The organism is Spiroplasma phoeniceum P40, from assembly GCF_003339775.1.
GTDB lineage: Bacteria > Bacillota_I > Bacilli_A > Mycoplasmatales > Mycoplasmataceae > Spiroplasma > Spiroplasma phoeniceum.
Genome location: NZ_CP031088.1, coordinates 1,499,458 through 1,557,128 on the forward strand (window position 1 = coordinate 1,499,458; position 57,671 = coordinate 1,557,128).

General features: G+C 25.7%; 72 protein-coding genes, 7 tRNA genes and 5 pseudogenes (2 of these 84 only partly in view). 35 read left to right on the top strand and 49 right to left on the bottom strand.

The annotated features are described in order from the left end of the window. The 5 genes in view from SDAV_RS09170 to SDAV_RS12235 are tightly spaced (at most 17 nt apart) and all read right to left on the bottom strand, a layout consistent with a single transcriptional unit that may run on beyond the window. A protein-coding gene (locus SDAV_RS09170) for a hypothetical protein (protein WP_114565360.1) crosses the window boundary here: on the bottom strand, positions 1–386 show its 5' portion. 58 nt of this gene lie to the left of the window's left edge; the window shows 386 of its 444 coding nt (coding positions 1–386); it begins with the start codon at positions 384–386; its stop codon lies off the left edge, out of view. A gap of 17 nt (positions 387–403) precedes the next feature. Next, positions 404–862 (bottom strand): hypothetical protein, encoded by a 459-nt coding sequence (locus tag SDAV_RS09175; protein ID WP_114565361.1) that lies wholly within the window; start codon positions 860–862, stop codon positions 404–406. A gap of 11 nt (positions 863–873) precedes the next feature. Further along, positions 874–1,272, bottom strand: a complete 399-nt coding sequence (locus SDAV_RS09180; protein WP_114565362.1) for a hypothetical protein — start codon at positions 1,270–1,272, stop codon at positions 874–876. Continuing rightward, positions 1,253–1,744, bottom strand: a complete 492-nt coding sequence (locus tag SDAV_RS09185; RefSeq protein WP_114565363.1) for a hypothetical protein — start codon at positions 1,742–1,744, stop codon at positions 1,253–1,255. The genes SDAV_RS09180 and SDAV_RS09185 overlap by 20 nt, the downstream gene beginning before the upstream one ends. After that, positions 1,699–1,839, bottom strand: a complete 141-nt coding sequence (locus tag SDAV_RS12235) for a hypothetical protein (RefSeq protein WP_186823372.1) — start codon at positions 1,837–1,839, stop codon at positions 1,699–1,701. The genes SDAV_RS09185 and SDAV_RS12235 overlap by 46 nt, the downstream gene beginning before the upstream one ends. Positions 1,840–2,252: 413 nt before the next feature. On the opposite strand from SDAV_RS12235, the gene SDAV_RS09190 reads away from it, so the two are divergent. The 5 genes from SDAV_RS09190 (at position 2,253) to SDAV_RS09215 (ending at position 4,842) form a co-directional block, all read left to right on the top strand. Then, a complete protein-coding gene (locus tag SDAV_RS09190) occupies positions 2,253–2,402 on the top strand; it encodes a hypothetical protein (protein WP_083436084.1) in 150 nt (49 codons plus the stop codon). Next, complete coding sequence (locus SDAV_RS09195) at positions 2,402–2,653, top strand: hypothetical protein (RefSeq protein ID WP_114565364.1); 252 nt, start codon at positions 2,402–2,404, stop codon at positions 2,651–2,653. The genes SDAV_RS09190 and SDAV_RS09195 overlap by 1 nt, the downstream gene beginning before the upstream one ends. Positions 2,654–3,038: 385 nt before the next feature. Then, positions 3,039–3,488 carry a DUF3627 domain-containing protein gene (locus SDAV_RS09200; RefSeq protein ID WP_015967971.1) on the top strand — a complete coding sequence of 150 codons (450 nt, stop codon included), beginning with the start codon at positions 3,039–3,041 and terminating at the stop codon, positions 3,486–3,488. Positions 3,489–3,640: 152 nt separating this feature from the next. Further along, positions 3,641–3,844, top strand: a complete 204-nt coding sequence (locus tag SDAV_RS09210; protein WP_114564286.1) for a DUF2649 domain-containing protein — start codon at positions 3,641–3,643, stop codon at positions 3,842–3,844. Then, complete coding sequence (locus SDAV_RS09215) at positions 3,844–4,842, top strand: hypothetical protein (RefSeq protein ID WP_114565365.1); 999 nt, start codon at positions 3,844–3,846, stop codon at positions 4,840–4,842. The genes SDAV_RS09210 and SDAV_RS09215 overlap by 1 nt, the downstream gene beginning before the upstream one ends. 153 nt (positions 4,843–4,995) lie before the next feature. Here the strand turns inward: SDAV_RS09215 and SDAV_RS13575 are convergent, their stop codons facing one another. After that, positions 4,996–5,220: a hypothetical protein gene (locus SDAV_RS13575; protein ID WP_245938376.1), complete on the bottom strand. Its 225-nt coding sequence runs from the start codon at positions 5,218–5,220 to the stop codon at positions 4,996–4,998. A 149-nt stretch (positions 5,221–5,369) separates the two neighbouring features. Between SDAV_RS13575 and SDAV_RS13580 the strand changes: the two genes are divergently transcribed. Then, on the top strand, positions 5,370–5,924 hold the full coding sequence (locus SDAV_RS13580) for a solute carrier family 23 protein (protein WP_245938377.1): 555 nt from the start codon (positions 5,370–5,372) through the stop codon (positions 5,922–5,924). A 125-nt stretch (positions 5,925–6,049) separates the two neighbouring features. On the opposite strand, the gene pnuC is transcribed toward SDAV_RS13580, so the two are convergent. Beyond that, complete coding sequence (pnuC, locus tag SDAV_RS09225; protein ID WP_245938378.1) at positions 6,050–6,970, bottom strand: nicotinamide riboside transporter PnuC; 921 nt, start codon at positions 6,968–6,970, stop codon at positions 6,050–6,052. A 183-nt stretch (positions 6,971–7,153) separates the two neighbouring features. On the opposite strand from pnuC, the gene SDAV_RS09230 reads away from it, so the two are divergent. The 6 genes from SDAV_RS09230 (at position 7,154) to SDAV_RS09255 (ending at position 7,694) form a co-directional block, all read left to right on the top strand. Further along, positions 7,154–7,229 (top strand) — tRNA-Asn (locus SDAV_RS09230). Between the two features lie 34 nt (positions 7,230–7,263). Further along, positions 7,264–7,339, top strand: a tRNA-Glu gene (locus SDAV_RS09235). A gap of 4 nt (positions 7,340–7,343) precedes the next feature. Then, positions 7,344–7,419, top strand: a tRNA-Val gene (locus SDAV_RS09240). A 13-nt stretch (positions 7,420–7,432) separates the two neighbouring features. Continuing rightward, a tRNA-Thr gene (locus SDAV_RS09245) sits at positions 7,433–7,508 on the top strand. 8 nt (positions 7,509–7,516) lie between these two features. Continuing rightward, a tRNA-Lys gene (locus SDAV_RS09250) sits at positions 7,517–7,592 on the top strand. Between the two features lie 17 nt (positions 7,593–7,609). After that, positions 7,610–7,694 (top strand) — tRNA-Leu (locus tag SDAV_RS09255). A gap of 220 nt (positions 7,695–7,914) precedes the next feature. Here the strand turns inward: SDAV_RS09255 and SDAV_RS09260 are convergent. Then, positions 7,915–8,624: pseudogene (locus SDAV_RS09260) on the bottom strand (IS30 family transposase); the annotation flags it as partial. Between the two features lie 367 nt (positions 8,625–8,991). Here SDAV_RS09260 and SDAV_RS09265 point away from each other — a divergent pair. From SDAV_RS09265 to SDAV_RS09300, 13 genes are all read left to right on the top strand, one after another. Beyond that, complete coding sequence (locus tag SDAV_RS09265) at positions 8,992–9,228, top strand: hypothetical protein (protein WP_114564610.1); 237 nt, start codon at positions 8,992–8,994, stop codon at positions 9,226–9,228. Between the two features lie 426 nt (positions 9,229–9,654). Then, positions 9,655–9,783, top strand: a complete 129-nt coding sequence (locus SDAV_RS14150) for a hypothetical protein (RefSeq protein ID WP_281268794.1) — start codon at positions 9,655–9,657, stop codon at positions 9,781–9,783. Between the two features lie 13 nt (positions 9,784–9,796). Then, a complete protein-coding gene (locus SDAV_RS12240) occupies positions 9,797–9,964 on the top strand; it encodes a hypothetical protein (RefSeq protein ID WP_186823344.1) in 168 nt (55 codons plus the stop codon). A gap of 1 nt (position 9,965) precedes the next feature. Continuing rightward, positions 9,966–10,103: a hypothetical protein gene (locus SDAV_RS12245; RefSeq protein WP_155522097.1), complete on the top strand. Its 138-nt coding sequence runs from the start codon at positions 9,966–9,968 to the stop codon at positions 10,101–10,103. Between the two features lie 2 nt (positions 10,104–10,105). Then, on the top strand, positions 10,106–10,279 hold the full coding sequence (locus SDAV_RS12250; protein WP_155522074.1) for a hypothetical protein: 174 nt from the start codon (positions 10,106–10,108) through the stop codon (positions 10,277–10,279). Position 10,280: 1 nt separating this feature from the next. Continuing rightward, on the top strand, positions 10,281–10,589 hold the full coding sequence (locus tag SDAV_RS09270; protein ID WP_114565366.1) for a pentapeptide repeat-containing protein: 309 nt from the start codon (positions 10,281–10,283) through the stop codon (positions 10,587–10,589). Continuing rightward, a complete protein-coding gene (locus tag SDAV_RS09275; RefSeq protein ID WP_114565367.1) occupies positions 10,589–10,768 on the top strand; it encodes a cell division protein ZapB in 180 nt (59 codons plus the stop codon). The genes SDAV_RS09270 and SDAV_RS09275 overlap by 1 nt, the downstream gene beginning before the upstream one ends. Continuing rightward, complete coding sequence (locus SDAV_RS09280) at positions 10,768–11,160, top strand: hypothetical protein (protein WP_114565368.1); 393 nt, start codon at positions 10,768–10,770, stop codon at positions 11,158–11,160. The genes SDAV_RS09275 and SDAV_RS09280 overlap by 1 nt, the downstream gene beginning before the upstream one ends. Beyond that, positions 11,160–11,930: a hypothetical protein gene (locus SDAV_RS09285; RefSeq protein WP_114565369.1), complete on the top strand. Its 771-nt coding sequence runs from the start codon at positions 11,160–11,162 to the stop codon at positions 11,928–11,930. The genes SDAV_RS09280 and SDAV_RS09285 overlap by 1 nt, the downstream gene beginning before the upstream one ends. Position 11,931: 1 nt before the next feature. Then, positions 11,932–12,699, top strand: a complete 768-nt coding sequence (locus SDAV_RS09290) for a hypothetical protein (protein ID WP_114565370.1) — start codon at positions 11,932–11,934, stop codon at positions 12,697–12,699. Beyond that, the gene (locus SDAV_RS09295; protein WP_186823373.1) at positions 12,684–13,160 is read left to right on the top strand and encodes a hypothetical protein; all 477 of its coding nucleotides are present in this window, start codon (positions 12,684–12,686) and stop codon (positions 13,158–13,160) included. The genes SDAV_RS09290 and SDAV_RS09295 overlap by 16 nt, the downstream gene beginning before the upstream one ends. Before the next feature lie 4 nt (positions 13,161–13,164). Beyond that, the gene (locus SDAV_RS12255; protein ID WP_186823374.1) at positions 13,165–13,335 is read left to right on the top strand and encodes a hypothetical protein; all 171 of its coding nucleotides are present in this window, start codon (positions 13,165–13,167) and stop codon (positions 13,333–13,335) included. Further along, on the top strand, positions 13,328–13,606 hold the full coding sequence (locus SDAV_RS09300; protein WP_114565372.1) for a hypothetical protein: 279 nt from the start codon (positions 13,328–13,330) through the stop codon (positions 13,604–13,606). Before SDAV_RS12255 ends, SDAV_RS09300 begins: the two co-directional genes overlap by 8 nt. A 35-nt stretch (positions 13,607–13,641) precedes the next feature. Here SDAV_RS09300 and SDAV_RS09305 read toward each other — a convergent pair whose 3' ends face one another. The 7 genes from SDAV_RS09305 to SDAV_RS09335 form a co-directional block, all read right to left on the bottom strand. Then, positions 13,642–13,938, bottom strand: coding sequence for a hypothetical protein (locus SDAV_RS09305; RefSeq protein WP_114564600.1), 297 nt, complete (start codon positions 13,936–13,938; stop codon positions 13,642–13,644). Between the two features lie 115 nt (positions 13,939–14,053). Continuing rightward, positions 14,054–14,653 carry a hypothetical protein gene (locus SDAV_RS09310; protein ID WP_114565373.1) on the bottom strand — a complete coding sequence of 200 codons (600 nt, stop codon included), beginning with the start codon at positions 14,651–14,653 and terminating at the stop codon, positions 14,054–14,056. A gap of 2 nt (positions 14,654–14,655) precedes the next feature. Continuing rightward, positions 14,656–15,984, bottom strand: coding sequence for a hypothetical protein (locus SDAV_RS09315; protein ID WP_114565374.1), 1,329 nt, complete (start codon positions 15,982–15,984; stop codon positions 14,656–14,658). After that, positions 15,974–16,912 (bottom strand): hypothetical protein, encoded by a 939-nt coding sequence (locus tag SDAV_RS09320; protein WP_114564597.1) that lies wholly within the window; start codon positions 16,910–16,912, stop codon positions 15,974–15,976. Before SDAV_RS09320 ends, SDAV_RS09315 begins: the two co-directional genes overlap by 11 nt. Positions 16,913–16,914: 2 nt before the next feature. Continuing rightward, entirely contained in the window at positions 16,915–17,142 is a 228-nt protein-coding gene (locus SDAV_RS09325; protein ID WP_114564596.1) for a hypothetical protein, read from the bottom strand. A gap of 428 nt (positions 17,143–17,570) precedes the next feature. After that, positions 17,571–18,779, bottom strand: coding sequence for a hypothetical protein (locus tag SDAV_RS09330; RefSeq protein ID WP_114565375.1), 1,209 nt, complete (start codon positions 18,777–18,779; stop codon positions 17,571–17,573). Between the two features lie 90 nt (positions 18,780–18,869). Then, complete coding sequence (locus SDAV_RS09335; protein WP_105299328.1) at positions 18,870–19,331, bottom strand: hypothetical protein; 462 nt, start codon at positions 19,329–19,331, stop codon at positions 18,870–18,872. A 241-nt stretch (positions 19,332–19,572) separates the two neighbouring features. On the opposite strand from SDAV_RS09335, the gene SDAV_RS09340 reads away from it, so the two are divergent. Further along, a tRNA-Ser gene (locus SDAV_RS09340) sits at positions 19,573–19,663 on the top strand. A gap of 93 nt (positions 19,664–19,756) precedes the next feature. Next, entirely contained in the window at positions 19,757–20,275 is a 519-nt protein-coding gene (locus SDAV_RS09345; protein WP_114565376.1) for a lipoprotein, read from the top strand. A gap of 33 nt (positions 20,276–20,308) precedes the next feature. On the opposite strand, the gene SDAV_RS09350 is transcribed toward SDAV_RS09345, so the two are convergent. The 5 genes from SDAV_RS09350 to SDAV_RS09370 are packed head-to-tail and all read right to left on the bottom strand — an operon-like array spanning position 20,309 to position 27,041. Next, the gene (locus tag SDAV_RS09350; RefSeq protein WP_114565377.1) at positions 20,309–23,518 is read right to left on the bottom strand and encodes a hypothetical protein; all 3,210 of its coding nucleotides are present in this window, start codon (positions 23,516–23,518) and stop codon (positions 20,309–20,311) included. 3 nt (positions 23,519–23,521) lie between these two features. Further along, positions 23,522–24,916, bottom strand: a complete 1,395-nt coding sequence (locus SDAV_RS09355; protein WP_114565378.1) for a hypothetical protein — start codon at positions 24,914–24,916, stop codon at positions 23,522–23,524. Beyond that, positions 24,909–25,187 carry a hypothetical protein gene (locus SDAV_RS09360; protein ID WP_114565379.1) on the bottom strand — a complete coding sequence of 93 codons (279 nt, stop codon included), beginning with the start codon at positions 25,185–25,187 and terminating at the stop codon, positions 24,909–24,911. The genes SDAV_RS09355 and SDAV_RS09360 overlap by 8 nt, the downstream gene beginning before the upstream one ends. Then, entirely contained in the window at positions 25,187–26,647 is a 1,461-nt protein-coding gene (locus SDAV_RS09365) for a PBSX family phage terminase large subunit (protein WP_114565380.1), read from the bottom strand. The genes SDAV_RS09360 and SDAV_RS09365 overlap by 1 nt, the downstream gene beginning before the upstream one ends. Further along, entirely contained in the window at positions 26,640–27,041 is a 402-nt protein-coding gene (locus SDAV_RS09370; RefSeq protein WP_114565381.1) for a hypothetical protein, read from the bottom strand. The genes SDAV_RS09365 and SDAV_RS09370 overlap by 8 nt, the downstream gene beginning before the upstream one ends. Before the next feature lie 301 nt (positions 27,042–27,342). Between SDAV_RS09370 and SDAV_RS09375 the strand changes: the two genes are divergently transcribed. Further along, positions 27,343–28,323: an IS30 family transposase gene (locus SDAV_RS09375; protein WP_114565382.1), complete on the top strand. Its 981-nt coding sequence runs from the start codon at positions 27,343–27,345 to the stop codon at positions 28,321–28,323. A gap of 173 nt (positions 28,324–28,496) precedes the next feature. On the opposite strand, the pseudogene SDAV_RS09380 reads toward SDAV_RS09375, so the two are convergent. From SDAV_RS09380 to SDAV_RS09420, 9 genes and pseudogenes are all read right to left on the bottom strand, one after another. Next, a pseudogene (locus tag SDAV_RS09380) lies at positions 28,497–28,688 on the bottom strand (hypothetical protein); the annotation flags it as partial. Further along, positions 28,687–28,902 (bottom strand): annotated as a pseudogene (locus SDAV_RS09385) (DUF3627 domain-containing protein); the annotation flags it as partial. The pseudogenes SDAV_RS09385 and SDAV_RS09380, both read right to left, overlap by 2 nt. 337 nt (positions 28,903–29,239) lie before the next feature. After that, positions 29,240–29,422, bottom strand: a complete 183-nt coding sequence (locus tag SDAV_RS09390) for a hypothetical protein (RefSeq protein WP_245938380.1) — start codon at positions 29,420–29,422, stop codon at positions 29,240–29,242. Positions 29,423–29,563: 141 nt separating this feature from the next. Then, positions 29,564–29,815: a hypothetical protein gene (locus tag SDAV_RS09395; RefSeq protein ID WP_114565383.1), complete on the bottom strand. Its 252-nt coding sequence runs from the start codon at positions 29,813–29,815 to the stop codon at positions 29,564–29,566. Then, positions 29,815–29,962: pseudogene (locus SDAV_RS09400) on the bottom strand (hypothetical protein). Before SDAV_RS09400 ends, SDAV_RS09395 begins: the two are co-directional and overlap by 1 nt. Before the next feature lie 276 nt (positions 29,963–30,238). Then, positions 30,239–30,649: a hypothetical protein gene (locus tag SDAV_RS09405; protein WP_245938382.1), complete on the bottom strand. Its 411-nt coding sequence runs from the start codon at positions 30,647–30,649 to the stop codon at positions 30,239–30,241. A gap of 47 nt (positions 30,650–30,696) precedes the next feature. Beyond that, the gene (rnc, locus tag SDAV_RS09410; RefSeq protein WP_114565384.1) at positions 30,697–31,446 is read right to left on the bottom strand and encodes a ribonuclease III; all 750 of its coding nucleotides are present in this window, start codon (positions 31,444–31,446) and stop codon (positions 30,697–30,699) included. A 7-nt stretch (positions 31,447–31,453) separates the two neighbouring features. Then, on the bottom strand, positions 31,454–32,458 hold the full coding sequence (plsX, locus tag SDAV_RS09415; protein WP_114565385.1) for a phosphate acyltransferase PlsX: 1,005 nt from the start codon (positions 32,456–32,458) through the stop codon (positions 31,454–31,456). Between the two features lie 79 nt (positions 32,459–32,537). Continuing rightward, complete coding sequence (locus SDAV_RS09420) at positions 32,538–34,646, bottom strand: polyribonucleotide nucleotidyltransferase (RefSeq protein WP_114565386.1); 2,109 nt, start codon at positions 34,644–34,646, stop codon at positions 32,538–32,540. Positions 34,647–34,752: 106 nt separating this feature from the next. On the opposite strand from SDAV_RS09420, the gene SDAV_RS09425 reads away from it, so the two are divergent. Then, the gene (locus SDAV_RS09425) at positions 34,753–35,079 is read left to right on the top strand and encodes a rhodanese-like domain-containing protein (RefSeq protein WP_114565387.1); all 327 of its coding nucleotides are present in this window, start codon (positions 34,753–34,755) and stop codon (positions 35,077–35,079) included. Between the two features lie 49 nt (positions 35,080–35,128). Here SDAV_RS09425 and dnaJ read toward each other — a convergent pair whose 3' ends face one another. From dnaJ to SDAV_RS09450, 5 genes are all read right to left on the bottom strand, one after another. Then, a complete protein-coding gene (gene dnaJ, locus SDAV_RS09430) occupies positions 35,129–36,256 on the bottom strand; it encodes a molecular chaperone DnaJ (protein ID WP_114565388.1) in 1,128 nt (375 codons plus the stop codon). Between the two features lie 66 nt (positions 36,257–36,322). Then, on the bottom strand, positions 36,323–38,104 hold the full coding sequence (dnaK, locus tag SDAV_RS09435) for a molecular chaperone DnaK (protein WP_114565389.1): 1,782 nt from the start codon (positions 38,102–38,104) through the stop codon (positions 36,323–36,325). A 28-nt stretch (positions 38,105–38,132) separates the two neighbouring features. Beyond that, the gene (locus tag SDAV_RS09440) at positions 38,133–38,756 is read right to left on the bottom strand and encodes a nucleotide exchange factor GrpE (RefSeq protein ID WP_114565390.1); all 624 of its coding nucleotides are present in this window, start codon (positions 38,754–38,756) and stop codon (positions 38,133–38,135) included. After that, positions 38,749–39,810, bottom strand: a complete 1,062-nt coding sequence (gene hrcA, locus SDAV_RS09445) for a heat-inducible transcriptional repressor HrcA (protein ID WP_245938383.1) — start codon at positions 39,808–39,810, stop codon at positions 38,749–38,751. The genes SDAV_RS09440 and hrcA overlap by 8 nt, the downstream gene beginning before the upstream one ends. A gap of 87 nt (positions 39,811–39,897) precedes the next feature. Continuing rightward, the gene (locus SDAV_RS09450; protein WP_114565392.1) at positions 39,898–42,039 is read right to left on the bottom strand and encodes an ATP-dependent Clp protease ATP-binding subunit; all 2,142 of its coding nucleotides are present in this window, start codon (positions 42,037–42,039) and stop codon (positions 39,898–39,900) included. A gap of 190 nt (positions 42,040–42,229) precedes the next feature. Here SDAV_RS09450 and SDAV_RS09455 point away from each other — a divergent pair, with 190 nt between their 5' ends. The 4 genes from SDAV_RS09455 to SDAV_RS13590 all read left to right on the top strand — a co-directional run bounded on the left by SDAV_RS09455 (position 42,230) and on the right by SDAV_RS13590 (position 44,206). Then, positions 42,230–43,093, top strand: a complete 864-nt coding sequence (locus tag SDAV_RS09455; RefSeq protein WP_114565393.1) for a Cof-type HAD-IIB family hydrolase — start codon at positions 42,230–42,232, stop codon at positions 43,091–43,093. Between the two features lie 248 nt (positions 43,094–43,341). Then, positions 43,342–43,803 (top strand): hypothetical protein, encoded by a 462-nt coding sequence (locus tag SDAV_RS13585; RefSeq protein WP_245938384.1) that lies wholly within the window; start codon positions 43,342–43,344, stop codon positions 43,801–43,803. Between the two features lie 133 nt (positions 43,804–43,936). Further along, positions 43,937–44,062, top strand: coding sequence for a hypothetical protein (locus SDAV_RS14155; protein WP_281268795.1), 126 nt, complete (start codon positions 43,937–43,939; stop codon positions 44,060–44,062). 3 nt (positions 44,063–44,065) lie between these two features. Beyond that, positions 44,066–44,206, top strand: a complete 141-nt coding sequence (locus SDAV_RS13590) for a hypothetical protein (protein ID WP_245938385.1) — start codon at positions 44,066–44,068, stop codon at positions 44,204–44,206. Between the two features lie 306 nt (positions 44,207–44,512). Here the strand turns inward: SDAV_RS13590 and SDAV_RS13595 are convergent, their stop codons facing one another. The 9 genes from SDAV_RS13595 to SDAV_RS09495 all read right to left on the bottom strand — a co-directional run bounded on the left by SDAV_RS13595 (position 44,513) and on the right by SDAV_RS09495 (position 51,788). Continuing rightward, positions 44,513–44,830 carry a hypothetical protein gene (locus SDAV_RS13595; RefSeq protein ID WP_245938386.1) on the bottom strand — a complete coding sequence of 106 codons (318 nt, stop codon included), beginning with the start codon at positions 44,828–44,830 and terminating at the stop codon, positions 44,513–44,515. Between the two features lie 65 nt (positions 44,831–44,895). Then, positions 44,896–45,195, bottom strand: coding sequence for a hypothetical protein (locus SDAV_RS13600; RefSeq protein ID WP_245938387.1), 300 nt, complete (start codon positions 45,193–45,195; stop codon positions 44,896–44,898). A 1-nt stretch (position 45,196) separates the two neighbouring features. Beyond that, complete coding sequence (locus tag SDAV_RS13605; RefSeq protein ID WP_245938388.1) at positions 45,197–45,487, bottom strand: hypothetical protein; 291 nt, start codon at positions 45,485–45,487, stop codon at positions 45,197–45,199. An 866-nt stretch (positions 45,488–46,353) separates the two neighbouring features. Further along, on the bottom strand, positions 46,354–47,043 hold the full coding sequence (locus tag SDAV_RS12260; protein WP_281268797.1) for an aldo/keto reductase: 690 nt from the start codon (positions 47,041–47,043) through the stop codon (positions 46,354–46,356). A gap of 25 nt (positions 47,044–47,068) precedes the next feature. Next, on the bottom strand, positions 47,069–47,452 hold the full coding sequence (locus tag SDAV_RS14160; protein WP_281268798.1) for a fructose-bisphosphatase class II: 384 nt from the start codon (positions 47,450–47,452) through the stop codon (positions 47,069–47,071). 43 nt (positions 47,453–47,495) lie between these two features. Continuing rightward, on the bottom strand, positions 47,496–48,659 hold the full coding sequence (locus tag SDAV_RS09485; RefSeq protein WP_114565395.1) for a hypothetical protein: 1,164 nt from the start codon (positions 48,657–48,659) through the stop codon (positions 47,496–47,498). Between the two features lie 248 nt (positions 48,660–48,907). Beyond that, positions 48,908–49,156: a hypothetical protein gene (locus tag SDAV_RS13610; protein ID WP_245938389.1), complete on the bottom strand. Its 249-nt coding sequence runs from the start codon at positions 49,154–49,156 to the stop codon at positions 48,908–48,910. 269 nt (positions 49,157–49,425) lie between these two features. After that, on the bottom strand, positions 49,426–49,665 hold the full coding sequence (locus SDAV_RS13615) for a hypothetical protein (protein ID WP_245938390.1): 240 nt from the start codon (positions 49,663–49,665) through the stop codon (positions 49,426–49,428). A 467-nt stretch (positions 49,666–50,132) separates the two neighbouring features. Beyond that, a complete protein-coding gene (locus SDAV_RS09495) occupies positions 50,133–51,788 on the bottom strand; it encodes a hypothetical protein (RefSeq protein ID WP_114565396.1) in 1,656 nt (551 codons plus the stop codon). Between the two features lie 238 nt (positions 51,789–52,026). Here SDAV_RS09495 and SDAV_RS09500 point away from each other — a divergent pair, with 238 nt between their 5' ends. After that, positions 52,027–52,212: a cob(I)yrinic acid a,c-diamide adenosyltransferase gene (locus tag SDAV_RS09500; RefSeq protein ID WP_245938391.1), complete on the top strand. Its 186-nt coding sequence runs from the start codon at positions 52,027–52,029 to the stop codon at positions 52,210–52,212. A gap of 240 nt (positions 52,213–52,452) precedes the next feature. On the opposite strand, the gene SDAV_RS12710 is transcribed toward SDAV_RS09500, so the two are convergent. Both SDAV_RS12710 and SDAV_RS09505 read right to left on the bottom strand, forming a co-directional pair. Continuing rightward, a complete protein-coding gene (locus tag SDAV_RS12710; protein ID WP_222611547.1) occupies positions 52,453–52,680 on the bottom strand; it encodes an integrase core domain-containing protein in 228 nt (75 codons plus the stop codon). Positions 52,681–52,734: 54 nt separating this feature from the next. Beyond that, positions 52,735–53,541, bottom strand: coding sequence for a DDE-type integrase/transposase/recombinase (locus SDAV_RS09505; protein WP_222611548.1), 807 nt, complete (start codon positions 53,539–53,541; stop codon positions 52,735–52,737). 116 nt (positions 53,542–53,657) lie between these two features. On the opposite strand from SDAV_RS09505, the gene SDAV_RS09510 reads away from it, so the two are divergent. After that, the gene (locus SDAV_RS09510; RefSeq protein ID WP_114565397.1) at positions 53,658–54,059 is read left to right on the top strand and encodes a lipoprotein; all 402 of its coding nucleotides are present in this window, start codon (positions 53,658–53,660) and stop codon (positions 54,057–54,059) included. An 11-nt stretch (positions 54,060–54,070) separates the two neighbouring features. Here SDAV_RS09510 and SDAV_RS09515 read toward each other — a convergent pair. The 4 genes and pseudogenes from SDAV_RS09515 to SDAV_RS09530 form a co-directional block, all read right to left on the bottom strand. Continuing rightward, a pseudogene (locus SDAV_RS09515) lies at positions 54,071–56,203 on the bottom strand (spiroplasma phage ORF1-like family protein). A gap of 11 nt (positions 56,204–56,214) precedes the next feature. Continuing rightward, a complete protein-coding gene (locus SDAV_RS09520) occupies positions 56,215–56,451 on the bottom strand; it encodes a hypothetical protein (protein ID WP_015967964.1) in 237 nt (78 codons plus the stop codon). Next, positions 56,451–56,849: a hypothetical protein gene (locus SDAV_RS09525; protein WP_114565398.1), complete on the bottom strand. Its 399-nt coding sequence runs from the start codon at positions 56,847–56,849 to the stop codon at positions 56,451–56,453. The genes SDAV_RS09520 and SDAV_RS09525 overlap by 1 nt, the downstream gene beginning before the upstream one ends. After that, positions 56,842–57,671: the 3' portion of a hypothetical protein gene (locus tag SDAV_RS09530; RefSeq protein WP_114565399.1), read on the bottom strand. Its footprint extends 184 nt past the window's final position; only the last 830 of its 1,014 coding nucleotides appear in the window; the start codon falls outside the window, past its right edge; it ends in the stop codon at positions 56,842–56,844. Before SDAV_RS09530 ends, SDAV_RS09525 begins: the two co-directional genes overlap by 8 nt.

Genomic DNA, 57,671 nt, shown 5'->3' on the forward strand with positions numbered 1-57,671 from the left:
GCAACTTCAGTATCCATTGCTTGTTCAATATCAACATCCCAAAGATTAGGGTTAAAATCACTTTCTATGGGGTCTAATTTACGAGCAAAAAGCAAAATTGTATCTAATACAACAGTTCCATCGTCAAATTCTACTGCTGAATATTTTAATAAATTATCATCTGTATTAAATACTTGTCCATTTTTTCCTAGACCTTGTTTATATTTAATATTTTTCTTTATTTTATATGTTAAACCAAATTTATTTGCTTCTTTTCACGCAAATAAAGCTTCTCAACTAAATTTTTGTTGATAAGTTTGTAAATATCATTGTTCAAATGTTTCTTTATCATTAACTGTTGCTTGGTTTACAATATCAACAAAAATTCTTTGTGGATTTTGTGCCATAATTTTATTCCTTCTTTCTATTTATTAAATACATTGTCTGTATCTAAAATATTGTTTTGTTTTTCTTTTGTTTTTGGTACTCCACCAGTATTAACTGTTTGTACCTTAATTAATTCATCATAAACACTTTGTAATTGTGTTTTGATAACTTCAATATCATCGTTAATATCATAAGACTTTAATAAAACATTTTTAAATTCTTCATTATCAGTTAAAGAATTAATAAAGTCAATTACTTCAATTTGTTTTAATTGAATAGTTTGTTGTTCAATTTGAGAAGTTAATTCATTATTTTTTGTTTGTAATTCGTTGATTTGTTGATTACTATTTTCTAAATTACTTGCATTAAATTCTTCAACTTCAGCAGTATTTTCTAAAATAATTTCAGCAGTTTTAATATCTAAACTACCATCTTCATTTTTAATTGGTTCATTTTCTTCATTGATAAGAACATATTTTACATTTTTTAATGCCATTGTTTTTCCTCCTATTTTTTAATATTTGTATTTGTTCTTTTTATTATCGCTTTTTGTATAATTTCAAAACTATCTACTCGAAAAGATAAAAAATAGCGTTTAGTTTTTATATTTAACTGATTAAATACTGAGCCTTTAATTTTTATATCATCATCTTTTTTTAATTTCAAAAATTCAGTTAAAACAGATGGGTTATATATTGATAATGTTGAATAATTTAATCCGTCTCACTGACATTTAGCCGAACAAACATCAACTTCAACGCCACCAGCAACAAGTGCTTTAATTTTAGTTTTAATAGGATTTTCATGTAATTTAACAGTTAATTCTAACTTATTAACTTTTTTATTTTTTATTTTAGGTTTATTAGTTATTGATTTTTTAGATAAATTACTTTTTGTTTGTGCCATTTTTATCAACTCCTTTTAATAAAAAATATTGTAAATGTTTCCAAACATCTAATTCATGCTCTGTCATTTTAATATTTCCATTATAAATATAATTTTTCTTAACAGCTGGCGATTGTAAAACATAATTTAAATTAAATAAATATTTTCATAAAACTTTTAAACCACCAATAAATTTAGGAGTAGATAAATGATTTTTTATTTTTAAACCCTTATGAAGTTGGTAATCTTCAATTATTACAATAACTTTGTTTAAATAAGAACAAATTTTATTTTTAAAATTATTTAATATTAAATACATATTATTTATTGCTTCTTCTTCAGAATTAGAACTAAAAGTAATATTATTAATTATTTTCTTTTGCAAAACATTATAAATAATAATACCAGTTTGTCCAATTCCAGCAGGGTCAATTGAAATAATATATTTTAATTTATTCCTTTGATTTTTTGGTCAATTTGTAATATTTTTCATCCATCTGATGCTAAATCTAAAATATCGTTAATTTTATAATGTTTCATATATGAAACAATAACATCTCATTTATTTTTAAATAAATTTAAATACATTTTGGCTCATTATAAACATTGCAAATCATAATGTTTTTTATGATGTGAAATACGGCAATTAATAGGTTGATGTAGTATACCACATGTAGAAACCACATACATTTTGTATTTTTGGTTTTTACAGTTTTGGAAAGTAAATTTTTTTAATATTTTTAATTGAGGAGTTGAAATTATGCAAACAAAGCAATATTTTATTTTGCGGTCCCTAGTGAAAAAGTATGGTAAAGATAATGTTATTAATACTATTAATAAGATTGCAAAAGATATTGAAATTAAAAAGTAAAAGAATAAATTATTCCGCGTAATTTATTAGCGGATAATTTATTCAGTAGTGTTTTTAATGGAGCGAAGCGACAACGAGCGGATCGAGTTTGCAAATTTCAATTTTTTAGTTTTTAGAAAGGAGATGTATTATGCCAACTTGATTAACGACAATATTTAGTGTTGTTATTATATTAGGGATTTTTGCTTGAATTGGTTTATCAATTTATCAAAAAATTAAACAAATTCGAGGAAAGAAAAAAGAAAAAAAAGAAATTGAAAGAAAGGAGAGTAATAAATAATGTTAGGTATGTATTTAACAACAGCGTTTAATTTTTTAACAGCACCTACACCTAAAACTATGACTGAGGGTATGACTGGGATTTGAACGGGTTTGACTAGTGCATTATGAAAAGTTAAAGAAGGTATAACAAATATTTTACCTGAGATAATGGTTTTCTTAGGTGAAGCGTGAATTATATTAATTCCATTTGCTATATTTTGTATTATTAAAATCTTAAACTTTTTCCGTGTTATGGTTAAAAGATTTTAATATTTATTATAATCGATTATATCTTAGTTAAGGCACACTAGGAAGTTTTAGTGAAATAATTGTTTTAATTGGTGATACCATTCATGATAATCAAAAAATAGATGGTATCACATTTGTAAAAAATGAATTTATTAAATAGAAAAATGAACTTATTATATTTACTATTAAAGTTCTTAATAGTTATTTTCAGTGTGCCAATTTTTATTATTTTTATATTTAACAATGTTTATTAACATTGTTTATTAACATTGTTTATTAAACATTAAATAAACAATATATTAGCATTATGTATAACATTGTTAATAATCAGTGTTTATTGCAATAAATAAACATTATATAAACATTATTTATAACATTGTTTATTAAACAAATATTTAGTTAGGAGATGATAAAATTGAGTAATTTTGTTAAGAAAAATCAGAATGTAGAAAATTATTTTATTAGTAAGGAATTTATCCCTTTTACAACAGATAAAGCAAGTTTTATTAATTTACCTAATCATAATCGTCATATTGGTTTTTGGTTGAGTAATAAGTTTATTTATTCGAGTGAAAAACATTCGGAACAAGTAGCAATCGGTTTGATTTATGATAATTCTTATCCTATTGTAAAATATGATGAAAATTTAAAGCGAAATATTTGAAAATATTTAACTGGAACAGAATTAATCAATTTATATAATCAATATAAACAAAATTATTTTACTAAAATGAAAAAAGCTTTATTTTTAAGTGAACCTAAAAAAGTAAAAGCAAATAATAACAATAATAATTTAACAAATTGAAGTGTTGAAAAAGAAGAACAATTAATTAATGATTTAGAAAGTTTAAATTAAATGAGTTTATATGATTATTGAGTTCAATTTGTTAGTTATATTATTGGTGCAAATGCCCCTGAGTTTTTATATGTTATATCGTTTGTGTTATTTATTGTTTTGTTTTTTGGAATGTTTTTTAAACTTATTCAAAAAATGTGGAGTTTTTAAAAATGCAAAATGATTGACAAGAATTCAAAGAGTTTTTTATTTATATCTTTTTGTTTATAGATAAGGCGAATGTTGAAAGTATTACAATGTGGAATTTAACACAAAATGAATATTTAACTTTGATGGTTGGTGTTTGAATTGTGATTTTGTTTTTAACTTGGTTTTTCTTGTGAATGGTTTTTAAAATAGTTGGGTATTTTAAATAATGAAAAAATTTATATTTTTCTTTAAAAACTATTGTTATATTAGTGGTTCAATGCTTTTGTTTAGTTTAATTGATTTATTACTTTGGATAATTTCTTTGTATTGTGTTGGTTTAGTATTTTGAATATTATTTGCTTTGCAATGTGTATATTTTGTGTGATGATTGTGAAAAAATATTTTTTATCAGTTAAATTCTTTTCGGTTAGTAAATTTTGTTTGAGATAATCCGTTATCGGTAATTATTGGTAAGTTAGGAACTGGTAAAACATTACTTTTAACTTATTTGTCGCAAACTATGAAATTATTGACAGATAAAATTTATAGTAATTATCCGTTAGAAGATGATAAAGTTAAAGTTTTAACATTTAAAAATTTAGATTTTACAGATCGGACAAAACCAGTTCCGCCCGATGATAGTGTTATTTTATTTGATGAAAGTTATTTATATATTGATGGAACTAGTCCTCACGATGAGAAAAAAGTTCATAGTGGTAAAATACCGTGAATTGTTTTAGCGAGACATTTTGGACATCGTGCGTTGTTTACTGCTCAGCGTGAGGGTATGATTTGAAATAATATTCGCCAGTTAGCAAGTGGGATTATTATTCCAATTTCATTGAAAAAACCCGTTGCTAAAAAAGGATTTAATTTTTTTAATCGTTTCTTTATTATGCGAATTGGGATTTTCCAAGATATAACGGATTATGAAATTTGAAAAACAAAATCAGTAGAACGAACAGCAGAAGGTAAAAGAGTAAAACATAAGTCGGATGTTGGGTTAGGAATTCGGTTTTTTAAAATAATTATTCCCCTTGAATTTGCGAATAAATATGATAGTCAATGATTAAAATTTGTGCGTGATTTAAAAAATGATGAAATTGTTAATAAAAAAGAATATTATTGGTCGGAAATCACAAAATTAAGTGTTAAAGAACGATTGGAGTTATTTGATATTGATATTTTGAAAAAGAATTTAAAACCTAAAAAAGAGAAAGGATAAGCCATTACTTTAATTTGTATTTAATTAATTTATTTATATTTTTTATAAAAAATCAACTTTTTTCTTACTACCAGATTTATTAAAATTAGCAATTGGTGCTGGAATTGGTTTTTTTATTGCTTATATTGGTTTACACAATATTGGATTTGTTGGCTATAATGCCGTTGCTCCAGGTGGGGTTGTTGTTAATGGCGGAATTCCGGTTGCAACATTAGGAAATTTAAAAACTAACTGACCAATAATTTTAATGAGATTTGGTGTTTTAATGTTAATTTTAGTTTTACATTTTAAAAAAATTCCGGGAGCCATTGCCATTGCAATTTTGGGGCGATTAGGAGTTTCTTTGATTGTCGGAAATGTTGTTGATAATGATTTCATTCGCCATAATTTTGAACATTGAAAGGAAAGAAGTTATAGTGATTTTAATGGTTTTAATACCACTTTAAAATCAACATTTGCAGCATTTGCTAATCCAAAAATTTGAACATCACCAACGATGTATATTTCAATTTTTGTTTTCCTATTTGTTGTTTTTTGATACAACAGGAACGTTATACTCTGTTTCAAATCAAATTTCATTAACAACTGGTGAAAAATATGAATTAAAATCACGTGCTTTAATGGCAGATTCAGTAGAAACTTTAACTAGAAGTCTTTTAGGCTGTTCTCCGGTTACTAGTTTTGTTGAATCAACAACGGGAGTTTCCCAAAGGGCTCGAAGTGGTTTTTCTGCTATTATTACAGGGTTAATGTTTTTAGAAGCAATTCCACTTTTTCCAATTTTTAAATTAATTACTCCGGCAATTGCTGGAGCTGCCGTGATTTTTGTTGGTACATTAATGGTTAGTCAAATTAAAGATATTGAGTGAGTTAAACCAGAATTTGGAATTTCAGCCTTCTTTACTATTATCATTATGATAGTTACATTTTCAATTACAAATTGGTTGGCACTTGGATTTATTGCTTATGCCTTTATTTGTTTAATTACTAAAAAAGCTAAAACAGTTGCCATTCCAATTTACATTTTAGATCTTTGTTTTATTGTTTATTTTATTGCTTTTGCTTTTGTCCAAACTGGTTAAAAACAAAATAAGATAAATAATGATTTAATATATAAAGATTATTCTAATTAATTTTCTATAAATAACAATGTTTTATAATTTTATTATGGCTAATAAAGCAAGAAAATATTAATAAATCAGGAGCATTATCCTGATTTTATTTTATTTAAATAACCACCTCAAACTAAAAAGCCAATGATGCTATTTGCAATAAAAAAACTTGTTTGAATTAACATATTAATATTAATTGTTATTGGATAATTAGCACCAATACTATTAACTCCTACAAACATTGCAAATTGTAAAATATTTGAAATTAATCATAAAATTCATTGTTCTTTTAGTCGTAAAAACATTAAAATTGAAGCAATAATTGCGATGCTATTGATTGTACTGTCAAAAATATGAGCAATAGGTTGGTTTAAATAAGCATAATCTGTTTTTACTAATGCATAATGAAAAGCTGGAATTTCATAATATCAAGCAATCGCAAGAATAGCACAAATACCTAAAGAAATTGGTAAAATTATTAATCATTTTGAATTTCGAATGTTTAATGAGGAATCTTGTTCAAAAATAAAAGTTTTTTGTCATGTATATCAACCAATAAATTGAAATGGTAAATAAAAAAATAAATTTAATTGAGCATAACCAGTATAACCAAAACCAAATGAAAAAAGACCAAATGTAGTCACACTAATTAATCCTCAAAAATAATTGCTCATTTTACCAAAACTAATTAAAACAACATTTAAAATACTTGTAAAACTGACTAAACCACTTAATGAATAAAGTGTAGCGTCAATTCATTTAGGAATATTTCCTAAATAAGGTTTGGGAGTATTTAAGATATTAACAATACTAAAAAAAGAAGGATTATGGTTAGCATCAATAAAATGATTAAAATCAAAAAAAGATAAAAAAGTAACAATAATCCCAATGCAAATTAAAAGAATTTTAAAAGTTTTTGGTAACTCTTTAATATCTTTACCAATTGTTTTGATTCCTAAAAAGTTAATTGGTTTTGTAATAATAAATCATTTTTGCTGTTCAGTAGTAATTTTCATTGTTATCTTCCTTTAATTATTTATCAAGTCTATAACTATATCTTAACAAAAAATAATATGTTTTATTCTTTTAAATGATATCTTTTTGAAGATATAATTCATAAAAAATAAAAAAATCCTAAAAATAGTTGCTTGTTTTTTCATTTTTAGTATATAATTAGTAAGGTTAAAAGGATATGCCATGCCTAGTTAGCTCAGTTGGTAGAGCGATCGGCTGTTAACCGATCGGTCGCAGGTTCGAGTCCTGCACTAGGCGCCATTATTTTTTTTGAAAATTTTTATTGATATTTACCGGCCTGTTGGTGAAGCGGTTAACACACATGCCTTTCACGCATGCATTCACGGGTTCAAACCCCGTACAGGTCACCATTTTCGGGTGTTAGCTCAGTTGGGAGAGCGCCTGCCTTACAAGCAGGTGGTCAGCGGTTCAAGTCCGTTACACCCGACCATTTTTATTAATAAGCTGGCTTAGCTCAATAGGTAGAGCAACTGACTTGTAATCAGTAGGTTGGGAGTTCAATTCTTCTAGCCAGCACCATTGCCTGTCTCCTGTTAGCTCAGTCGGTAGAGCAACTGGCTTTTAACCAGTGGGTCAAAGGTTCAAGTCCTTTACAGGAGACCATTTTTAAAACAGATTAACCGGGTGTGGCGGAATTGGCAGACGCACCAGACTTAGGATCTGGCGGGGTAACTCGTGGGGGTTCAAGTCCCTTCACCCGGACCATAATTAAAAAACAAATTAGCACTTTCAGAGTTTTTTTATTTGTAAAATTATGATAATATAATAAAAATTACAAAAATCAACCATAAATTTAAAAAAATTAAAAATATTTTAATTTTTCTTTTATTTTATCCATATTTAAGCACACTGAAAAATAATTTATTAATTTTAATTAATAAATACATATTTTATAATTTAATATACATTTTTAAATATTTATTGTTTATATATTCTGCAAAAACATTTCTTTAGCACTTATTCAATTTAAACACGGCCGGAGTTTATCATTTATAACATTAACTACTCAATCTATTCTTTTCTGACTAACATTATTAAAATCAGTTCCATTAGGAAATCAATATCTTAATTCACTATTAATATATTCAATTAAAGGTTTTTGTTGTGGTGAACCAGGATCACAAAAATACACTTGTGTTTCAGCAAATATTTCCATTTCTCGTCATTTGCTAAATTCTTTCCCTCTATCTGTTATTATTCCTTTTATTTTTCCAATTAAATTATTATTTATAACAATTTCTTTAAAATTTTCAAAAACTTCATTAGCAGTATGATTTTCTAATTTTATTGCAAAATATTTTTTACTTGATTGTTCTACTAAAACTAAACAACTAGATTGATGGTTTTTTCCAACAACAGTATCCATTTCAAATCATCCAATATCAGATTTTTTATTTATTTTTTATTTTCAATATCTCAAACTGACTTAAAATCAGTTAATTTACCACGATTATCAGATTTTCCTTTTGTTTTATATTTTTTACCACGATGTAGCAAATTCTGTTTTAAAAAACCATAAAAACCCAAACGAATTCATTTATACAATGTTTTAACACAAACAGGAAATTTAACACCAAATTTTAAAAAATAACGATAAATAAATTCTCTCGGAGAATCACAATATTTATTAAGTCTAATTTTCATAAAATTTGTAGTATACCACACACATTTTAAAGATTACAAGAAAATAACAAAAATAATAAAAATATTTATTTATAATAAAAAAATATCATAAAATAAATAAATAAAAAATATAAAATTAAACACACTAAAAAATAATTTATTAAATTTTAATTAATAAATACATATTTTATTATTTTAATAACATATTTTATGAGTTAATTTACATATTATTAATTAATTAAAATATAATAAACTTATTTAGTTTAAAAACAAAAACTTAATAATTTAAAATGGCATCGTGTACGATGAAGCGGCAAAAAAGCAACTCTTGTTAGAGTTGTTTTTTTATTTGAAATAAAACAACTCCTAAAAGGAGGTAATGATAATTAAACAACAAAAAATATGTGATGTTAATGATTGTTATAAATTATCATCATTCATCACCGAAGAATTTGTATCAAATAAAGTTTTATGAACTTGTGAAAAACATAGAAATTTATTGAATAAAGTAAAAGATAAAACACAAAAGCAATTTTATCAAAAACTAGAAAATTCAAAAATTATCTTTGATTATGAAACTGGTTCATTAAAAATTTGATTTTATAAAACAACTTAATGCAGAGTGGGACGGTTATTTTAAATAACTAAGTGCTTCCATAAGAACATGAGTATTAACTCATTCCCACAGCCATCCGAGGCAAGTACTGAAATAGTGTATGAGGAAAGAGGCAAATCGGCGTTGGTTATTATTTTTAATAACTTGCGATAGTGGTGATGTGTCCAAGGCTAACATCAAACCACAATAAAAATAGAGATGGCGACACAAACAATTAAATTTGCGATTAGCATTCGGTCCTTCATATGGATGCAAGTAAATTTAATTTCAAAAACTGAGCGTTAAATCCCAGAGCGAAAGCACAAATGGGCACGGAAGAAGGAAGACATATATGTCTGGCGTCTTAACTATATAAACAACTACAAATTGTAGAACATTGTAGTTAATATACCAACAATTACCAAAATTAATAATCAGGAGGTAAATATGAAAAAGAAATATTGTCTTAAAAAAAGATATTGAGGTTATTGCTTTAAATGTGATAAACAAAATAAATATATCCCTACACACAATGAAATTACTGATGAACATTGAGCATTAGGAAAACAAAATTAGGGGGAATTAAATTATGGAAAAAAGATATTTATTAATAACAAATAGTTCATTTACTGGAATAGATACTGAATTATTTTATACATTAGAAGAAGCACAATATACTGCTAAAAATAAAAGTTGTTCTCAAACAACCATTATTGATTTAGAAGATAAAAATATTAAATGACAAGGAGATAAATAATATGTGAAAAGATGAAGATGGCAAAGTTTACACAAAAGAAGATTTATTTAATGAAGCATTAGAAGAATGTCATTCAGAAGAAAGTGCTTATGACTATATTGATACTTTAATTGCAGAAAAAAATTTGGAGGAAATTTAATAATGAGTAAGTTTATTTCACATTGTAATTATTGTGCTGGTTATTTTGATTTCTCAGATTATGATATCAAAAATAAACCATTAGAAACAATTAATAAATTTAAAATTAGAAATCATAAATATTACTTTAATAGTTATCAAGGAATTAAAAATATTAAAAATAAGGAGGAATTATAAAATGAAAACAATACAAACTTTAATTAAAGATTTAACAGGAATAACTGTTGAAGAACAAAAAATAAATGAATATTTAGAATATGAAGCATTAGATTTACAAGGTGCTTATTTACGAAGTGCTAATTTACAAGGTACTGATTTATGATGTGCTGATTTATGATGTGCTAATTTAGAATATGCTAATTTACGAAGTGCTAATTTAGAAAATGCTTGTTTAGTAGGTGCTAATTTAGAAAATGCTTGTTTATTAGGTGCTAGAATTACAAAAAAACAATTAGACCAATTAACTGTTATTAAGGAGGATGAATAATGGATATAACAGAATTAATTGATGTACTTAATAGCCGCATTCATTCAATTAAATGAGAAATTGATGCACTTAATAGCAAAATACGAACACTTAAAGCAGAAAATGAAGCACTTAAAGCAGAAAATGAAGCACTTAAAGAACAATTAGACCAATTAACTGTTATTAAGGAGGATGAATAATGGCAAAATATTGTAAAAAATGTCAATGCCCTGTTAATCAAATTAACTCTGATTATTGTTTATTTTGTGATAATGATGTACTTAAAGAAGAACTTACAGAATTAAATAAAGATTTAAATTGAAGTTTAAAAACTGAAGAAGTACTTAATAAAATGTTTGAAGACAAAATCGAAGAAAATGAAAAACTTAAAGAAGAACTTACAGAATTAAAACAACAAATATTATATAAAGAAGATTTTGATGCTCAATATTATTGTAGTTATCACGGACATTGAGACCAATGTATAGTTGAAGATGAAGAAGAACCAACAGAAGAACAATTATCAAAGTATATTCTAATTTTAAAAGATAATCCTAAATATGACAAATTACCTAGTAAGGAGGAAAAATAATGAAAAATATAGTTCAAAATGTTTCTTTTCCTTTTGCAATTAAAGGTAATGATTTTAAAGAATTAAGTTTAAAAGCATTAAATATTAAAAAATGAATTGATGAAAATGGACAAGAATTAGCAGAATTTATATACAGACATCGTAATCAATATAATACGACTGGTTATAAAGATGTGCATTTAAAAGATATTCCATCAACATTAACTAAAATTGATATTGTTTTTAAAGAACCATTAGATCCAGTTAAAGAATTTAAAGATGCTTTAAATCGTATTCATACTAATATTATTCATTTTGAAAAATATATTGAAAATCATAAAATTGAAATTAAAAATAATATTAATCAAGTGCGAATTCAAAAGCAAAATGAGTTTTTAAAAGAACAAGAATTAAAAAAACAAGAATTAATTGAAAAAGTAAATAGTTTAACACCAGATATGGGTCTTGATATAGACCAAATTCAAGATGAACAAGTTCGTGTAATGGAACAAATTGAGCAAATTGATAAATCATTAGAACCAAAAGAATTAAAAAAAGTTGGTATTAATTTAATTAAAGAAAAATTATTAATAAAAGATATTGAAGTAATTGGAATTGATGATGATTTTTTAGAAAATGCTAATCAATATGAATTAAAACAATTAATTAAATATTTAATTTTTGATGAAAAGTTAGTTAAAAATACAATTAAAGCACAATGAGATACAAATACTGATAATAAAGTAGTTGGTATTAAAGGAATAAATATTCAAATTAAAGGAGTGAAATAAAATGACAAATGAATTACAACAATATATTAAAGGTGCAATTATTAAATATGAATTAAAAGTTAATGATAAATATGTAAAAGAAAATATATTAGCACTTGAAGAATTAAAAATGAAAAATGGACAAAGTTATATGCAATTAGTTAATAATGCTGATAATGCAAAAATAACAGCATTAGGAATTATTAAATTAAGTAATAAAGGGTTAATTTTTGGTAAAGATTTTAATATTATTCCATTTAAAAAATGAGATAAAGATAAAAAAATGAATATTTATAGTTTAACTACTGTTATTGATAGTAAAGTTTATTGTAAAAAAATTGAAGAAGCAGGGTATAGTCCAAGAAAAGCAATTATATTTAAAGGTGAAAAATTTGAATGAGATAGTTTAAATTCATGTCCTAAAATACATGAAATTAATTTTAATGCAAATACTAGTGATTATAATGAAATTATTGGTGCTTATGCTTTTGCAAAAGATAAAAATGGAAATTATCAAGGTATTTTATTAAGAAAAGCAGATATTGATATATCTGATATTGATTTAGATGAAAAAGAAATTAAAGAAGATGGTAATTTTGAATATATTTCATTTAAAGATATTGATGTCGCCAAAAATAAAGGGCAAATTAGCGATGAACCCTTATTAAATAATATAAATACCCCATCTTATCCAGAAATAGCAGACACTAACGATAATGTCGTTAAAGAAGAAGATATCTCAAATGTAGTACCAGCAGTTAATAATGATGAGGAGTGAACAACTTGATAAAAATAGGTATTGACCCATCAGGTACTGGTACTACTGGTATTGTTATTTATGAAGATAATAAATTAATTAAAAAACTAGATTTTACAAATAAAGATTGAAAATATCATGATAATTATATTATTGAGATTATTTGAGAATATCAGCGATCAGGCGAGATTATTAATGTTGAAGATTGTTTACCAACAAGTGCTAATGGTTCAAAAGACCGCGATGATTTATTGAGATTATTAGGTGTTTTACAAAAACAGTTTTGAGGTGACATTAATTGAGTATCACCAAAATATACTAAATCAGTTGTTAAAAATATGGAAAATTTAAGTAAATATAATAATAGTTGTTTATGAAAATATGATAAAGATCCTAATTTAACTTATCAATATGGTAAAGGTTGATTTTATAATAATGAAAAAATAAGTAATCATCTCCGCGATGCAATTATTATTGCTAATTATGAGAGGTAATATTATGAAAACAAAAAATCATCAAGTTGTAATTAGAAATATTAATGTTTACTTAAATAAAGAACAAGAAAAAATATGAAATGAATTACCTGAATTATATACACACAACCAAAGAGTACAGCACTTTATTAATTACTATATTGTAAATAATAAAGGAGATAATAAAAATGAGTAAAAAAAATAAAAAGTTAACTCGGTTAATTTTATTATATATATTAATTGATTTTTTATTATTATGATTAATATTTATGCCAATTTTAATTTTTATTGCTACGTTTAAATTTGGATTAAAAACAAAGAGAATTGATACTTATATAATAGAAATTGGTTGAATAGATGAATGTTTAAAATATGAAAACATTTTAATAGCGTTAATAATAACAATTTTAATTATTATTGTAATAAATATATTTTATTTTACAAGAGAAAAATGAAAATGGTGATAATAACAAATAAAAAATAACCAATTAAGGTTATTTTTTTAAATGCTATTTGTAAGTTTTTCAATCGCTTCTTTTTTAGCATATTCTTTATCATTAATTTTAACTTGTTTTTTGACATTTTTAATTTGTCCAGTTTTAATTGCTAATTCTGTTGCACTTTCAGCACCGCGTAAATGCTTTTCATGAGCAATTACAGCAGTTCGTAATTCTCTAATTTCTGCTTTATATTTTTTAATTTTTTTAGCAGATAAACCAAGAACGCCAAGACTACCAGTTCCAACTGAACCCGCTAATACAAGCAAAACAATCATTAATGTATCTGTTGAAATATTCATTTTTTTATTTCCTTTCTATCCTTACTAAAACAGTGGCCATCTATTCTTTCAGAACAAAATAATTTATAAAATAGACTATATAACCACCCAAAAATATCTACCACCCCTATATAGTCTATTTATTTCATCTTTTTTTAAGACAATATTCATTTCAACTTTTAACTTGTTCTATTGTTTTTTTACAATTATGACAAATATTAACATTATGTTTTTTAAGATATTTACGAAATATTAATCAACCAAATAATATTAAATATAAGATATAACTTGGTATTTTATAAACTTGCTCTAAACATTTACCAATCGGTAATTTAATTGCTGGTATTTTAGGTATTTTTGTTGTTAATCAAGCAGTACCATGTAATATTGGATAAGATATAATAATCCCAGTATATCCAAAAAAACCACCATCAGTTATATCGTGTTGACCAAACATAAACTCTTTAATTGGTTCTAATGTTGGTATTCAATTAAAATGTAAACTAGTAAAAAATAATCCATATAAACTTAAAAATGGAGTATGATATAAAATTGACAGTGCATTATATCGCATAATATATGCTTTTTTAATATGAAATGGATATTTATCATATTTTAAAAACTTACGATTTTTTCATGCTTTAAAACTTTGACTTGGATTTCTTTGTTCAAAACCTAATCTTTGTCAATAAGTACCATTTTCATTTTTAATAATAATATTTTCTTTATCTATCATACTTACACCTCTTGTCGAAAAATACGAACACTATTAATTGGTATATTAGAACCCTCTGAACCATTAGTTAAATAAATCCGACCACTAGCACTATATAAAGCAATACTATAAGGGGTTTTATCGAAATCATCAATAAAACAAGTTGCTTGATGTTTAGATAAAGTTTTATTTTCTTTTGTTTCTGTAAAATAAGGTGGTTCAAGTCATAACATACCTTCAGCACCTTTACGATTAGTTGGTGATAATCAAACTTGATAACGATATTCTTCTGAAAATTCAGGAATATCAATATACTTAGCACTATCAGGTGTATAAGATATACTTACTTTTTCTCATTTTATTTTTTTACCTATATCAAATATTCATTTTATTACTTGTTCAAAAGTATCTTTAAAACTTTTATTAAACGATAATTTATTATTTTCAATACCAAATTCATCTGATAATAATAACTCTAAACTACCATTATCTTTTTGATGTAATGGGGCATTAACTGTTATTGAACTACCACTTTGTGCTTTTTTAACAATATATTTTCCATCTTCTTTATCAATATAATCTTTATTTAAATCACTATCTTTAATAACATCAGATGGTATATCACCGCCTTGTTTTGCTTTTCATACATTATTTTCATAATAAATCGTATCTTTATCAAAAGGCACTATTAATTTAATATACTCATTATAATCAATCTTACTAAAATCATTAATAGTAGGATAAGTTATATTAATTGAATTATCTGTTTGAAATCGTTCTTTTAATCAAAATAATAATGTTTCATAAAATGTTTTTTTAGTAATATATTTATATTCTTCTTCTCATGGATGAGCATAATTTCCTAAATTATAATTATATGGTCTTATATTTGTTTTACTAGATATAATATCAATTATTTCACCTGCTAATTTTAAAGCATTTTTAACATCACGAGTAATATTTTCATTTGCTTCAGGGTCATTAGTTTGTGAATAAGCAACACCACCTTGTGAAAATGATGCACTACCAGTTAAATCATTTACTCCTTTTGGTAAATATCAATTTATAACTGCTAATAAACAACCAGATTGAATATAACTTAATCATTTATCATATTCAATTACACCTGTATTATCTTTTTTTACTCATGGAAATAAATCTTTTTTATTAATCTTATCGGAAATTGTTCCACCTGATAATCTATCCATTCATAAACTAGTTTTTAAAATAGCATTATAAATTAAATTATCATTATAAGCAGATTGTTTTCTATCATTAATTGGTTGTCAAAGTTTACTTTCTTTAACATCTTCAACTGTTATAAATAACAAATTATTTAAATTATTTTCCATATAAAACACCCCTTAATTGATTACGATATTTATTTTTTAAATTAGATGGTTTATAACTATTAACTTTTCTTTTATTTTTATTAATTGTTTTAATAGATTTATTAACCTGATAAAATTTACTATTAACTGGTGCTTTATATAAATTCTTAATATTTTTAATATCATTTCGGCGTTCACGATATCATTTTTTATTATTAATTTCGCCAGCAAAATTAAAATTAAAATGCCCAATCTTTAAATTATTAATAAACTTTTTAATTTGCTGTAATTTTTGAACTGTTGGTAATGTTAATTTAATATTTCCTTTTGGATATTTTTCTTTTAATGCTTGTGGTAATCGTTTTTTAATATAATTTCTTAAATGACTAGGTAATCATTTTCTTAATCAATAACGCCAAAATAAAGTCCCTGCATTAGATACAGCATTACTTAATAATTTTCAAATTTCCACTGGAACACTAGGATAAACATATGGACCATAAAACTTAGGGTTTTTTGCTGTTTTTGTATATATTAAAATAGTTAAATTACCCGTTAAAGTTAATTTATTTGTAATATTAAACATACCACTATCAAGTCAACTACTATTTAAAGGTTGTCAATTAGTATTTAGATAATTTTCATTTTTAAATTGTTCTCTATTTTTAATATTATTTTCTTTTTCTAATTGATTTAATATTTGTTGAATTTCTTTTTTATAACCTTTTTTAATTAAATTTAAGTAAGTAAATGGGTCTAACCACTGATAAATATCTTCAACTTTATTAGTAATTTTTTTATATTTACCAGTAGTATAATTAATTGGTTTTAATACTGTTTGTTTAATTTGATTAACTTTATTAATTAAATTAACAAATTTATTTATTAATGTTTTATTTTCTAAATTAGAAACTAATAAGGTTAATATTCTTAAAATTAATAAATTCATAATTAAGTTTTTTTAGTAGCAGCAGGAACTGTAATTTCCATTCCTGTTGTTTCACCAGTTAATCAATTTGTACCAATTAAACTATATGGTACCGAAACATTATTGCTAAAATTACCCTCATCTCTATCATTAAATATTGAATGATCATAATCTAAAATATTAACAATATAATCTGAAGTTGTTAAACCAGCATTAAGTTTTTGAATTGCTTTAATAAGACCAGTATTCATTTCAGTAATTACATCTGCTTTTTTAGTTAAATCAGGAACATCACTATATCAAGGTGTTTTTAAAGTTCCAATATTATCTTTATTAAATTGTTTAATACTTATTTGATTTACTTTTTGTACTTTATAATACTGAACTTGTGAAACACCAGTTGCTTTATTTTTACCAGCAATATAAATATCAACATAAATATCTGTTGTAGTAATATCATAACTTGATGGTGAACCTTGATAATATAACGGTCATCAATCATAATCATCTGTTGTTAAACTTGCATCAACCGCTTTAACTGCTTTTAAAACTTTATCATTTAAAAGCGGCCTTAAATCTTCACTTGATACTTTTTGAGGTACAATAATTCCTTTAATTATTTCATCATTTGTTAAACTATCAACATTTTTAATTTTATCGTGAATATCTATGGCGCTACTTACTTTGAATAAATTAAAGAAACTGTTCCACTATATTTATTTGGATTTCCAGTTGCTAATGCGCCAGTAGATGTAATATCAGAGAATGTTGCATCTCCAGTTTGATAATTAGTATTTTTTGTCTTAATAGCAGTTTCTAATTCTGCTGTTGTTGGTGTATCACCAACCATTGTAATTTGACCTAAATTAGGTGTTGTAATAACTGTTGATAAAGCAGGTTTACCAATAGTATAGTCAATCGGAACTCGGTAAGTTATATTTAAATTATTAATTGCTTGTGTAATTTCTGTTTGTGTTGGTTGTCTTTCTAAAATAATTTTACATGTTTTTGGATATAAAATTGTTGGTGTTGCATATTGAACTTTACCAATTCATTTAGGGTTAGCAGTATCATTATCTAAAACTTGTTGAATAGTATCCATATTAATTGGATATGCTCAAACTTGTTTATTAATAATTAAACCATTTACATTAGTAAAATCATAACCTTTATCACGATTAACTTGTCCTTTTGTATATATTTTTTCTAAATGAAAACTTTTAGATACTGGAATACCCATTGCTGTATTTTCATATAATTCACCATTAACCATTGCTTTTAATTGTGCTTGTGAACCAATTACTTTTAAATAAGCAGGTGTTAATCCTAAATAAGCTCTTCGCCCTAAAACCATAAACATTTTATCTGTTGGTAAACCAAAATATAAATTACTAATTTGATTAGTTAATTCAATTAAAGTTTCATTTAATGTAAAAAACGCACGATTAGCATCATCAGCATTATCTGCTGTATAAGTACGAAACGGAATTACTTCATATTGTCCATCTGCTAAACAATAATCATAAATATCCTGAATTAATTCACATTCTAAATTAACAAATTTATTTTGAACAACACTAGAAATAGCATCAGCAATAACACCATTTTTAATATTTTGTTCTAATAATGCTAAATCAAAAGCTTCATTCATTAATTTTAAATTAAATCTTTTATCAATAGGAACTGGAATTCTTGTTAATCCCATAGTTTGAGTTGTCCCACCATTTGGTAATGAATAATCATTTTGTCATACCACACGATGAGTTAAATTATATAATGCTTGTCCAGCATTAGGTAAATAAGCAACTTGTTCAGCAGTTGCTGTTGCATATTGCATAATACTTGCATATTCATTATATAAAGGTCCACGCAATAAAGCATTTACCATATCAACATATGCTTTTTGATCTGTTGTATTACCTTGTAATGTAAAAGGTACTTATGGCACATTAATTGTTGCCATAATTTTCACTCCTTATTATCTAAGGTTTTTAAGTGTGAAATCAGTTAATTTTTTAACTTCATCAGGTGTATATGCACCTTTTTCTTTAATAGTTTCAATTTCATCATTTTTATTTTCAGTAGATTTTTCAATCATATCTTTAATAAAATTAGTTGGTGAAACTGATTGTTGTTCTTCAACAAACAAATCAGGTTTTAATTCTTTTAAAGTTTGCATTCTTTCACTTAAAGAATTACCACTAACTTTATCTAAATTAGTTTTAATATCTTCAATTTTAGTAGATGGAACATCTTTAAAAGCTTTTAATTCATCTAATTCATTAGCAACTTTTAAATACTCTTCTTTTGAAATAGTATCAGTTCTTTTTTGCAAACTTTCTCTAATTTGTTTTGCTTCATTATTAAATTCATTTAATATATTATCTGCTATTTCAGCACTTAAACCTTGTTCTATTAATTGTTCTTTTGTAATTGCCATTTTTATAAACCTCTCTTTTTTTATTCTTGTCCGATTAACAAGTCAGCATAAACTCTTTTTAAGGCGGAAAGCTTAAACCGGAAATACGCTTTTTTAACAAAAGATTAAACCATTAACTTTATTTTACACTATTATTTTACCAATACAATACTTTTTATATATAAATACTAAACAAATAACATAAAAGTGTTATAATAAAATTGAAATGATGTAAAATACGACATTTTTAGTATTTCCATATGGAACAGTACTCAAATTGGACAAGAGGACATCCTGCTAAGATGTTAGGTCGGGTAACCGATGTGAGAGTTCAAATCTCTCCTGTTCCGCCATTTAATAAAAAGTAAATATAAAAAAGAGATTTAATATCTCTTTTTTTATTTTTTATTATATAATTTAACTAATAAATAAAGAAGGAGAATACAATGAAAAGATTATTAAGTATAATAGGTGCAATTACATTACTAGGAACAAGCACAACAAATGTAGTTGCTTGTAATGCACCACAAGAATATACATCCGAAGAATTAGCACAATTAAAAGCAGAAAACCAAATAAATACAGATAAGCAAGAAATTAAAGACAACTTAGAATGAATAGCACCCCAAGAAAAACCATTTAAAGAAATAAACAATAAGTATTTTTATGTTGTTGCCAGAAATAGTTTAAATAATGCGTGAAAAGTATTTAAATTAAAAAATGATGGTGAAAAAGGTAGCGGTTTAAAAACAGATTGAGGTGAAAGACCCGTTGGATTTATTTTTACTATAAATAATGACATTTTATTAGCAACTGGCAATTTATTAGATAATTCAACAGAATATATATGGGGTAAAGGAAAACATTATGAAGACTATATTAAATCAGTTTATCGTTGAAATTTAGATACACAAGAACCCGATTTAATTATTGATGATAATGGTAATGTAAAAGTTAATGGATAATAAAAAAGAGATATTAAATCTCTTTTTGTTTTTTTAATTTGGTTTAATTGTAATTTTAACAGGATTATTGCTTTTATTTCTAATTCCTAATACATTTGGATTAGAAACATCTATGGTTATATCTTTATCATTACCAAGATATGTTCATTTTGAAGGTTTTAAATCTTTACCCGATAATATTGCAAGAATTTTTTTTGAAAATCTAATTTTTAATTTTACATCATTAGTATAATATGATTGTAAATATGTTTCTTTAATTTTATTATCAACTTTATTTGACAGAGATGTTATTTGTAATAAAAATATAATATATGCTTGTTTATTATTAATTTTATAAATATTTTCATAATCATCGTAACTTGGTAATCCATTAGTTTTAGCAGTGGCAAATGTTTTAATATCATTTACTTTTATATTATCGGTATATAAAGTTATTGTATTATCAAAATTAACTTTATCATTTTGTGAACGACCACTTTCTTGTAAAGTAATATTGCTTAATGAACCAATATTATGATCACATTTTTGACCCTCTAATAAATTAACATTTCTATTAGGAATAAAATTTTCTATATTTGGTGGTCCACATTCAACTTGTAAATTATTAAGATTACTTATTTCAATAGTTTTATAAGCACTTTTAAATTTTTCAATACTTTGAATTGTTGGGTCAATTTGTTTTAAATCAATTTCAACCTCATAATAAGCATCCTTAAATTCATCAGAAAATAAAGTTGCTGGATATTCAATTATATTTTTACATTGTGCTGATGCTGTAATTTTAGTTTTTAATGGTAATACTACATCAGAAGGCATAATATCTTTTGTATAAGGTTGATAGTTATATGGTATTGGTGGAAGAACATATTGAGGATAATTAAAGGTTGGTATTTCATAGTCGTGTGGTAATAAGAAACTAGTTTTATAATTAGTTGTCATATCACGTAAATAATTATTTAATACACTTTTTGTTTTACCACGAAAACTCCACACTGATAAGCGTAAATAATCTTCTTCATTATTTGTATATGGATTATCAGCATAAAAGATAATTTCAAAATTACCTTTATATAATGCTTGAATTGAAAACATATCAATTATATAACTACAATCAGTACCATCTGGTGTTTGTAAGAATTCACAATCATTATCTTTTTCACTATCACTAACTGGTGTTTGAGCATCAACTGCTTTTGTTTTTTCATTAATTAGATAAACTCGGTTAGTTTTAGGGTTTAATTGTTTTAAATTATAAGTTGAATAAACTAACTCACTTGTTGGTTTACCATCGTTAGTTAAAACAGTACCTTTACATTTATCGGTTAATAAAGTTGTAAAACCTAAACTAGTAGCATTTGCTCCAAAAATAGCACCAACTTTATCATTACCTTGTTCTCTAAATATTTCAAAAGGTAAATAACCCTTACCTTTGGCATTATCACCTCAAAATGCATCATTATAAAAACTATAAACATTAGCACTCATAAAACCATTAAGTCATTGAAAATTAGGTCAAGTTTTTTTATCTTGATTAATTACTCATCCTCATGGAATACCAAATGAAATAAAGTTTAAGAATTTACCAACTCCACCTGGTATTGTAAAAGGATTAAATACTAATTTTTGTGTATAGTTTAAAGGTAATACGGTAATTTGCCAATTAATAAAATTATTCATATTTAAAATATCTCAAACATTACATGAACCCATTTTATTATATTCAATTTGAACTTGTCCAACAGTATTACCAAATTCATCTTTTCTCCTAAAATAAGATGATGCTTGGGTACTAATAATATTATCCTTATTACTTTCATTTACTTTTACTTTATTTGGTGGTGTTATTTTTCAACTTTTAGACCAATAAAATTCAGAATTATTATCTTCTTCCTTAATAGTTGTTCCAACAGTTGGATTAGTTGCTGTTGTTGTTGCTTTATCTGTTATTACAATACCTTCACTATTTTTTGAACTTCAAAAGTCATATCTACTTTCCATATCTTGTTTTCAATCTTTAAATCCTGTTATCATTGTTGGTTGTATCCCTTGAATGTTATATCAACTTACTTCGGGTGATGCATAAGTATTTATTTTATCAGGTGGAGCAGGATACATGTTATACATTAATAAATCTCTTGAATTCATTACTTTTTTATTAAATTCACCCTTAATAATTGGTCGCCCAATTACTGGCATATCAAATAAAATAGGATTACCATAAAATTTAACTGCCATTGCTCTAACGCCTGGGTCTTTTAATAAAATCTCATCTAATTCAACAATTCCTTTATTTAATTTTTCATCATAAGTTATTTTAGGAAAACAATAACCCTCACCTGGGGCACTTGTTTGTATAAATTGTCGTACTGATAAACCACTATGACTAATTTTGTCATTAATACTTGAAAAAGTAATTTCTTGTCATAAAAAACTACCATCATAAGGTGAATAATAATTAATAACATTTGAGGGATATAATCATTGTCTATCTTGGGGTGCAGAATTAATATCACCACCACCAATATTTAAACCACGATCACTAAATACAGTATAAAAATTATAATAATCATTAATATTTAATTTCTCAGCATCTTCATCTAAAATTAATAAAGTATATTGTCGTTCTGTTGATTGTTGAGTAAATACTTGTTCAAATTTTGCTTCACCAAATTGAATAGAACTTCTATCATCAATCATATAAGCATCTCAATATTTACCAACTTTAACTTCTTTTGTATAAAAATTATCTGCTTTATTATCATTATTCATAAAATAACTTAATTTATATTGTTTTAAGTATTCTAACATTTTATTAATATCATAAATATTTTCACCATCAATTAATTTTCAATAATTATTTTCATTTTCATCTTTTAATTTTATTGCAAAAGGTTTTTCATTATTTGCTCATATCGTTGAATTAATAGGTTGATTTTTAAAATCATCTATCGTTAAGATATTAATTTCTTCACCTTTATATTTTTGAACTATTTTTAAACTGCCTTGTCATTGAGCAATAGTACTTTCCATATTATCAAATATGCGGGTATAACTACCATAATCACTAGGTTTAGCATTATTAGGTTTTCAACCTGTTTCAGTATCAGGAATATATGAACTATAAACATTAAAAGGAAATACCATTCAATGTCGATTATTTCGGATGTCTTCTCTTATATACATTAAAGTATCGTGGGCTTGTGCTCTTAAGTCATTCATAGCACCTGGGCTAATTCTACTCATTTATTAATCCTCCTTTATTTCTGTTCTACCTTGGATAGCATTTTGATTATTACCAGTTTCATCATATTCTATTAATTTATTATTATGTTCAATTTCTTTGGTTTGTATTTTATCTCAGTATTTTTCAATTTTTTCAAAATATTTTGTTGCTTCTAATTCATCAATATTATCATATTCAGTAATTGCTCGTATTGGTTCCATTGTTCTATTTTCTAATCTAGCAGTAATTAATTCATTTTGTCTCATTTGATCAACTAAACTAGCACTAACAAAATCAAAACCATAAGGTCGTTCACCAACACCATTTCATAAACCATAATATTTTAAAACAGTATCAAACATTTTAGTATAATATTGCTTACGATATGCTTGTAAATATGCTTGTTTTTCTAAATCTTTTGTTTTTTTTATTAATGATTGTGTTTTATTTTCTTCACTATCTGAGGCATCACCAAAAGGACTAGAAAAATTACATGCTATATATACTTGCTCAATAATTGATTTTTGGTCTTCGGTATATGTTTCTAAAATTGGTGTCCCTTGTACTACTTGTAAAGATTGTGATAATTGTCCATCTACGGCTGATTGACCTGATTGAATAAAAATATCATCAAATATATCTTGTAATACTTTTTTATTGCCTGTATTATAAGCAGTCATTAAATCATCATCTAATTGACCATATCAATGTGTACGATTTGCTCATCGTTCTTTTGATTTAATATTAAAACTATCTTCTAAATCAAATTGTAATTTATAACAATTTGCCATTGTAGGTCATGGATTTAATGTAGTTGATGTAGATAAAAATAATGGATTAGGTTCATTTATCATTTCTCAAAAAGGTACAACACCTAATTTATTTTTAAATTCTTGTACTAAAATAGGTTTAACATCATCTTTAATTTGTGTTTTACTTTGTCCAACAACTATTTCATTATTTTTAGGTCAACCTTTAATAACTATTTTATCTTTGGTACAAATTAAATTTAAAATAAAACCACTATCTGATTGATGATAATTTAATCAAATATCAGCACCTTGTTCAATTTCATTTATTTTACTTACTCTTGAAGTAAAGTTAAATGGATTAATTCATAAATCAATATTGCCATCTGATGTTTCTAATAAACCAAAGATAGTTTTACCCATTAAACTTGCTGTTAATTCATTTTTGTCTAATTTTTCTTTAATTTTATAAGTTTCATATCATCAATTTAATTTTTCTAAAATGTCTTTACGATGAGATTTAAATAAAATATCTTTACCATTTACTAATCGCATTTGATGTCGAGCAATAATATTTGCTAAATTAATTGTTCAATCATAATTATAATATTTTAAAACACTATTAATATCATTTAAGTTTGGTAAAGTAGGATATGTATTATTATTCATTGTTATTTTGCTCCTTTAATTTTAAAATAAGTGCATAATTAATTATATTTACTGTTAATAAACTAGGTTCATTTGATAAAACTTTTACACATACTTTAACTTTTTGATATTTTTTAATATACTCGTTATATAAATTTAATTTACATATTGCGATATTATCTTTTTTTAATTCTTGACAAAGTCTTTTTTTAACTTTTCCACAAACAGACATATAAGGTCTTTTTGCATTTATTACACGCTCATCATGTATTACATATATATCTTTTTTCATTAATTTATTCACTCCCTTTGTTGTCATAATTTATAATCTGCTGAACTATTATGTTTAACCATTGGAATTAATTCAAAGTGTAAGGCATAGAAATCACTATCAAATGTATCATCATATAAGTCTAACATTCGTTCTTCTCTGGCATCTGGTTTATCTTCTCATTGAATTAATTCATATTGGGTTTTACTTACAGGACATTTTTCTCATAATCATTTTAATTGATTAGTATTTATTAACATTGTAAATGCTTCAATACGATGCTTTATTTTAAATTTTTGCTTTTGTGCTGGTTTAAAATGCATGTATTGACCAAAAGTATAATTATATTTTTCTCTATTTAAACTTTCTAATGTTGAATAAGCACTATCATCAACATTAATTGATATACCTTGCTGAATTAAATTAAAGTATTGATTTAATTGATTGTTGTAAAACTCTAAAATATCTTTTACTTGTTCTAATGGTCCTTTAAATTGTTGTGTAGCATTTGAATGAGTATATTCTGCTACTTTATATGCTTTTTTATCAAATGAATTATATATTCAAAAACTAGCTGCTGTTGTATGTCCTTTGGGACTAGTAGAGTTTGCTAAGTCAACACCACCTAATAATTTAGTTGGTTGTATAATATCTGTTGCTTGCATAATATCAATATATCTTGCAAAGATTGACCCACTAGTATTGCCTGGTAAACCTCAACTCCACACTCTTGCTCTTTCAATATCTAATTGTTCTAATCTTAATTGTTCATTAACTTTATCTTGTGGTAGTTCATAATTTAATCTTCAACTAGAATAATGAATAATAATTTTCATATTTCATTTTTCAATATACTTAATTTGTTCATATTTACTACGCATTATTTCTTCATTAAAAGGTAATAATTGATTACAATAACCAACAATATATCTTTTTAAACTTTCAGGGTTACATGTATTAATTGTTATTTTATTTTGATAACCACGAATAGCAAACTCTAAATCACTTAAGTCTTTTTGTTGAAATTGATCACATTCTTCTCGTCAATCAATTACTAATTTATATTTGTTTAAGTCAGAAAAGGCTTTCAATTTTTCTTTCCGACTTGGTGAATGTAAACCTTTACAATATATTTTGCTACCATTTGATAAAGTAAAAGTAAAATTTGATAAATTAATAGTATAAGGAATATTATTTTCATCTAACATATTTCATATATTTTGAAATACACTATCTTTTAAATCTTTACTCCAATACATACTAGCAATTATACAAATTGGTTCTTTAATTAATAAACTAATTTTTAATAATTCACCAAACATTTTAATATTTGAAATAGTCTTACCACTATATCGTGTTCCAATTTGATTAATTTCATTAACTAACTCATATTTCTTAGCAAATGGATATTTATTACCAATACTACTATTTTGTAATAACCAATAAGGAATTTCTAACAAATAAGTAAAATGATTAAGCATTATTATCACTTTCTTCTTTTTTAATATCTCTAATATCAGTTTGTAAATTAACAATGATTGGTTGTTGATTATTTAAGTTTAATTCTTGTTCTAATTGTTTTTCTTGTAGTGAGTATTTATAATTAAATGCTCGTTGTCAATATGTTTTAGCACCATCAGGTGTTTTCATCATAAACTCTATTATTTCCATTTCTATTTTTTGAATATTTCTTTCAATTAATGGAATTATGTTTTCGCTCCGGTAATTTTCTTGTCTTCAATGCTTAGAAAGATTGAGTTTATTGGTTAAATGATTAACAGAATATAATTGATCGGGTTTCTTATCGGTTCAAAATTCTTCTATTTTACGCTTAATTGTGCTTAAACTTGCTGTTTTTGGATTAAATTCTTTCATTTTTTACTCCTTTTTGCATATTAAAATTGCTATTATTTAAACAATATGATTAAATAAAAGAGTATATCAAACTTATCAAGAACTAAAAACGTAGCAAAATGTATTAAAGAACTTAATATTATTTTTATTATGTTTATTTTACAATTAAAAAAAGACTTTTTCAAGTCTTTTTTTGTAAAACAAGTATAGAGACAGATATTCGCAACTTGTTATAAATTAATTGTATAACTTTAAAAATAATTGTCAATAGTTTTTTAAAAATAGTGTATAAATAATTTTAAAAAGATTGGAGACAGAATATATGAAAGATTATACACATCTAAAATATGATGAGCGTGATTTATTTAAGGATTTATTATTTTCTAATGCTTGTAAAAAGAAAAATGGTACGCTTAATTTATCTGAAATTGCAAGACAAACAAATCGCAGTGTGAATACTGTTAAAAGAGAAATTAAGCGATTTAAAAATATAGAAGATTATACAGCAATAGAAGCACAAAAAGATTACAAAAGAAAGCGTAAAAAATGTATTAAAAAACTACCTACATTTACAGAAGAACAATTAAATTTTATTCATCTGAGATTTAATGTTTATCATGATTCACCAGCAGAAATTATTCAGCGTTTTTTAATAAAGTTTGGTGTTAAATTTCCGGTTTGTGTTAAAACATTGTATAAATGAATTCGTTTAGGTTTTTATGGTTTTTTAAAACAGAATTTGCAACATCGTGGTAAAAAATATAAAACAAAAGGAAAATCTGATAATCGTGGTAAATTAACTGATTTTAAGTCAGTTTGAGATATTGAAAATAAAGTTTCTAATGTTGGTTGATTAGAAATGGATACTGTTGTTGGAAAAGACCATAAATCTGCTATTTTAGTTTTAGTAGAACAATTAAGTAAAAAATATTTTGCAATAAAATTAAAAAATAATACTGCTGATGAAGTTGTAGAAAAGTTTAAAGATATTGTTATAAATAATAATTTAATTGGAAAAATAAAAGGAATAATAACAGATAGAGGGAAAGAATTTAGCAAATGACGAGAAATGGAATTATTTGCTGAAACACAAGTTTATTTTTGTGATGCTGGTTCACCACAACAAAAACCTTTAATTGAATATATGAATAGTGAATTTAGACATTGATTTCCTAAGGGCACAGATTTTAATATGGTTAGTCAGAAAAGAATAGATTGAGTAGTTAATGTAATAAATGATAAACTCCGACCGTGTTTAAATTGAATAAGTGCAAAAGAAATTTTTTTAAAAAATATTAAGTAAATTTATTAATTAAAATTTAATAAATGCTTTTTTAGTGTGCTTAAATATGATTAAATTAAGCTATATTTATAAAATATTTTATTTTTTTAAAAAAAGAGTTGCATTTGTTAAAAATGATGTTATCATCAAATTAACAAGAGACAGATTTTGCTACTTGTATTTACAGGATACCCAAATTCAAGCGGAATAATTATTTTAAAAAACCGAATTCCTAACCCAACATCTGACTTATGTTTTGCTCTTTTACCTTCTGCTGTTCGTTCTACTGATTTTGTTTTTCAAATTTCATAATCCGTTATATCTTGGAAAATCACAATTCGCATAATAAAGAAACGATTAAAAAAATTAAATCCTTTCTTAGCAATAAGAATTATCATAAATCAAACCGATTGCTACTTGATCCGAATGTTTTTCACTCGGATAAATAAACTTATTACTCAATCAAAAACCAATATGACGATTATGATTAGGTAAATTAATAAAACTTGCTTTATCTGTTGTAAAAGGTATAAATCCCTTACTAATAAAATAATTTTCTACATTCTGATTTTTCTTAACAAAATTACTCAATTTTATCATCTCATAACTAAATATTTGTTTAATAAACAATGTTATAAATAATGTTTATATAATGTTTTTTAATTGTAATAAACACTTGGATTATTAACAATGTTATACATAATGCTAATATATTGTTTATTTAATGTTTAATAAACACTGTTAATAAACATTGTTAAATATAAAAATAATAAAAATTGGCACACTGAAAAATACTATTTAATTTTTAACAATAGTTATTAAAATATAAAATCATAAGTTTATAATTAAGTTGATATTATTATGGTTTTCTATCTGTATAAATTATTTTAAATAGAAAGGAGAAATAAAATATCGAAGAAATAATAAATTCATTTTTCTATTTAATAAATTCATTTTTTACAAATGTGATACCATCTATTTTTTGATTATCATGAATGGTATCACCAATTAAAACAATTATTTCACTAATAATAATTTTAATAATAACTTTTAAATTTATTATTTTAATTTTTAATAAATTAACAAATTTATAAATATTTTTATACAGAGAGAAAACCATAATAATACCTTAAATATAATTAAATTGATATTTTTACACTATACACTGTTTACAAGTTTTAAAAAAAGTAAATGTATTTATCAAATCACATATAAAAACTAGTGTGCCTTAGCTAAGATATATGATCGATTATAATAAATATTAAAATCCTTTAACCATAACACGGAATCAATTTAAGATTTTAATAATACAAAATATAGCAAATGGAATTAATATAATTCACGCTTCACCTAAGAAAACCATTATCTCAGGTAAAATATTTGTTATACCTTCTTTAACTTTTCATAATGCACTAGTCAAACCAGTTCAAATCCCAGTCATACCCTCAGTCATAGTTTTAGGTGTAGGTGCTGTTAAAAAAATAAACGCTGTTGTTAAATACATACCTAACATTATTTTTTATCCTCCTTTCTTTCAATTTCTTTTTTTTCTTTTTTTTCCTCGAATTTGTTTAATTTTTTGATAAATTGATAAACCAATTCAAGCAAAAATCCCTAATATAATAACAACACTAAATATTGTCGTTAATCAAGTTGGCATAATATATCTCATTTCAAAATTTTTAAATATCGCGTCACGCTCTGCGTGTTCGCTACGCTCAAAATAAACATTATTGAATAAATTACCGCTAATAAATTACGCGGGTAATTTATTCATTTTCTTTTACATTATTAATTACTATTTTATTTACAGTATTAATAACAATATCTTTTCCATACTTAATTACTAAGGACCGCAAAATAAAATAATGTTTTCTTTCCATTAAAAAATCAACTCATAAAGGAGTTGATTTGTTGCACTTCGATTACACGATGCCTATGAATTTGAACTATTTGAAGCAAGCCATTTTCCTGACTGGTTACTTTCTGAATCCAATACAATTTGATAAGTATCTTTGCCATTTGGTTTTAACTGAAAATAAGGACTTTCTACTTTATTATTGTCTAAATCTCCATACTCATTAATATAATTAATATTGTTTAAACCATATGATAAATTTTGATGGTTTGAAACAATTTTTAAATTATAATTAAATTGAAATGAAATATTAGTATCATACAAGTCATTACCAATTAATGCTAATTGAACCGTACTTAAACTGCTTGACATAATCATTCCCCCAAACAAGGTAATAATAATTCCTAACATTAAAAATAGGCCTAAAACTTGTAAACTATTTCTAGTAAAACTTAATCAAAAATTCTTAAACAAACGTCTTATCATCATTACTTTTCATCTCCATATACTTAAATTAGTTTAGTCATATTACATTGTTATTTATTTTCGAAATGATATTTTGATTTTGTTGCTAATTTTTGTAGCGCATCACGAGCAGCTAATTGCTCAGCTTCTTTATGAGTATAACCGCATCCTTCGCCATAACGAATTCCCCCAATTTCTGCAACCACAGTATATAAAACTCGATTTCCTTCTAATGGCGGTGATTCTTTAATTAATTTATATTCTAATGTTCGTGCATCACCAGCTTGTAAAAATTCTTGTAATTCCGTTTTGTAATCTCGAATTTGATCAAAAAAACCAGGATTAGAAACCATTTGAATAAGGGTATCATTAATAAAATTACGAACAACTTCTTCACCCAAATCAAGATATAATGCAGCAATCATTGACTCATAAATATCAGCTAAAATACTATTTTTTTCATATCCTTTTGTTTTAATTTCTCCTTTTCCTAATAATAAGAAAGGTGCTCAATTTATTCGACGAACTAATTCTGCTAATGTTCCTTCCCGAACAATTTTACTACGTAAATTAGTAATTTCACCTTCATTTTTATCAGGAAAACTTAAAAATAAGTATAAGGAAATTTCTTTTGTTAAAATTGCATCACCCAATAATTCCATTCGTTGATAAGTATAACTTAAATTATTTTCATTTGCATAAGAATTATGAGTTAAGGCTTCTAAATAATATTGTGGTTCTTTAATAAAAACATGATACTGTTTAAAAAAAACTTTTAACTCGAAAAAAAGTTGTTCTGGCTGTTTGTTTATAAACTGCATCGTATAATTAATCCCCCTTTAACAATTTAACTGTCATTTTTTGCACAAAATCATTGACAACTGCGGTACGAGTTAATTCTAAAGTACTAATTCATGATTTTTCATCACTACTACCATGCGTTTTAACAGCAATTGCTCTTAATCCTAAGACTAATGCTGCTGCATTATTTCGATAATCAAAGGTTTCACGAATTCCCCGAAAAGCTTTTCGTAACGAAAAAGCTTTTAATTTTCGATAAAAATTCTTTGTTAATTCGTATTTAATAACACCCATTAAATTTTTCGCCATTCCTTCCAATGTTTTTAGAGCAATATTACCAGTAAAACCATCTGTTACAATAATATCAACAACATCACTAGTAATATTACGTGGCTCAATATTTCCTTTAAAAAAAATATTTTTATTATTTGCTAATAATTTATAAGCTTCTTTATGATAATCTTTTCCTTTTGATGCTTCTTCACCAATATTTAATATTGCCACACTTGGTTTTGGATTGTGCATAATTTCTTGCGCATAAACACTAGCCATAATTGCAAAATTAACAAGATCTTGGGCATCATTTTCTAAATTAGCACCAACATCTAGCATTAAAACAGACTTTCCCTTGTTAACTGTTGGAATAAAAGGCATAAAAGCTGGCCGTGAAACTCCGGAAATTTCTCCCACAATAAAATGACACGCTGCTAAAAAAGCTGCAGTTGAACCACCAGATACCAAAGCATCTACTTTTTGATCACGCAATAATTCAGTTCCACGAACCATTGAACTATTTGGTTTACGACGAACTTCCATCATACCTTCTGTCATTGCAATTACTTCTGTTGTAGCAAAAATTTCATATTTTGTATTATCTAACTTTGCTACTGCGGTGGCAGTCTTCAGTTCCTTCTCAGCTCCAATTAAAATAAAAGTAACATCGTCATATTTCTTCATAAAAACTTTCAAAGCGTCGATAATTGGTTTAATCCCTAAATCAGTTCCCATCATATCAATTGCAATTTTACTCATAATTAAATCTCCTAACTCCTTATTTAATTATAACAAATATTTTAGTTATTTATTTAAGAACCAAAATTAAAAAATTAAGTTACTTTTTAGGTAATATTTCAATTAGTTGTAACTTAATTTTCCCTTTCCCATCAATTTCTATTACTTTAACTTTAACAATATCGTTTAATTGAACAATATCTTCTGCTTTTTCAACATGTTGTTTAGCTAATTTAGAAATATGAATTAAACCATCAAGATTTTCTTTTAAATTAACAAAAACACCAAATTTTTCAATTTTAACAACTGGTCCAATTATTTCTTCACCAACAATAACTGGCATTACAATTGCTTTGATTAACTGATATGCTTTTTCAATCGCTGTGCTTTCTCTATGGTAAATTGTCACTTGGCCATCATCCTCAATATCGATTTTAACATCATCTGATTTTTCAATAATAGCTGTAATCATTTTACCACTCGGACCAATAACTTCCCGAATCTTATCAACAGGAATCATAAATGTTTTCATTTTTGGTGCTGTTGGTGCTAAATGTGCTCGTGGTTCAGAAATAGTTGCTAAAACATTATCTAAAATTGTTAACCGCGCTTCTTTTGCCGCTTCTAAAGCTTCTTGGAGAATTGCCTTATTAATTCCTGCAATTTTAATGTCCATTTGTAAGGCACAAATTCCCTTTGCAGTTCCGGCTACTTTAAAGTCCATATCGCCAAGATGATCTTCCACCCCTTGAATATCAGTTAAAATAGTATAGTTATTTTTTTCTTTAATTAAACCCATTGCAATCCCAACTACTGGCCCTATAATTGGCACTCCAGCCGCCATTAGAGCTAATGTAGCAGCACAAATTGATGCTTGGGAAGTACTACCATTTGATTCTAAAACTTCGGAAACAATACGAATTGTATATGGAAACACTTTTTCGCTAGGAATAATTTGTAATAATGCTTTTTCTCCTAATGCGCCATGACCAATTTCTCGTCGTGAAGGAGGACCCATCCGCCCAGTTTCACCAACTGAAAATGGTGGAAAGTTATAATGATGCATAAAACGTTTACCTTCTTCATCGGTAATTCCATCAATAATTTGATTTTCACCTAATGCACCTAATGTTACAACTGATAAAACTTGTGTTTCACCCCTAGTGAACAAAGCACTACCATGAACAATTGGTAATATATCAATTTCACTGCTTAATGGACGAATTTGATCTAATTTTCGGCCATCTAAGCGTGTTTTATCAATTAAAATTTGGCGACGCACTTCTTGACGAATAATATTATGTAAAGCTGTTTTTAATTCTAGAGTTAATTTTTTCTGTTCTTTTTCTGAAAGTGGAACTGGAATAGAATAATTATTAATTGCTTGTTCAACTAAATGTTCAATTGTTTCATAACGTTTTGTTTTTTCTTTAATTCGAGCAGCTGTAATTAACTCTTTTGCATAATTGTTATTAACATAAGTAATAATTTCAGAACGAATTTGAAACAATTCAACTTCCATTTTTGGTACCCCAACTTTTTCAATAATTTCATGCTGAAAAGTAATTAATTGTCGAATAACATCATGTCCCGCTAAAATTGCTTGCAACATTAAACTTTCAGAAACTTCTTTTGCCCCCGCTTCAACCATATTAATTGCCTCCGCTGTTCCAGCAACAATTAATTCCATTTTGCCATTATTAATTTGTTCTAATGTTGGATTAATAATAATATTATTATTTTGATCAAAAGTTACTAATGTTCCCGCTACTGGGCCAGCAAATGGAATTTTAGAAATACTAAGTGCTAATGATGCTGCAAATAAACTAACCACCCGCACATCATTATCATTATCAACAGCAAGAACATTAATAACAATTTGAACTTCATTACGAAAATTTTCTGAAAATAATGGCCGTAAAGCACGATCAATTACTCGTGCTGATAAAGTACCATATTCAGATGGCTTCCCTTCTCGCTTTAAAAATCCACCCGGAATTTTTCCGACTGAATATAATTTTTCTTGAAAAACAACTGTTAAAGGAAAAAAATCACCTTCACTAATTTTGTTATTAACTGTTACGGTTACTAAAACAACAGTATCACCATAACGTACTAAAATTGAACCACTTGCTTGTTTTGCTAATTGGCCATGCTCAACAATTAGTTCCTGATTATTTATTATTTTTTTAAATACTTGTTTTGCCATCAAAACTCTTAATTCCTCTCTGTGATAATTAATCTTCTTAATTTTATCACACATTATTTTATATTTACGATATGATATAAATATACAAAAAAATAAGGAGTACACAATGAACCAAAAAGCAGTCTATATGGATAATGAAATCTTTGAAACACAAAAAGAACAAGCTTTATTATTAGATGTCCGCACCGAGATTGAATTTAAAGCTTTACGACAAATTCCAAATTCAATAAATGTTTATATTTTTGATTTGCCCCAAGATCAATCGCGTTACTTATCAAACAAAAACCAATTAATTATTACATTATGCAATGGTGGTAATCGCAGTAGTGAAGCAGCATTAGAACTACGACAATTAGGATATCATAATGCTTATGTTTTAAGAACTGGGATTTATGGTTATTACGGTTGAAAAGAACAAGAAACAAAAAAATAAAAAGTTTTAAGCATGATATTAATATCATGCTTAAAACTTTTTTTAATAATTATAAATCCTCATAGAAATCATCAGTAATTTTAAACGAACTATTATTTCTTAACTTTTGTAAAATTGTTTTTTCTTCTGGCGATAATTTTGTTGGAATTGTTACAATCACATTAACAATTAAATCTCCTCGTTTTGTCGATGTTGGTGATTTGAAAAACCCATGATTTGGAATATTAAAAATACTATTTGTTTTTGTATTTGGCGGTAATTTCAAATGAACATCCCCATCAAAAGTTGGAACTTTAATTTCTGCTCCTAGTAAAGCATCTAAATAAGATACTGGTAAATTTAAATGAAGGTTATCATTAACCCGCTTAAAATATTTATTTGGTTTTACTGAGATTTCTAAATAAATATCTCCCCGTGGGCCATTATTTAGACCATAGTTTCCTTTTTCACGAATTCGTAACTGTTGATTTTCATAAATTGATTTCGGTAACTCAATTTCTACTGTTTCTTTCCCACGATAATTCCCTTGACCTTTACATTTTGAACATTTATTAGTAATTACTTTTCCGCGCCCTTTACAATCAGGACAAGGTTGCTGTGATTGAATCACAGCAAAAATACTACGCTGTTCAAGGTTAACATAACCATAACCATCACAAGTTGTACAAGTATGAATGTCTTTTTTAGGGTCTTTTGCTCCAGTTCCATCACACATTTCACATTTTTTATCAATATTTAAATCTAAATTTATTTTCTTCCCAAACATTTGTTCTTTTAACGTTAATGTAACACGTGCAGCAATATTTTCCCCTCTAATTGGTTGATTACTAAAACCACGGCGTTTTTTACCACCACCAAAAAAGTTTTCAAAAATATCACCAAAACCACCAGAGAAAATATCTTCAAAATCTCCCGTACTACTAAAACCATGACTAAAACCACCAAAACCATTGGGGTCAGTTCCAGCATGACCAAACTGATCATAATTGCGACGTTTATTTGGATCAGATAAAACTTCAAAAGCTTCATTAATTTCCTTAAACTTTGCTTCGGCATCTTTCTCTTTTGAAACATCAGGATGATATTTTTTTGCTAATTGTCGAAAAGCACGTTTAATTTCATCATCAGTGGCATTACGATTAACGCCCAATACTTCATAATAGTCTCGTTTTCCCATTACCATCTTCCTACTTTCTCTTTTAAAGAAAAGATAACTAAAAGAATTTTAGTCATCATTATTGTCTTATTTATCTTTTTTGTCATCATCATTCGTAACTTCTGGTTCAGATTGATCACTTTGTTGGTCATTCATAAATTTTGAAGCTTCAGCCATTACTTGTTCTAATGCTACCATTTTTGCTTCTAAACCAGAATAATCTTCTTTTTCTAACAATTCTTTAATTTCTTTGGCCATTTCTTCAGAAGCTTTTAACTGTTCAGGATCCATTTTATCCTTATTCCCTTCTAAAGCTTGTGTAATTGTTGAAAGATATGACTCTGCCTTATTACGCAATTCAATGTTTTTTAATTTTTGTTCATCTTTATCTTTATTTTTTTCTGCTTCATTAATCATTCTTTGAATTTCTTCTTCTGTTAAACCACCACCATTAGTAATGGTAACTGATTGTTCTTTACTTGTTTTTAAATCTTTTGCAGTAACTGATACAATTCCGTTTGCATCAATTGAAAACTTAACTTCAATTTGGGGAATTCCTTTTGGTGCTGGTTCAATCCCAGACAATTGGAATCGTCCTAATGATTTATTATCTGCTGCCATTTTACGTTCCCCTTGTAAAACATGAATATCAACAGCTGGTTGATTATCAGCGGCGGTTGAAAAAACTTGTGATTTTGATGTTGGAATTGTGGTATTGCGAGGAATTAAAACAGTTGAGACTCCTCCTAATGTTTCAATACCTAATGATAATGGTGTAACATCTAATAATAAGACATCTTTTACATCACCAGCTAAAACTCCCCCTTGAATTGCTGCACCAATTGCAACAACTTCATCAGGATTAATTGTGCGGTTTGGTTCTTTTCCTAATTCATGTTTAATAACTTCTTGTACCGCTGGAATTCTCGTACTTCCTCCCACTAGTAAAACTTGGTCTAAATCACTAGGTTTTAATTTTGCATCAACTAATGCTTTACGAACTGGTTCAATTGTTCGTTGAACAAGGCTTTTTGTCATTTCATCAAATTTTGCTCTTGTTAATGTTAGGTTTAAATGTAATGGATTTCCATCACGCGCAGTAATAAATGGTGCTGCAATTTCAGTTTGTAATTGTGAAGAAAGATTTTTTTTTGCTTTTTCTGCTTCTTCTTTTAATCGTTGCATTGCCATTTTATCTGTTTTTAAATCAATACCATTATCTTTTTTAAATTCATCAACCATTCATTGAATAATAACTTCATCAAAGTCATCTCCTCCTAAATGATTATCCCCAGCGGTTGCTAAAACCTCAAATGTTCCATCTGCTAAATCTAAGATTGAAACATCAAAAGTTCCTCCCCCTAAGTCAAATACTAAAACTTTTTGCTCTTTATCAACTTTATCAATTCCATAAGCTAATGCTGCCGCAGTTGGTTCATTAATAATTCTTTCAACTTCTAATCCAGCAATTTTTCCAGCATCTTTTGTTGCTTGTCGTTGTGCGTCATTAAAATAAGCCGGAACAGTAATAACTGCTTTTGAAACTTTTTGTCCTAATTTTTTCTCAGCATAGTTTTTTAAATAACGTAAAATTTCAGCAGAAATTTGTTCAGGACTATAATTTTTATTATTAACATGAACTTTCTCTGATGTCCCCATTTTACGTTTAATCGAACTAATTGTATTTGGGTTTGTTACTGCTTGCCGTTTTGCCGCATCTCCCACAATAATTTCTTCATTTTTAAATGAAACAACTGATGGTGTTGTTCGTTGCCCTTCGGGATTTTCTAAAACTTTAAAATCTTTTCCTTCCATCACAGCAACACATGAATTTGTTGTTCCTAAATCAATACCAATAATTTTTGCCATATTATCATACCTTCCTCTCTTAAATTAGTTATTTTGCAACTTGCACTGATGCATGACGTAAGACACGATCATGAATCATATATCCTTTTTGTAAAATTTTAACAATACATCCTGATGAAACATCAGTTGTTTCAATAATTTCAATTGCCGAATGAAAATTAGAATTAAAGTGTTCTCCTACTTTTGTCTCCATTGCGGTAATACCTTCTTCTTCAAAAACCGTTTTAAACATACGATAAATCATTTCAAACCCTGTTAAAAAGTTTTTCACTTCTGGTGTTACATTAGTAACTTGTAAAGCACGTTCAAAGTTATCTAATGTTGGCAATAATTTTTCTGCCATCCCTGCTGCACGATAACGTTTAATATCAGCAACTTCTTCATGAATTCTTTTCTTTAAATTTTCACCATCAGCTAAAACTAATAATTTTTCTTCTAGCAAGCGTAAATTGTCTTTTAACAATAAATCAATTTCATGTTCTAAATCTTCAATAATTGCCAAATTATTTGCTTCAGCTGTCGGTGCTGTTGCTGTTTTCCCTTGTTCTGACAGTGAATCAACAGGTTGATTATTTGCTAATTCTTTCCGTAATTTTTGAATTTTTTCTTTTAATTGGTTTGGCGAAGATTTATCATTTTTTTCATTACTCATTAATCTCACCCTCTCTATCTTCTTTTTGATATGCTTCTTTAATCCGATAAGCTAATCATTCAAGAACTTCATAAAGCTTATCATATTCTAACCGCTTTGGTCCTACTAAAGCAATTCCTCCTTCTTGCATATCATCAACCTTATAAGTTGTTGTCAACAAAGCCATATCATCATTGTTAAAACCTGTTTCATTCCCAATTTGAATTGAAACAAGATTTTCGCTTGGGTTATTCTGTTGTTTTTTAAAATAATCAAACGGTGAAATTGTTTCAATTAAGCGAATAACTTGTTTAATTCGTTCTGGGTTATTATATTCTGGATTTTGGAGCATATATTGAATCCCATGTGTTGAATAACTTGGTTTAACAATACTTGTTAAAGCGTTAACAAATTGTTTTAAAATATATTCATAATGTTTTACTTGTTGTTCTAAAATTGGACGAATTACCTCAAATTTTGTTGGAATATCAGTTATTTTAGTATTTTCTAACCGTGTATTAAATAATTCAACAGAAATTTTTAAATCATTCATTGAACTATTTTTATCAATTGTAAACATTTTATTCTCAACATGCCCATTTGTTAAAACAAAGACAACAACTGCTTGTGTTTCAGAAATTGGCAATAATTCAATTTTTTTTAATAATTCTTCTTGAAAGTTTGGACCAACAACAACTGTTGTTAAATTTGTCATTTCACTTAAAATTTGGCCTGTTTGATCAAGAATATCATTAATTGACATATTTCGATTAACAAATAAGGATTCAATCCGGTTTTTAATATCATCAATATTTTTTTCAACCATCAAGTTATCAACATAATAACGATAACCTTTTGTTGATGGAATTCTTCCCGATGAAGCATGTTCTTTTTCTAAAAAACCTTCTTTTTCTAAAATTGCACATTCATTACGAATTGTTGCAGAAGAAGAATCTATTAAGGACGAAGCCATAATAGTTTTACTTCCAACAGGCTGTGCTGTTTTTGTGTATTCTTCTACAATTACTTTTAAAATGTTTTCTTGTCGTTGGGTTAACACCAACAGCACCTCCATTCTACAATTCTTATAAATATTTGGCAATTAACACTAAATAGTGCTAACAATTAATATTATAAATTTATCATTTAAAGAATGCAAGTGCTAATTTAATTTTGTGCTATTCTTAATAACCATTTCGTTCTTAACTACATCAATTGTATAAGATTTACCCTCTTGAACTTCTTCTGAAATAATAGCATGAGCAATTAACGATTCAAGATTTCGTTGAATATATCGTTTAATTGGCCGTGCTCCAAATTCACGATCATATCCTTCGTTTAAAATTTTTTCTAATACTTTTTCAGAATAACTAATACGAATGTTTTTACTATTTTCAATTCGTTGTGTTAATTCAGCTAATTCTTTTTCAATAATTTCTTTAATAACATCTTTCGATAAAGCATTAAAGGTCACAACATTATCAATTCGATTTAAAAACTCTGGTTTAAATTTTCTAGCTAATTCTTTTTGAATTAATAAACCAACACCATCATTATTTTCATTTAATAAATATTCTGACCCAATATTAGAAGTCATAATAATAATTGTATTTTTAAAATCAACAGTTTTACCTAATGAATCAGTTAAACGACCATCTTCTAAAATTTGCAACAAAATATTTAAAATATCATGATGTGCTTTTTCAATTTCATCAAATAAAACAATTGAATATGGGCTTCGACGAACAGCCTCGGTTAATTGTCCACCCTGTTCATGACCAACATAACCTGGCGGCGCCCCAATTAATTTACTTACTGAATGTTTTTCCATATATTCAGACATATCTAATCGTACCATTTGTTTTTCTGAGTTAAAAAGAACATATGCTAAACTACGGGCAACTTCTGTTTTTCCAACTCCTGTTGGTCCTAAAAATAAGAAACTACCAATTGGTTTATTTGGGTCTTTAATTCCACTTCGACTACGAATAATTGCATCAGCAACTACTTGAATTGCTTCGTTTTGACCGCGAACACGACGCCGTAAAATCTTACTTAAATTTAATAATTTTGCCTTTTCTGTTTCTACTAAACGGTCAACTGGAATACCAGTTCACTTTCCAACAATTGCAGCAATATCACGCTCAGTTACATCTTCTTTCAAAAGATGTGAACCTGAAGCTTGTTTTTCTTGTTCATGTAATTGTTTTTCTAGTTTTGGTAATAAAGCATATTGAATTTCACCAGCACGATTAAAATCACCACTTAATTGCGCTTGATCTAACTCTTTCTTCAATTGTTCAACTTGTGATTTTAAGTTTTTTAATTTAGTAATACTTTCTTTTTCCGAATTTCATTGAATATCTAATTTTTGTTGTTTTGCTTTTAATGGTTTCAATTCATTTTCAATATCAACTAACCGTTCATTAGATGCCTTATCAGTTTCTTTTTGCAAAGCTGCTTTTTCAATTTCTAACTGAATAATTCGCCGATTTAAATTATCTAATTCCGTTGGAACTGATGCAATTTCTGTTTTAATTGTTGCAGAAGCTTCATCAATTAAGTCAATTGCTTTATCTGGCAAAAACCGGTCAGTAATGTATCGAGACGATAAGTTAACTGATGCAACTAAAGCATTATCATGAATTTTAACCCCATGAAAGGTTTCAAATCGTTCTTTTAAACCTCGTAAAATTGAAATACTTTCATCAATGGTTGATTCACTGACAACTACTTTTTGAAAGCGTCGCTCTAACGCAACATCTTTTTCAATATATAAACGATGTTCATCTAAAGTCGTTGCACCAATACAATGCAAATCGCCACGCGCTAACATTGGTTTTAATAAATTACTAGCATCCATACTACCTTGTGTCTTACCAGCTCCCACAATTAAATGCAGCTCATCAATAAATAAAATAATATCGCCATTTGATTCTTTAACTTTATTTAAAACCGCTTTTAAACGTTCTTCAAATTCACCTTGAAATTTCGCACCAGCAATTAATGATCCCATATCTAATTCATATATTGTTTTATTTTTTAAATTACTAGGAATATCACCTTTAACAATTCGCTGTGCTAGTCCTTCAACAATCGCTGTTTTCCCAACACCAGGTTCACCAATTAAGACCGGATTATTTTTTGTTCTTCGTGATAAAATTCGAATTACTCTATTAATTTCATCTTCACGTCCAATAATTGGGTCTAATTTTCCGGCAAGAGCCTCTTTATTAAGATTTTTGGCAAATTTTTCAATAACTTTTGGATCTTTACCTGGTTCATATTGTTGTGTTAAATCCATACTTTTGCCTCCTTTAATTTTTAGCACTCTGTATTATTGTTTGCTAATTTTACAGTTATATATTATCATACTGATTAGCAAAGTCAATTAAATACTGCTAAATTTTTAAAAATAATATAAATATAAAAATATTAGATATAATAAGAGATACAGGGATTAGAAACATAATTATTTTTTAGAAAGGAGTCCCATGAAATTACAACACCTAAATAAAAAACGTTTAATTCTAATTGATTTAGATGGTACAACATTGATGAATGATGGCAAAACAATCCATCCAAAAACACAAGATGTAATCAAAGAAGCTGTTAAAGCTGGGCATAAAGTATGTATTACAACTGGTCGCCCTCATCGAGCAAGTATTCGCTTTTATCGTGAATTATGGTTAGACACCTTATTAACAAACTTTGATGGTGGTCATATTCATGACCCATTAAAACGAGAGTTTAAACGTTTAGTTTTTCCAATTTCTTATGATGTTATTATGAGTATTATCAACCATCGTGATGTAAAAAATATTGTTGCAAATGTCTTAATTGAACATTATGATAAAGCAATTTGTTGAAAAAAAGATGAGGCAATTGAAAATTACTTTCATCTTGATGATGTGGCTGATGATGAATATTTTATTGCCAATCCTTATACTGCTTGAAAAGGTCCAGCTAGTAATATGGCCTTATATTTAAACAATGCTAATGAAAAAGATCAAATTTTACGAATTTTTGAAAATTTTAAAAACTCTGTCCAAGTTAACATCGGACATTATAGTAGCGGTCAGGTGCAAATAATGATTAACATTACAAATAAACTTGTTTCAAAAGGATTTGCAGCTAATATTTTAGCACAATATTATAACGTTGATATTCGTGATGTTATTGCTTTTGGTGATGAAATGAATGACTTAGAACTATTGCAAAATGTTGGTTATGGAATCGCAATGAAAAATGGAAATGACAATTTAAAAACTAATGCTCGGGGAATTACACACTTAACTAATGATGAAGGCGGCGTTGGTGATTATTTACAAAAACTATTAAAAGGAGAAAATGTTTAAAAACATTTCTTTTTTTTATCTTTAAAACAATTAAAAAATATTTTCATTTTTTTTAATGCTAAAATACAATTACTAAATCAGAAAAAATGATTTAGATTGTTATATTAATTAAATTAAAATTAGAAGTATTGAATATTTAAGAATAATAAATATTTTCATAATAAAATTTTAAAATAACACCTATATCATTTTTGTTTCTATGAAAATAATTTTGATTAATATAGCAAAAGAAAGAAGCAGAAAATTATATGAAAAAAATATTAAGTATCTTAACAATGTCAACAGCTATTTTAAATGGAATAAGCACAATTACTGTTATTAAACCTAATAATAATGAAATTTTAACAAACTTTATTAATACTGAAACTGAATATGCTAAGTTAATAAAAATTAATACAGAAACATTACAATTTATTGCTTTTGACTATAAAGGTAATAGTTTTATGGGCACTAAAAATGAACTTTATTATATTTGCAGTATAATAATACAAAAAAAGATTAATGGAATTAATGAATTGGTTAAAACTATTACGTTTCATAAAAATATTACATACATTGGAACTGATTTTGGTGCTTATGTATTAAAAAATGGCGAAACAAATCCAGAGCAAATAAATGAGGTAAGAGGAAAAATCTCATTAATAACAACTGCAAACAATACTCTTTATCTTGTTGGTGAAAATGATATGATTTATTATTTAAAAAAATAACGAAGTAAATATTATTGAATTAGATTCAATAACAGAAAAGGGTATAAGAAAAATTTATTTTGATAAAATAAATAATAATATTTATATTCAACAATATTTTGATGATATTTACTTATTAATAAACAAAAACAAAATGATGAAAGATGAAATTTTTGAAAAATGATATAAATTTTTATCACCCGATGTTTTAAAAGTTAAATTAAGTTTTTACCAAGTTGAAGAAATAATAAATAAATTTGAAAATAAAAATAAGTCATAATTTATGGCTTGATTAAATGCAACTATTTGAAATATCCCAGAAGAAGATCATTCTGGTGCCGGAGGATCAATTACAAATGATAATATTCAAACTATTGCTAATCTAATATATGAACACTATTCTAATTTTCACACAAAATATTAACAAATGAATGAAAACGATGAATTAGTTTTATCAACAACAACTAACGGTTATTGAGACCAAAGTTCTTTATATATTATTAGAAACCTTTAGGGTACTTAGCTAAATTATTTTATGATTTTTGTAAATTAAAAACCAACTCTAGCTAGAGTTGGTTTTTAATTTAAATAATAATAATTTCTAAAGTACATACTATAAAATTCATTTAAAATTTCTCAATTAAGTCCTTTTTTCATCAGGTGTTAACATTCACTGAACAAATCCTTCTGCAAATAATTCATCATTATCACTAGTTCGTACATAACCAGATTAAATAAACGACCATGATGCTAATTGTTGTTGAAACGGAGTATTATTGCTAATTCCAACTTGATGTCCTAAATATTGAACTAATAAATCACCAGGATTATTAATAAATGCACGAATATTTAGTTGCTCACCACTAGATTCACAAATACATTTACCAGTATCAACATTAATATTATGATTAAAATAAATTCGATCAGAGGGTCAAACTGATGCATAATTTGCAATGGCATGTCCTATTTCATGAATAATTGTTGAAATATTATCTGCTGTTGAATGAAAACCAATTTCATATTGTTTTTTGTTTACATGCTCTTGCAATTTTCGGCCAATAATAATTATACATTAGGTTAAATAATTGCCATTCTTTTTTAACTTTATTACTGCTAAAGGGTTATTGCCACTACTTTTAATAATAAAATCATTATTAAACTAATACTATATCATAATTTTTGAAAAATTGGAAAACCATAAATATTAACAAATAAATTAGCAAAAGTAATTAAATTATTAATAAATAACTTTTGCTTATCAGAAGCAACAGCTGCAACCATTTCCGCAAATTGATAAGAATAAACTTGATTATTTGTTACTCCATGCACAACATTAGCAAATGTTTGAAAATGGTTAAATTTTTTCTTTTTGTTAAAATTGTTAATTGACATCTGACTTGCTTGATAAGTCATATTATTTTCACAAAGATGAATAAATGCAAAATCTTCATCAGTTAACGATATCTTTTTTAAATTTACTATTAAAAGATTGTAATGTTCCTTTTACTAATTGGTTATTATTTAAATTAGATAAATTTATTTTTTCTTTACTATGATTACGGTATAGTAAACAATCACTATGTTTAGCATAGTCAATTTCATTATCGCCTTTTAAAACACATCAAAATAACCCTACCATAGAAAAGATAATTATTACACTAGTTATTAAAATAATAATTATTGTAATATCTTCATTTTTTTTCATAACCTTTCTCCTTAAATAAAATTAATTTTGATAGGTATAAAAATATTTTTTCATAATTTAAAGTTAATAAAATATTACATCGCACTAGATGATTATAACAAAATATTATCTAAATTAAAAATTACATTCATTTAATTCTAATTAAAAACATCCGTGGGGTACGGATGTTAAAATATTAATACTAATAAGATGATTATGGCTATTAGGTTCTCTCTAATAACCAACTTGATAATAACATTACCTTATTAGAAACTATTTTTTAGTTTAATAAAATTTTATTAATTATTATCATCTTCAGTTAAATCTTTTATTTTCTTTTTATCAATTTTAATTCAATTAGACGCTTGTTTTTCGTGATTTAATTGTAGTTAAATTTTATAATTTGGATCTTTTGGATTATTAGCGGCTTGTCTTAATTTTAACTTTTGTTCAAGGGTTAAATGTCTAAAATCAAAAGGTTCTTCTTTATTTAAAGTTTGGGCAGAATCAATTGATGTTTTAACTCTTTTAGCTATAGTTCTAAAATCTCAGCCATTGTTTTTTCTGCCATTTTCTAGACCTCCATTTTGGACCTATTTACCTATACTTATATAAAAATTTAAAAAATGACAAAAATTAAATCCTTCACTAAGGAAAAATGTTACAATCCTTTAAAATAACAAACTTTTTAATAAGAAACGAAAAAACACTAATAATTAATAATTTATTTAAAAATTCTTTCAATTTTTTTGCACTAAGAAAGAATATACTTAAATTTATAAATAAAAAACAATAATTTATATTATTGTTTTTTATTATTTTATAAAAATAATAATATTTTTCATTAAAAATTATCAAATGTTTTGGGATAAATATTATCATACATATTAAGACTCTGTAAGATTTGAATTGTTTTTTTTAGTTAGTCTAATTTTAGTTAGTCTAATTTTTTCACTCTGCTTGTTTTCTTGGATATGACGTAATAGTTCTGCTTTAGCAATTGGTTGAATACTAAAATATTGTATTCAAGCTAAAACTAATTGAGCAACAGTACAATTATATTTTTTAGATTCGGCAACTAGAATTTGATTTTCCATTGTATTAGCAATTGGTGAATATGCTTGTACCAAAATGTTTTTATTTTGACAATATTGTACACGATCTCATCTTTGGTTAAAAGGATTAAATTCAATTTGGTTTAAATTTGGATAAATACCCGTTTCTTCAAACAAAATTTCAATCATATCCTTATCAAAATTACTTACACCAACAACATTAATTAACCCTTTCGCTTTGCATTGTAGCAATTCGGTATATGCTTTGATAGTTTTGTAAAAATTTAAATTTGGGCGATGAATTAAAACAATATCTAAATAAATTGCTCCCAATACATCTCCTTCATTAATTAATTCAACCTTAATGCCTAATTGACACATTGTTTTTATTATTTTTTGATGACGCGGTTTATTTAAAATAATACATGATAAATTTTGCTTAATTTTTAATAAAGTCAATAAAATTGCTTCAATTGTTTGATTAAAATCAACTATTACAGCTAAGTCCTGTGATAAAAACAAATTTTTCCATATACATTTCTGGGATTTATAACATTGTATTATTTTTAGCAACAGCAATACATGAAATTGAACCCGGTTCATTTTTACTAGCCGGTATTGTCCCTTCAATTGGGTCAACTGCAATATCAATCGTAATTGCTTGTTGATGAGAAAAAGTTTGCCCTTGATATAACATTGGTGCTGCATCAAGTTCACCTTCGCCAATTGCAATTTTTGCTTTAACATCATTACTTGTTAATAATTTATTAATAATATCAACTGCTTTTTGGTCTAACATATTTTTATCATTTTTACCAACCAATTCATATGAAGCAATCACAGCTAACTGGACCGAACGTAAAAAAAAGACTATTTGTTTCCATTGTTCATTCCTTTGCTTGCTATTAATATTTAATCATATAATTTCCAAAATAAAAATGTAAAATACCTTACATTTTTATTTTTTATTAACCTTATTTTGTATTTTGTTTTGGAATCTTACCAAATAATTCATGAAAGCCCCGCTTTCATCCAACTTTACTAGCATGAACTAAAAATTCATTGCTAGAAATAATAAAAGTACAAAAGACAATTGGAATAACATATACTCAATAATATCATGTTGGTTCTGAAATTTTATTTGGAACATTTACTGCAATAAAAATATATTGAAAAATTGGGGTTCAAAAAAACATTAATAATTGGGTTGAAGTTGTATAGGTTGGTCCAGACATTGATAAACATGCATAATATAGCATTCGAGAACTACCCATAATAATTCCTCCAGCAAGAACAATTAATGCATAATCATAATATTGAAAATTAGCAAAAATTTTATAACCATCTAAGAAACTTTGATGAGAAAAAACTGCAGCAATTGGTGTCCCTAATAATAACATTAATATCGCTGAAGAACTTGTTTTAATTGATACTGTTTCATGATTTGTAAATTTAATTTTTGAAGAACTCATTAAATGGGACATTCCTAATGCTTCCATTGCATAAAAGCCAGCGGTCACTAAAGCTAAACACATCCCTCCAATCGATGATCAAGCTAATCCTTCTTCAATTGCAAAATGAATTGACATTCCTAAAATTAAACATGTAGAAATTGCTAAAGCAGTTCAAGTATATTTACTTTGACGAGCACGAAAGAAAATAGCACTTCCAATTGCCGCTAAAATAACATTTAAATTTAACAATAATCCTGGAACAGTTCCATCTGTACCACCTTGATGATTAATTGTTAATAAAACTGATAACTGAAAAAATACCATTGCAACCGGACCACCTAAAAAACCATATAATACAATTAGTCAAGTTTCTTTGTGACGAAGTAATTTTAAAAAATTAATAAAATTTTTGGGTTTATAAAAAATAAAAATTACAAAAGTTGCCATTATTTCTTGAACTGTCACATAAAAAGTGGCATTAATTGGCGCTGCTAAATTACCATATGGTCCTTGTTCTGGAATAATATATAGCATTAATGGGACAATAGAATACCCAACTGCAGAAATTAATCCATACATAATTCCCAGAATAATGCGACGTTTTGTACGAATAGTATCTAATTCATTTTTTACATTTTTTTCTTTTTGTAATAACTGTTGATCTGTGGTAACCTGATCTGCCATATTTATACTTCCCTAATCCATTCTTTTTTACTATTAATATTGTTTTTTTAAAAACTATTAGTTATATATTACACTAAACATAAAAAAAGTTAAACTTTTTTAACTTTTTTTATATAAATTTAATAAGTAACATTAATATAATTAAATTATTATTATAATTAATTTTTCGCAAATAAAAATGCATCTATTTTAAAAAGTTCGTAAAATTTTTTAAGGATACTGACTTTTTTAGATGCATATTTTAATAATTATTTTAAATTATTTTTTAAATCAAATTTAAATCTTTTAATACTCTGGCACCTAATATATCACCAATGATAGTTAATATTATAAATTTTAAAATAAAATTTATTTCTGACTGGTAACAATTGCGTTATGTCATCTTCAATTTCAATCTCTTCATATTGACGAAAATATTCTTGACTGCAAATCATTGATTCATATTCTTGATTTGTTCTTGAAATTAACTCTTTTATAGTTTTAAGTGGTTTTTTCATATTTTTATAAATTTTTTTCAAATACTTTTACTTTGGATTTCCTTATCACTAAAATATTGATTAATTTTATCTCGTAGTGAAGCTGAAACACTACCTCTATTGCGAAAGTAATTATCAATTTCATTTTTTAAGCCTACCTCAATCCTTTCTCTTCTATCAAAATTTTTATTAATTTCATTTTTTAATAATACCCACTTACCTTCAGAACTTTCAAAATATTTATCAATTTCACTTATTATTAAAGGAAGTATAGAATCTTCTAATTCATTTTATCCTTTATCCTCTTGTGTTTCTGTCTCATCTAAATAATTATCAATTTTATTTAAAATTGAAGAAGTTCCACTTGTTGAAGGTCTTTGCTCTGCACCTAATGACTTATTTATTGTCATTGTTAACACTTTTGCTAATTTTTCATCTAAGTTTGACTGTGTCATCACACTAGTTGAAGGAGTAGTCATATCAGGGCCGACTAAAGTTACAGCACCTAAAACACTTAATAATTTTTGCATGTTTTTTCTCCTATTTCTTGCACTTTAATTTTTTTATTTTAGAATAAAATTAAAATAGTGCCAGAAGAGAATTATTTTTTTTAATAAATAAATTCATTTTGTAGTAAAAAAAATAATAACTATTTCATATAAGTATCTAAAAATATAAGCAGTAAATATTAGTAATTCCTTCTCTTTCTTTTGAATAACATTATTGATACTTATTTAATTAAGACTATATTTATAATTTTTCAAAATTAATTTATCACCTTATTCTCCATTATAACAAAAAAAGCAAGGAAATTACCTATCTAAATAAAAAAAGAGTTTTAAATTAAAACTCTTTAATGCTTATCTAACCTGATAACTTAAAATTGTGACCTTTTTATTTAAAGTTATTATCATAATAAAGTATTTTTTTGGTCATAATTTATTAAGTAAAAAATAGTGAATTTATTTTTAAAATAAATTAATTAACAAATTTCAATTTAATAAATAATATTTTTAATACCAATTTTAAAGTAAACACTATTCTTAGACACCTTATTATTTGAAGATGAAGCAAAACAATAATATAAACCATTATTAAAAGTTGACCCAAAAGTAAATAAAACTGCTCATGGATCAGAATTTGAAACATCTCATATTAAAAATGAACTATCACCCTTATTATCTATCTTTTGTCCCACTGTTTTAGCAAAACGTGGGTGTGCAATAAAATTAAATAATTTAATATCTTTTAAATCTTTTACTTCAGCTGATTGTTTAAAGTTAGTTAACAAAGTCTTAATTACTCCTTTTAAGCCCTCTGTTTTATTTGTTTGGGAAAGAGTTTTAAATAAATTCTTTGGTACTGTAATTTCAAGCCCCTCTTTTCTAGCAAAAGGGCCAGTATTAATATATTTTCAAAAAGCAATAATAATTTCTCCTCAATTGTTTAATTTTTGGTCAATTGCAGCACGTGATAAATTTAAAGTCATTATTACATCTTCACCTATATTATCATCTTCAATATTTTTTGCATAACCCGAAAGGCCCATTCCATTAATATTTAAATATCCTAAATGAATTTTAAAATTTCCTAAGGTTAATGAATCATTATCATTAATATTTAAACCTTGGCCAACATTCGATTTATAGAAATTAACAAAGTCATTTGCTGTTACATTATTAATACTTTTTGGTTCATTAGGTTCTTTAAACCAATTTGACAATGTTATTTCTTGTGCATTTTTTACATCCGCCAAATTATCAAGTCCTTTATTTTTATGATTTAATTCTCCTATTGCTACTTTTTCAAGCAAAGAGACATTATTATAACTTATATCCATATCTTTAAACTTTTCATCCTTATTAGTAAATCCTTTTAATGATTTTTTAAAAGCATCATCTAAAACTTTAATGTTTTCTGAAAAATCTCATTGTACTTCTTCATATAATGTTTTAAAAATATCATTTGTACTAAAATCAACATTCTTTAAATTATGAAAATATTCATTAAGTTTTTTTAATAAAGACTTTGTGGCTTTACTTGAGAGTTCTTTTAAAACCGATGGATTCTCTGTTACATTATAAACTACTGGTATTTCAAAATCTGAAAAGATTTTTTTATATTTAGTCCTTACAAATGATTTTAAATTAACTCGCACTCCTTTAAAAGATTCAGTATTAATCTCAACCGGGAATTTATTTTTTAATCCCTCAACATTAATAAAATTAACTTCAACTGTACTTAAATCTTTTTCAAATGTTAAAGGACTTTTATTTTCAAAATAATTTCCATATGTAATACCTAAATTATAATTTACCCTTTCAAAAATAGTATTAAAATCATTCATAAAGTAATCACCTAATGTTTTATCTTTTGAATTATTTAAATCTAATTTATAATAAATTTCCTCACTATCTACTTTTTCATAGAGACCTGCTAAATTTTTCTTATTACTATCAACATACATTCTTGATTTAAAATAATTACTAATTTCATCACTTGCGCTTGTTTTAATCTTATTTATCATTTCAAGATCTGTTGCTGAAGTATCTTCTTCAAGTTCCTCAGTATTTTGATTATTGCAACTTGTTAAATTTGAACTAGTTGCACCGATTATTGTCATAACACTAAAAATACTAAATAATTTTTTCATTTTATTAATTAACTCCTCCTAAAATTTTAATAGCATAATTAAAAATTAAACTATTGCTAATATCTTATAAAAGAAATAAAAAAATAAAAAACAGATTTAATATTTATCAAATTAATTGCAAAATGTTAAAAATGTTTTGCAATTAATTTGATAAAATTATTTTTTAATTAATTCAAGAGACATAAACACAAACTAAAACATTTTTAGTACAATAACTCTATACATTAAGGAGGGAAATATGCAAAAAGGTTATTGTCATATTTATTATGGGGGCGGAAAAGGTAAAACATCAATTTTAAATGGAATGACAATTCGTGCTCTAGGATATCAATGAAATGTTAAATATCTCCGTTTTTTAAAAAACCGGATTTCTGGTGAAATGTTATTTTTTCAAAATTTATGTAGTATACCACACACATTTTAAAGATTACAAGAAAATAACAAAAATAATAAAAATATTTATTTATAATAAAAAAATATCATAAAATAAATAAATAAAAAATATAAAATTAAACACACTAAAAAATAATTTATTAAATTTTAATTAATAAATACGTATTTTATTATTTTAATGACATATTTTATGAGTTAATTTACATATTATTAATTAATTAAAATATAATAAACTTATTTAGTTTAAACACAAAAACTTAATAATTTAAAATTATTTAATTAAACTTAAACTATTCAAAAAATTAAATGGTGTCTGAAAATTTAAAGACTTATGCACTCTTTCAAAATTATAAAAATAATAATAATCATTTAATTTATTCTGTAAACTAACTGCATTTAATATTTTTTCTTCAAATACAAATAATTTAGTATAATTTTGATGAAATCTTTCAATCTTACCGTTTGACTGTGGAGAGCGAACTGGTGTTGTTTGATGCAAAATATTTTTATCTGTTAAAAATTGAGTAAAATTAGTCTTTTTAACACTAATTTTTTAATTATTACGATAATTATTAATAAATTCAGAACCGTTATCAGTTCTAATCCGTGTTATTATAATATCAAATATATTTTTAAAATCACTAATTGCTTTTTTAACAGCATCAATAGCATTATCAGTACTTAATTTATCATAAACATATCCTAATGCTAATCTTGTTTTTTCATCAATAAAATCATAAACATAATACTTTTTATCAACTGGAAATTTACTTGGTACAAAATATTTAGCGTCCATCTGTAACAAACCTATTTCTTTAACTTCATATCTTGGATGTTGTTTTTTAATTTCTTTAATTTTATTTTTTATTTTTAATCATCTTTCATCTTTTTTAAGTCAACGAAAAAATGTTTTTAAATTTTTTGGTGCTTTATTTTTTAATTCTTCTCCATGAATTCCTTTTTTTAAATTATAAAACAAAGATAAAACACCACCAACATGTTTATTACAATATTCAAAATATAAATCACAAATAATTTTGCGAATATCATCACTATATTGATAATTAATATTATTAGGAATTGTTGACTTTAATAATAATTCAGCAAAATCATTATTTTTATATGCAATTAAAATTTTATTCGCTCAATAATAAAAAGTTAAAAACTTATTTTTAAAATATTTTTTAATTAAATCTTTCAAAAAAAAATTACCATTATAATAATCATTACACAAATTAATATATGAAAATATTTTTTGTTTTATTCTTTTATAATATTTATTTTTATAATTTTTACTTAAAAAATTCTTTAATTTTGCTTGTAAATCAAACAAATTAAAATTATTAATAATATATTTCATTAATTTACACCTACCATCAAAAATATATAAAATTAATATTTAATACGAATAATTGATATATAATTGATATGTGATAAAATCAATTATATATAAAACAATAAAAAGGAGCAATCTATATGAAAAAATGACTTAGCATAATAGGAGCAATCGGATTAACCGCAACAAGTACAACAACACTAATGAGTTGCAAAAAAGAAAATAAAAAAGATACTAAACCTATTGCACCAACAACAAAAGCACAACAACCACCAGAAGGTAGTAATTGAAAATTAATTAATTATAATGATGTTGATTTATATAGTGAAAAATATTATTTTGGAATTCAGAAGAATGGTTTTAATGATTGAACGTTTTATGGTCCAATAAAAGGAGAAAAAATATGGCAAGTTTCAGTTTCAGTCTTTCTTTCTTGTAGAGCAATTTATCGTTGAGATGGTAATGGTGAACCACAAATACCTACTATTGACAAAAACACCGGTGAAATTATTGACTGAAAAGAACAAAAAGGAACTGAATAACAGTTCCTTTTTTATATTAATCGCACAAATTTCATAAAAATAATTAATAAAAAAATATTTGTTATTGTACTATACAATGCTGGATTAAATTTTCATACTTCAAATATTTGACTAAAAAAACTATATACTGTTTCAAAAACCTTTCCAACACCACTCGCTAACTCATTAACTTGTTTAACACCAGGAATAGTATTAACAATTCAAATCACCGCATTTTTAATATGAGCACCAAAATCTCATCAACCCTCTGGCGTTACATATTGCACTTGTCATCATTGTTTATCGGGGAACAACCCACCATTATTAATCTCTTGTCAGTTATAAATTCCAAAATTAAAATCATAATATCGGTACATATCATTCTCTTTTTGTGCTTGCAATTCAAAAACATTATAACCGATTTTTTGTTCTTCAATTTTTTTATATTGCAAACCATATTTATTTTGTAAATCACCGCCAAAAACATAACCCGAATTTAACTTAATATTATAATTATTAGCAACCGAAAAATCATAATTAAAAACACTACCATAATTATTAATCGTATAAAACCGATTTTTAAATGCTGAATATAATTTAATATCTAATTGCTTATATTTATCAGAAAAATAAAAATATCGTGGGTAAATTTTAAAACCATTATTTACTAATAAACCATATTTTTTATTATAACCTTGAACATAAGTATTATTCTCTAAATCAAAAATCGTACGTAAATAATTAGTATAAAATTTCTGTGAAATTTTAAACATACTATTTAATAATTTATCAAATTGCAATTTATCATTAATATTCTCACTCAACAAAATATTATTAAAATTTTGTAATTTTAACGCAAAAAAGTTAACTAAAACAGTATCATACTGTAAATTATCAATATATCCATTTTCAATAAAAGAACTACGATTTTGAAACACTGGCACCAAAGCACTTGCAAAAAACGACTGTAAAAACTTAGATAAATCAAACTGACCGCTAAACTGTTGATAATACTTTAAATCTTTACTATTTAATGATGAATAAATTGAACCATTAAAATTAAAAACTTCACCCATTCCCGTTCGCATAAAACTAAAATTAAAACTTAAATCATCATTATTAATATTATTTAACTCTAAACTACCAGAAATAATTAAATTTGCTTCATCAACAGTTAAAATCATCCGATAAATTGCTTTTTTAATATTTTTAACATCCAATTCATCAACCGTCTCAAAATCAAAAATTATCCGCTTTGTTCCAACCTTATTCGGATTTTCATAATCCGCACTACCACCTTGCTGAACTCTAATATTTTCCTGCAAAACAGAATATAAAAATAAATCAATAAATTCTTTTACGCGAGTTTGTTGATAACTATTTCAATCAGTAATTTCACCGGTGTTTTTGTCAATAGTAGGTATTTGTGGTTCACCATTACCATCTCAACGATAAATTGCTCTACAAGAAAGAAAGACTGAAACTGAAACTTGCCATATTTTTTCTCCTTTTATTGGACCATAAAACGTTCAATCATTAAAACCATTCTTCTGAATTCCAAAATAATATTTTTCACTATATAAATCAACATCATTATAATTAATTAATTTTCAATTATCTTGGTTTAACTTAACTCTTGGATAATGATTTTCTTTATAACGCTCAACATTCTCCACAATTTTTTTAGATACATCAAACATCTTATATTTTACGGCAAAAGCATAAATAAAATCAGTTAAATCATTCAAAAAATTCTCTTTTTTAACATCATAAAATTTTTCAATCCTATACCGATTTTTTAAACTATGTCATTGTCGATAATAATTTAAAAATACTTCATTAGGTTTATCATAAACAACTCCGGTTGAATAACTATCTTGTAAAAAATCCAAATACCATTTATCATTAAATAATAATTTTTTTGATGTTTTTAAAGTTGGATTAATAAAATAATTTGTTTCCGACTAATTTTCAAAAAAACTACTGCGTAAAAACATTGTATTAATAAAATCAGTTTCATTAATACCTTTACCAGTACTACTTTCTTGTTTAAGCGTATATTGCTCCTCATTTAAGGGTCTAAACGCCGTTAAAGTAATAAATGGAATAACCAAACCCAAAAAAGTTAAAATAAATATGGCAAATAAAGATAACGATTTTTTCATAAACTCAACTCCTAACTATACAATGTTTTTGAAACAATAAACCCAACAATATATAAACTTGATATCGTTAACATTAACGGATGACTAAACAAAACTGCCATTCTACCAAATAATCAAATCAACCAAGTATCAGAATTATATAAATCCATAATAATATTTTTTGCCGATGTAAATTGATTAATAATAACAGTAATAAAACCAGTTCCAAATATCGCAATCGCCGCCACCAATAAAACTAATTTAATCATTACTTTTTATCTCCTTTAAATTTAGTACTTCTAATATTTTTTGCTTGATATCTAATACTTTGTCGTTTAAGTTCTTTTTTAACTTGCTGCTTATTACTATTTTGATAAACATTTTTACCAACATTAATACCTTTTCGTACAGTTGACGAATATACTTGCGAAACACCATTATTAACTGTTGAACCTAAATTATTATATTGTGTTGATGTGCCATGAATTGCATAAATCGATAACTTAATAACCATAAAAAAGATTAAGAAATAAGCAATTGACGTATTTGTCATCGGTAATTTTGTATTTCAAATTACATCAAAAATAAACAAAAATATATCAAAAACAAAACTAAAAATCTTGTCTCAATTACTATTATTATTTTCAACAACTAATAAATTAATCATCTTTACCATTTCCTTTCTCTTTTCTAGGTTTTAAATTCTTTTTCAAAATATCAATATCAAATAACTCCAATCGTTCTTTAACGCTTAATTTTGTGATTTCCGATCAATAATAAAATTTTTCATTAACAATTTCATCATTCTTTAAATCACGTACAAACTTTAACCATTCACTATCATACTTATTAGCAAATTCAAGGGGAATTATTATTTTAAAAAACCGAATTCCTAACCCAACATCCGACTTATGTTTTGCTCTTTTACCTTCTGCTGTTCGTTCTACTGATTTTGTTTTTCAAATTTCATAATCCGTTATATCTTGGAAAATCCCAATTCGCATAATAAAGAAACGATTAAAAAAATTAAATCCTTTTTTAGCAACGGGTTTTTTCAATGAAATTGGAATAACAATTCCACTTGCTAACTGGCGAATATTATTTCAAATCATACCCTCACGCTGAGCAGTAAACAACGCACGATGTCCAAAATGTCTCGCTAAAACAATTCACGGTATTTTACCACTATGAACTTTTTTCTCATCGTGAGGACTAGTTCCGTCAATATATAAATAACTTTCATCAAATAAAATAACACTATCATCTGGGGGAACCGGTTTTGTTCTATCGGTAAAATCTAAATTTTTAAATGTTAAAACTTTAACTTTATCATCTTCTAACGGATAATTACTATAAATTTCATCTGTCAATAATTTCATAGTTTGCGACAAATAAGTTAAAAGTAATGTTTTACCAGTTCCTAACTTACCAATAATTACCGATAACGGATTATCTCAAACAAAATTTACTAACCGAAAAGCATTTAACT